This is a genomic window from Halorubrum depositum, assembly GCF_007671725.1.
GTDB classification, from domain to species: Archaea; Halobacteriota; Halobacteria; order Halobacteriales; family Haloferacaceae; genus Halorubrum; species Halorubrum depositum.
This window is the reverse complement of record NZ_VCNM01000004.1, coordinates 56212-113882: the sequence shown is the minus strand read 5'-3', so window position 1 is coordinate 113882 and position 57671 is coordinate 56212. Positions and strand designations below refer to the sequence as shown.

Below are 57671 nucleotides of genomic sequence, written 5' to 3'. Positions count from 1 at the left end.
ACCCATTGAATCGAGCGGGTGGACGGCGTGTCGCGCCGGCTGCGTCCCCATCGTTACGGAACCTCCCTGCTCGTCGACGTTGACCACCGTTGGAGGACTGGTGTAGGGAAGGTCAGACGACGTCTGTCCTTCGTTCGGGGCGTTCGCGGCCGCCGTCGGCGCGTTAATTGTTTTTGATGAACAGCCTGCCAACGCCGATACACCCGTCACGCCGGTTGCAGCGAGAAATTCCCGCCGGGACAGTCCAGTTCCAGGGGCACCGAAAGATCGGGTCATGGTCCATTTGGACGTTGTGCTGTCGCGATAAAGGGAGACTGCAGAATCTCTGTCTGTGAGAGGGCACGCTAACATGTTCGGTAACAGCCGGACGGATCCGGCAAGCAAACGCTTAGTTCTCCGTCACGAGAGCTAGTATCCGGGGTCAACGGGTAGCAAACAGTTACATTCCACCTGTGGCCGTCAAATATGCGCTCGTAAACTGTATCGCATTATACGCACCGTGAATCAGAGCCGGAACAACGAGGTTATCGGTGTACTCGTAGGTCGCACCGAGTACTAGAGCTAGCACGAATGCGATACCGACGTACACAAGCTTTCCTTCTCCACTCAACGAGAAGAGATGGATCGACGCGAAGAGGGCACTCGCAAGAACGATTGCACGGGTTGGATGTAGCGTTTCTCGAAGTGTTCCCTGAACCAGTCCTCGGTATAACAGCTCTTCGCCCGGACCGACTAGCAGAAACGATAGAGGGATGAGAATCAGAAACGCTGTCGGATTCTGCTGGCCAACTGTTACTACCTGGTTTTCCGCCGATTCCAGTCCGAGTGAGGAGATAACGCGTGATGCGACAATGAGCAATCCGAGAAGTGTACCTATTCCCCCGATGATTACAGCAATATCCCGCCTGTCCGGAATCGAAAGCGAAACGAATTCGAAGTCGAGATCGCGAAATCTGAGATAGAGGATTGAGAGCCCTCCGAATGTTACCCCCTGTAATAGGATCGTGCTCATTACGAGGCGCAACGATGGACGAGCGGTTACATCGACCCCGAATGCGCCCAGCAGTGCGGCAGCGATGGTGACAATTATCGACCCGATAACCGTTGAGCCGTACGTGAGCCCAACTGCACTCCCGACAGACTGAATCCGTGTCGTTGATTCTGTCATTTGAAAATACTGGTCACTGATCGATCTGTGAAAGCGATACGTCGAGTTCTGATACTGGGTTGTGCTTGTAAATTGGGTTTGATCATTGGTTGCGTGGTTTTGTCTTCGTTTGTCTCACAGATACAATTATACAGATAGCTCCTGCGGCTGTAATGAGCGTGAATGCCAGAAGTGAGAGATTCAGAATTGTCATCTTTTCTACAGGAACTGCTATTGTACAGCGGCACACGGTCCTTTGAGGGAGCAGGTGGTTGTCGCGCTTGCAACACTGTGTGATACGTTGCGATCACTCCACCCAGAACTGACAAGGGAATACTAGTCCGCCAAACAGTAGGGCGAGCTTCGATCGCTGCGACACCCATAACCATTACTAGTGGGTACATCAGAATTCGTTGGTACCAACAGAGGTCACACGGTACCAGTCCGAGGCTAAACCAGAGACTCCCAGCTGTTGCGATCCCGGCGATGAGGGTTGCACTACCCAATACGAGCCAGATCCGATCACGATCCATCTGCGAGTTGTTCGATAAGGGTACGAGTTCGTTGTTCGTCACTCAGCGGGTTGACTGTTTCACCATCGATCACAAGGGCGGGGGTTCCCGAAACGCCGGCGTCGGCTGCTGCCTGACTCGTCTCTCGAACCGGTGATTCGTAGGCTTGTTCCTGAATTTTTGTCCGGAGCTGTTCCGTCTCCGTTACTCCAGCCTCCTCAGCGAATGACACGAGTTTGTTAGTGGTTGCCCATTCCTCACCCTCCGGTGGTTGATTGGCGAAGACGTATTCGTGGTATCGCCAGTAGGTTTCAGGAGCTACATTCCAGACACCGAGACCACCTTGAGCGGCACGAGGGGCATCAGAGGCGAGGAATGGCTCACCGTCGATGTAGGCCAACGCACGGAATTGTAGGCTGATGTCTCCGGGCTCGACGTAGTCTGTGACTATATTGCCGAGAAAATCTGTGCTGAAGTCTGCACAGTACGGACATTTCCAGTTCCCATAGTAGGTCACCGTTGGTCGGTCGGCCGCTCCCGCTCTTGCGTATGTGGATGATGTGGGGTCGTCTGGGTCCGGCGCGTTAGCTACCGCATCATCAACAGCAGCATTTGTTGATTCATTATTTTCGCCACCGAGACATCCACTGAGCGCCAATACTCCACTTGTCGCGAGGAACTGACGTCTCGTTAACAGTCTATGTCCTCCACCAGATGATGTGAGCATAGTCGAGATGCGTTCGCTATCGGTCATGCTTCTCCCCATATTTTGGATTTATCGACTCGTGTGTCACGAAGATAGGTCGTAAGGACGGTCATGAGCAGGCTGAGGAGAATGAGAATAGCGACTCCGAGGTGCGTCGTGACTATTATTGGTTCGAGGTTCTCTGTGACAGTCAGTCGTCCGAGTACGACCTGAATTGGAAGCAAGATGAGTGCCGTTGTTGCGGACCACTTGACTAACGTATCGTCTGGGTAGAAAATCCACGCACCAACTGCTGTCCCCGCGATGAAGAGGCCAGCAGTCATCGCAAGTCCCCGGTGGGCCCATTCGGCGAATATCTGCAGGGCAGAGTACGGTGAATTTGCGATGATATCGGGTTGGAAGAAGGGTACCCAGGTACCGTAGCAGCTCGGCCAGTCGGGGCAAGAGAGTCCAGCACCGATTGCACTCGTATAGGCGCCGAGAAGCATCACGATGTACGTCAGAACCAGCGTCAGGCCGGCGATGTGCTCGAACTTAACTGGACCCTCTGAAATCGTCTTTCGAAGGTAGTTTGAGTTCGCTGAATTTTGGGCCATATCTCGATTGATGGGATGCCTCCCAATTACGATAAGGCTGTTAAAGGCATGATGACAAAGGTATAGGTCGGATTCCCCCTAAGTGGGATTCCGCCACTTGTTCATTGCGGAGCCACCCCTCCGAATTGTCAAGAAGACCCACGATTTGGAGGTGCAAACCTGTCCATAATATTATCATTATGTGTCAAAAACAAAGCAACGAACAGTCGTTAGATAGTCGCAAGCGGGTCTCGGAGTGTATCGAGAGCAATGTGTGTCCTGAGTGTCAAGGCCAAATCATTCAGAAGGGCAATGGAGGTGAATCGGCTTGTGAAGGTTGTGGGTTAATTTTCAAGGAAAGCCGAGTCGATCACGGCCCGGAATGGCGTGCGTTCACGTCGGAAGAACGTGATGAAAAGAGTCGTGTTGGTTCCCCGACGACGCATCTGATGCACGATAAGGGATTGAGTACTACCATTGGTTGGCGGGATAAGGATGCCTACGGACAAGCAGTTCCTGATCGCAAACGCGCTCAACTACAGCGCCTTCGGATGTGGGATGAGCGGTTTCGGGCGAAAGATTCCTATGAGCGAAATCTCAAACAAGCACTCGGTGAGATCAACCGCATGGCGTCTGCTCTCGGTCTTCCGAAATCAGTCCGAGAAACTGCCGGCATCCTGTATAAGCGTGCTGTAGAGAAGGACCTGCTACCTGGCCGATCGATTGAGGGGATGTCAACGGCTTCGTTGTATGCGGCTGCTCGACAGCATGGGACGCCACGTCCACTGACTGAATTCTCCGACGTAAGTCGTGTCAAAAAAATCAGAGTCCAGCGAGCATACCGATATCTCTCCCGTGAACTCGGGTTGGAGATCGAGCCGCAAAATCCGACTCAATATCTTCCACAATTCGCGTCATCGCTTGATGTGAGCGATGAAGCAGAACGACGTTCTAGAGAACTTCTTGAGGTGGCAACAGATAATGGTGTCCACAGTGGGAAAAACCCGGCAGGATTGGCGGCCGCCGCGCTGTATGCTGCGACCCATCTCACGAACGAACAGCTCACACAGGAGACTGTAAGTGAAATCGCCCACGTCAGCCAAGTAACGATCCAAAACCGATATCAGGAACTTCTCGAGGTGTATGAGAAGCATGCCTGAATGGGTGGGTCTGTTCGGACAGCAAACAGCTCTTCATTCACTCACAGCCGTAATTCTAATATGAGCAAATTTCAGATAGAGACCAAGATTGATCGAGATACAACAGTTAGTAGCCAGCCACCTTCTTACGTAATAGATATTGTTAATTCAGTTGACAAACATTTGATTGCTGTCGAACAAACATGTACCCACTTTCATAATGACGAGTTCATCAGTTCGCTCGGGCGAGGCTTCTCCGAAATCATTGAAGAAACGGCACAACGATCCGAAACTCAGTATAGGTTATAACACCCCGCTATTAGTATCACTATGTCGACTCTCATCTCGCGATTCTTTCGACAACTTACCTGTTATGAGCTGGATATCGCAACCGGTCTTAGATCCGAACCATCAGGAGCATTCCCGAAGAACAATTGGACCCCATATTCCGCCCAACATATTTAATAGAACAATGCGAGACAATTCAGCGTCATCTGAGGACACACCGGCGTTACAAGATGTCCTCGATGCGTTGGACGATCCTGAGTGTCGATCCATTCTCCGCGAAACCATTGAACCTATGACTGCAAACGAATTGAGCGATGTCTGTGACATCCCCAAGTCGACGTTGTATCGCAAATTAGAACTTCTCAGCTCCGCTGCTCTCGTACGAAAGTGGGATACGATCAATCCCGGTGGCGGACGTGTCACTCACTACGAGCGGTCATTCAATGACGTAATGATTTCCCTGGATGACACGGGTGAGTTTTCGGTGAATATCGAGCGGCTATCACAGTCTACCGACGAGCGACTTGCTGACATCTGGACAATGATGGGGGACGAAATATGAAGGAAGTTGTACCCGCAATTGCGATAGTTAAGTTTGTAATCCTGATTCTCGGGGGTGGAATTACTTATATCGCGTTCAAAGCTTATCGGCGAACTGGTGAGAATTCTCTCCGCGTTCTGGGTATCGGATTTGGTGTCCTCACGCTCGGAGCACTGTTGACAGGTGTAGCTAATCAGTTCTTCTCTGTCTCATTGGCATATGTTGTCCTCATAAATAGTATGTTCGTCGCTTTCGCACTCGCGATTATTATGTATTCTTTGTATATTCAGAAATAGCTCTGATCTTGCCGAGAGCGAATGTACGGTCGAGAAAGCAGTCACGGCGGGTGAATCACCTTCCAGCCCTGAAGCGAGTGGGCGACAATCTCGTCGGCGGAGCGGTCGTCACAAACGGGGCTGCTGTGTTCACGGTGAGTGACAGTGTATCCAGCAGAGTTGACGGCTCATCACGTGGGTCTGAGGTCACCAGAGCGGAGACCACGGCATCCAGCGATGGGTCGATCGATCCGGGTCGTCCGGTCTTTCAGTCGTCGTGGGCGGAGCGGTATTGCTGGCGGCTGGTCGCTCGTGATGGGGGCTGGCGTCTCGATCGCCGTCCTGACGGCGTTGTCAGTGTCTTGATCGGGTGTCCATGGGTACTCGAGTTCGCGACACCATTCTCCGTCGCAACGAGTATCGAGGAAACAGTGATCCGCGGTATCATCGTGTTCGACGAAATCGTCTTCGAGTGTCTCCGAAACGGCGACGTTGTCGTCGGCGAATCACAATTGGGTAGAGATGACACGCTCACGCAGCTGAGCAACCGTGATACGAAGATCATCGTTCTGATCGGCGATGACGAGGATGCCACTGGCTTTCTTGACATCTACCTGCCGTCGACAACGTGCTTGAAGGAGTTCCGCCTACGGTAAATACGACCGTCGCGGTAGCAAAAGCAACCAGACATAGGCTGGTGATTGCAACTAGTTCTACGGAGGTATACCTGCCCAACACGCGATTCTGTGAAGCTAGTCGTGTAGTGGGCAGATATGAGGTCGGCCTATAGAGGGTCGAAGCGGGTTGGAGATGCTCCATCGAGGATTTGAACCTCGGTCCTCGGCGTGAGATACCGAGATGATTGGCCGAGCTACACCAACGGAGCATATTGATCTCACTGGCGAATCCAGTTAAGCCTAATCACTTTACGAAACAGAATTCGACATCCGTAGACGACTCATGGTGTCTACATAACGAGTCCGTGGTCACTCCGACTTTGCGAGTTCGGTACGTCAAATGAGGTCGGTGTCCTACGTATTGGGTATCCTCCTTTGCCTCTTACGCTCTTCGGAAGTAGATTGTTGGTCAGGTAGAGCTGTCGCTGTGGAAGCGTAGCGGGCAAGGGTGACGCGAACGCGTCACCCGAACGCAATGTTCCCATTTGAATTGCTGAGTTCAGAGGCGAGCGCCGCGAGGGCCTCTGTTGCCCCCGCTGCCGGTCTGAGTCAGTGATCAAACACGGCAGCTATCGAGAGTATCAACGGTATCTCTGTAAGGATTGCGACCGCACGTTCAACGACAAGACTGGCACGATCTTCGCGCACGCGAAGATCGGCCTCGACAAGCTCTTGTTCGCGTTCTACTCGTTCCTCCGATTCAACACGAGTATCCGCCAGTTAGATGCTGAAATTGACGTTTCGTATCGTTCACTTCGCCGGCGCGTCGAGCAGTTCGCCAGAACGCTCGACGCGCCAGACATCTCTCTCGTTGGCCCGGTCGAGATTGACGAGTTCTACGTCTCTTCCGGCTTGAAAGGCCGCGAGCGCGACCGCTGGTCGCGCTCTCGCGGCCTCTCTCGACGCGGACGCGGAACGTATGATCAAGACAAACCACCCGTGTTCGTCCTCGTGGATCGCGGCAGCGGTCAGCGATACGTCATTCCGGCGAAATCCGCCGACGAAGCGACGGTGCGACTCCTTCTCGGCAACCACGAGAAGGAGTCGCTGACCGTGTATACTGACGGATTTCGGGCCTACGATCCACTCGACGATGACGAGAACTTCCACCGAGAAGCAGTAATTCACGATGACGGCGAGTACGCTGATGGAGACGCGCACGTGAACACGTGCGAGAGCCACGCGTCGCTGGCGCGACGGTGGCTCTCGCCGCATCGAGGCGTCTCAAAGGACAAACTGACAGCGTATCTCAGACCGCTCCAGCTTCGGCGACGAATCCTCCATAAACCGGGTCGAGAGGCACTGAAAGAGATTGTCCAAGCAGTTCTCTGACTCACCAACAATCTACGTCACAAGAGCGTAGTGCCATTCTCACTACTGCTCGTTGGTCCTGGCGAAGAATTCTTATTCCGAGGGCTTATCCAGGGAACACTACGACAAACCTTCCGGCCAGGGAGTGCAGTCGTTATTGCGAGTGCGATCTTCGCTGTGAGTCACACGACAGCTCTCAGTGGTGATGGCCAACTCACCTACATGGCCGTCGTGTTCGTTCTCGCACTCGTCCTCGGCGCCACCTACGAATATGCGGAGAACCTCGTAACCCCAGCTGTGATCCATGGTGTGTATAATGCCGTATTGCTCTCCGCCCTCTACTTGCAGGTAACGTGAAGTGCTCAGAGAAACCGTGAGTCCCACGCCGTCATCGCTTACTGATGCTCTGGCACCTGTGCATATTCGTTCGATTCACTAGCCATGTCGATAGTCGCGTGGTCAACGTCGAATTCGTCGTGAAGAACGTCGACAGCCTGTGTTTTGAGTTTCTCCCGCTCCTCGAGTGACTGGACATCGTCTTTCAGATGCATCGACGCGACGCGGATCGTACTCGATAACTGCCAAACGTGTACATCATCGACTGCCACGACGCCCTCGAGTTGTTTTAACCGGGTTTCGACTTCGTCGACGGAAACCGGACTCCGCTGGAAGAATATTTTGCCGCTCTCACGGAGTAGTTTCACAGCCGACCAGATAATGATGACCGCGATCAACACTGCCGTGATTGGGTCAGCGAGTGTCGATCCAGTGAACTCAACAACGAGCATCGAAACGATGACAGCGACGGACGCGCCGGTATCCCCGATAAGATGGTAGTACGCACCCTTCTCGTTGAGGTTCATTTCGCCGCCCTGTAAGTAGTACACGGACGCGAAGTTCACGACCAGTCCGCCCGTAGCGAGTCCTGCTGTCATCAACGGATCGATCTCGACGGGTTTGAGGAATCGCTGATAGGACTCCCAGACGAGGTATCCCACCATCGGAACGAGGAGGACACCGTTCAGAAACGCAGTGAACGGCTCGACACGGTCCAGTCCGTATGACCAGTACTCGCCTGGTTCAGTACGTCGTGAGACGTAGGCGGCACCGAAGGCGAGAACGTACGCGAGCGCGTCGAACAGCATGTGGAAGGCGTCGCCGATCAGGGCTACGGAACCGAAGAGGAGACCACCAGCAAGTTCGATCACGAAGCCGACGAGGTTGATCAGGGCGACCACGCCCAATTTCCGGATGCTCCGTTCGCCACTATCATGGCCGTGTCCGCTGTCGTGGCTCTGAGTAGTTCCCAAACGAAATCACCTACATTGTGATTCTTAATCTAGTAGATTAAACACACAGGTTTGGGTTCTGCCGTACGAAGGAAACACTCCAGTGCATCATCTGTAGAAGGAGAAGAGCCTGGAGGACGGATATGAAAGACTAGATCCTTGGACAGAGAACACCTCGTCACAGTAACTATTCCGTTATCAACCTGGATTTCGTACGTCAACGGAGGATTACCCTGATATCTTAATAATTCTATCCGTTGTGGCTCTCCGCTAACTCGATGTGACCTGCCGATTGTGGACCGTGTTGAGTGTTGATGAATCACCGAACGCTACGTCAATTATTACCCGATCTCATCCCATCGACGGACAAGTGCGATCCCGAAGATGAAGACGATCGCCCCCACACCGAGCTGTCGCCCGACCGTGCCGAACTCCACGTTCTGGAGCGCGACAAACCCTCTGATAGCCATGATCGCCGTCACCAGACAGACGAGCACAAGAACGACACGCCGGGTATCCATACGGCGGCGTTATCGGTCGACATAATAAACGGTTCGCCGCTTCCCGGCGAGAAGGAGGTGCGGATATGTTTAACATGATATGTTCTTTAGAATCGGCTGTTAGCCACTCCTTCAGCCATGGTCGATCCACTTATCGCTAGCCGGCTCCAGTTCGCCCTCACCACAATCGTCCATATCATCTTTCCGGTGATGAGCATGGGGTTAGCCCCGTTTCTTATCTATTTTACATGGAAGGACATTCGAACTGGCGAGCCGGTGTACGAACAGTTGCGTCGCTTCTGGACCAAGATCTTCGCCATCTCCTTTGTTGTCGGCACCGTTACTGGAATCGTCCTCGAATTCGAGTTCGGGACGAACTTCGCGGCGTTTTCGATTGCCGCCGGCGAACTGTTTGGTGGCCCGCTAGCCGTTGAGGGGATGATGGCGTTCATGCTAGAGGCGACGTTCCTCGGGATCTTCGTTTTCGGCCGTGAGCGCGTCGATGACACGCTCTACTTCATTTCAAGCGTCGCTGTCGGTCTTGGCACGTGGCTCTCAGCCGTGTGGATTCTCATCGCGAACTCATGGATGCAAACCCCGCGTGGCTATGAACTAGTCACCGAGGGCGGCCAGACGGTCGTTAAGCTCGTCGATCCGCTTGCAGCGTATTTTAACCCCCGATTCGGCTACATGTTTGTCCACATGCAGAACGCGGCCGTCGAATCGGTCGCGCTCTTCATGGCCGGCATCGCCGCCTACTACGTGTTCAAACACCACGTTCGTGGGATCGATGTCGACAACGTGAATTTCTGGGAGATGACCCTGAAGATCGCCCTCGTCGCTCTGCTGATCACGGCCCCGTTTCAAGTCTATCAGGGCGACATGTACGCCCGCTCGGTCGCCGAAACCCAACCGCAGAAGTTTGCCGCAATGGAGGCCGTCTGGGAGACCGACTCCTACGTGCCTGAGTATCTTATCGCCGTCCCGACGAACCTCGATTCGATCACCGACCCACGGGCGAAGGAACTGTTCGGCATCGGGATACCCGGTGGCGCGTCGTGGCTCGCCAGCGGGGGTGATCCGACCGCCGAGATACGTGGATTGAACACCTTTGAGAGCCAGGCGCCGCCGGTCGCCATCGTCTTCTGGGCTTTCCGTGCGATGGTCGGTCTGGGATTTTGGTTCATCCTGTTATCGTTCTGGGGTGGCTACCGATGGTACAAGGGCCAGCTACTGAATGATGGTCTGTTACACAAGGCACTGATGGGCTCGTCACTGCTGGGCATCCTCGCGGTCGAACTCGGCTGGATCGTCACCGAGGTCGGCAGACAGCCGTGGGTCATTCAGGATGTGATGAAGACCAGTGAAGCGGTCTCACCCGGGTTAACGGGAACTGAAGCGACGATCTCACTCGTTGGCTTCGCCGTGGTGTACCTTGCGTTGCTCGGGCTGTATACCTACGTTATCACTCGGGTCATCCGCAACGGCCCGCCCGGTCGCGAACAGCTTCGCGAGCGTCCCGACCGCACACCTATGCTAGACACGTCGGCCGCGGGAGGTACCGACGATGACTGACGTGCCGACGGTCATGGGGAGGTCGACGCAGATTGATACTGCTAGCGGACAGCCGAGAGGTATCATCAATGATTAGCGTCGAGTCGCTCAGTGCTGGACCGCTGTTCGGCCTCCCGCTCTCTGAGATGTGGTTCGGTCTCATCTTCACGCTGCTAGCGACGTTCCTGTTTCTCGATGGGTTCGATTTCGGGGCAGGGGCGATTTACGGTCTGCTCAACACCGACCGGGAACATGAGGCTGTCCTCGCTGCCGTCGGTCCGTTCTGGGACGGCAACGAGGTCTGGCTGGTCGTCTTTGGCGGCACACTCTTTGCCGCCTTTCCCGCGGCCTACGCGAACCTGTTCAGCCGGCACTACCTGCTGATGTTCGGGATTTTGGGTGCGCTCATCCTTCGTGGGCTGGCGCCTGAGATGTACGAACAGCGTCATGACGAGCGCTGGCAGCGGGCGTGGAGTGTCGCCTTCGTTGCTGGGAGCGTCCTCGCGCCGTTCCTGCTCGGTGTCTTCGCCGGCAACTGGCTCGTCGGCAACGAGAGCTCCGTCTCGCTCATCGGCGTCGTCGTCGGCTTCACGCTGACGCTGCTGACGGTCGTCTCCGGGGCGGCGTTCCTCCGGCTGAAAGCGCCACTCGATCTGCCCGAGCGGGTGTCGACGTACGGTCAGTTCGCGGTCGTCGGCTACTTGGTGGCGGTGGTGGCAACGCTAGCGATCCTCGCCGTGCGACTGCCCAGTGGGCTGTTGACACTGCTACATCCGGCCATCGTCGTGTTAGTGGTGACTTCGATCGGCCTCACCGCGGGATACATCGTCGCCATGCGGCGCGGTGAGAGTCTACTGGCACTCGGGGCGGCAGCGGTCCTCACGTACGGGCTGATCGCCGTTGTGGGGATTATTATGTATCCTGCCATCGACCCAGCAACTGGAGCAACGATCAGCGAAACCATTGTCTCGACGCTCCCGCTGAATCTGATGTCAATAGCCGCCGCACTGTTGTTGCCGCTGGTGGCAAGCTACTTTGTCGTGCTCTACTCGGCGTTCAGTGGTCCCATATCCCCCGAGGAGGCTTACTGACAGTGGTCGACGCCAACGTTCCTGACGACGGGGAAGGGCTCACCGTCGCGTCGGACGAGCAATCGATTGATGCCGACCGAACGTGGCTATTGTCGCGCATTCTGCTGACGTGGGCTGAGCTCATCGTTGTTGGACTCGGTGGCGCGGCCCTCGGTGGAACGGTTTCCGGACCACCCGGATTGATCGTCTATCTGGGAACCGTCCTCGCCTCGGTCAGCGTGCTCCTGTACAACGTCGATCAGATGATACAGCAGCGGCTCACGCTTGTCAAAACGAACTAAGAGAAATGTGTCGGAAGGGCGTTACTCCGGGTTGGATCCCGATGGCGATAGATTGCCGATCAATCCTTGTTCTCGGAGCCCGATGCCGAGGAGGACAACCGCATTCGGCAGAAACAGGAGTGCACCGAGTGCCGCCACCGTGTCTTCGGTCTGGACGCCGTAGGTAACGGCGAGCCCAGCGATGACGAACCCCGAGACGCCGAGGAAGTACATCCGATACTCATAGACCCTCGCAAGCGCCTGTTTGAGTAACGTCATGGTTATATTCCTGTATATGAATTCAGATCATATATACAAACGGATCTCTGACGTCGATCTCATTTTCTCCCAGAAGCAGAGTCCGTAATTAGGAACGATGGGAACTACCGATAGTGGATGAGCATATATCAGATAGACTACTGTTAGTGTAGGCACCAATGAGTAGGTTCGAATCAAGTCTCCGAGTGCGTCCCTTGGCTGGCTGTAAATCATCCGCTTTTATTATTCTACACTACAGAATTTAATAAGAATTGTTAATATTGGGGGGTATTATAGCAGCCAGGTTAATAAGTTTGAGAGCATTCGTTTCACATAATGACATCACCACCAGAAGAAGGTGGTCACGACCACGAACACGACCATGACACTAACGGACAGGACACTGATAGCGTATCCTCGACCTCGTCAAATCGGGACGATGTTGCCCAGTTCTCGGTGCCCGAGATGGATTGCCCATCTTGTGCGGGGAAGGTGAAAAATAGTGTCAGAAAACTTGATGGTATTACCACTGTTGACCCACAGGTGACGACTGGAACACTCTCTGTTTCTTATGAGAGAAGCCAAACATCTCCGGACGAAATCGCCGACCGCGTCAAAAAAGCGGGCTATACGGTTGAGTACCAGGGCGAGACAACCGCGGCGTTCACTGTCCCCGAAATGGACTGTCCATCCTGTGCGGGAAAAATTGAGAACGCCCTTGATGATCTCCCGGGGCTCTCGAGTTACGAGACACAACCGACTACTGGGAAAGTAGTGACGACCTACGATGACGACTCCACTTCGCCATCGAAGATCACTGATGCGATCGAGAGTGCTGGCTACGAAGTGACCGACTCGACTGCGAACGACGCAAACACTGCCGAGAGTTCGACCGACGAACGGGAGAACGTTTGGACAAGTTCGCGGGCGATAAAAACGTGGATTAGCGGGGGGCTCGTCGCACTTGGGCTCCTCTTTGAGTTCTTCCTTACGGGCCAGAACGTCCTTGTGGCCGAGCTCGTCGGGCGCGAGTTACTTGTCGCCGACATCCTGTTCCTCGGCGCGGTTGGGATCGCTGGCCAGATCATTTTCCGCAACGGCTACTACTCTGCGTTGAACCGGAATCTCGACATCGACCTGTTGATGAGTATTGCCATCAGCGGCGCCATCATCGCCAGCCTCGTCTTCGGGGAAGCGCTCTACTTTGAGGCCGCCACACTCACGTTCCTGTTCAGTATTGCAGAGCTGCTTGAACGCTATTCGATGGATTGCGCCCGGAACTCACTCCAAGAGTTGATGGATCTATCGCCGGACGAGGCGACCGTAAAACGCGATGGCGAAGAGGTAACCGTTCCTGTCGATAACGTGGCTGTCGGCGATGTCGTCGTCGTGCGTCCGGGTGAAAAAATCCCGATGGACGGCGAGGTTCTTGACGGAGAGAGTGCTGTCAACCAGGCCCCCATCACAGGCGAGAGCGTGCCAGTGGACAAGACACCGGGTGACGAGGTGTACGCTGGCACAATCAACGAACAGGGCTATCTCGAAATCGAGGTCACCTCCGAAGCGGGCGATAACACACTCTCGCGCATCGTCCAGATGGTCGAAGACGCACAGTCCAACAAAACCGAACGCGAGCAGTTCGTCGAGCGGTTCTCATCATACTACACCCCCGTCGTCGTCGGCTTTGCGGTCCTGGTTGCAGTTGTCCCGCCGCTCCTATTCGGGGCATCGTGGCCGACGTTCATCGTCTACGGCCTCACGCTGCTTGTGCTTGCATGTCCCTGTGCGTTCGTTATTTCCACACCCGTCTCGGTGGTGTCGGGGATCACCAGCGCCGCGAAGAATGGTGTCCTCATCAAGGGCGGCAACCATCTCGAGGCGATGGGCGCGGTGGACGCCATTGCAATGGACAAGACCGGCACGATCACCAAAGGCGAACTCACCGTCACCGACGTCGTCCCGTTGAACGACAACAGTGAGGACGATGTTCTCCGCTGTGCCCGCGGGCTGGAATCACGGTCGGAACACCCCATCGGCGATGCAATCATCGAATTCGCCGAGGAGAGTGATATCGGAGCGCCGACAGTCGATGATTTCGATAGTATCACCGGGAAAGGCGTCGAAGCCTCTCTCGACGGCAAGAAACACTACGCAGGGAAACCGGGATTCTTCGAGGAACTCGGGTTCAATCTCGAACACGTCCACGCGACGACCGACGGCGGTGTCGTCACGACGAAGAGTCAGCAGATGTGTGAGCGCAACAACTGTCTCGACCTTCTTGAGGGGACGGTCCCCGAACTCCAATCACAAGGGAAGACTGTCGTCTTAGTCGGGACTGAGGACGAGATTGAGGGCGTGATCGCCGTGGCCGACGAGATTCGACCCGGAGCGAAGGCAGCGATCCAGCGGCTCCACGATCTCGGCGTTGAGCACATCGTTATGCTTACCGGTGACAACGAACGTACGGCCCGGGCGATTGCCGAGGAGGTCGGCGTCGACGAGTTCCGCGCAGAACTCCTGCCCGACGAGAAGGTCGAGGCGATCAAAGAGCTCGACGAACAGTACGACGGGGTCGCTATGATCGGCGACGGCGTTAACGACGCACCCGCGCTTGCGACGGCGACCGTGGGTATTGCGATGGGTGCCGCTGGAACGGATACTGCTCTCGAAACAGCAGACATCGCACTGATGAGCGACGACCTATCGAAGCTACCGTACCTCTACGAACTCTCGCACGACGCGAACAGCGTCATCCGGCAGAACATCTGGACGAGTCTGGGTGCGAAAGGACTCCTCGCACTCGGTGTGCCCTTCGGACTCGTCCCGATCTGGGCAGCTGTCCTTATCGGCGATGCTGGTATGACTCTTGGTGTCACCGGCAACGCGATGCGGCTCTCCAGAATCAAGCCAGATTCGTTACTGAACGAGTAATTAGCTTTATTGGTTATTAACATTCACCAGTTGGGGGGATGAAGCGCAGGTTTGGCGTCGTCGAGCGGTAAGCAACCGAATATTCGTCGAGCTCTGCCGCCTCTGCCGCGGCAGCTATAGCCGTCTCCCTATCTCCGATCCCGTCAGCCAAGCTGTTCTCGACGGCGGCAGCACCAGAGTAGACCTTCGCGTTGCTCAGATCAGTTCGAGACAGTGAGAGCCGAGAGCCACGCTCTGCGTACACGCTATCGATGAACGAGCGCTTGAGCGTCTCTACTTAGGCCCGGATGTCGTCACTAGTGAGGCCACCGACTTTATCAGGACCGATCGCCATAGGCAAGGGTACTCCGTCAGGTTGGGGGACTAGCGCGCGTACGCCGACGCTCCCGACGAGGCTTCCAGGTGTCACGTAGATCTCGTCGCTCGGCAGCACCGTGTAGTAACCTCCCGAGGCTGCGATGCTGCGGACGCTGGTAATGACTGGCTTCACGCGGGCAAGTCGCTTGACCGCCCGGTACTGTGATTCGCTTGCCGCGACGGCCCACCGCCGCTGTTGATGGGCAACACGACTGGATCAATCGAGCTGTTCTGCCGGACTGTACGTAGTTCGTGAGTCACATCGTCCGCGGAATTGCCGCTGATCGGCCCTTCAATCGTTACCACTGCGACGGTCCCACGATCGTCGTCCTCAAACAACGCCAATGAGGCTGTCGGACCGACCGCAGCACCGATCAGAAGAGCGGCAACAATAATAACTGTGTACGAGGTCAACAGCGTCTCGACTCGTTGATCAATCGGATTCGCCACGAGTTTAGATATCGAGTCACACAAGTAAAAAAACCGTGGCAACTCCAGAAATATGGGATTTGATAGATTCTATGTACGTTGCACTAGGAGACTGGCGCAGGGTTAAGGATCGATGGTGCCGATCACAGATCTCCGGCTAACGTCCAATATTAATCCCGTAGACGGTGGCAATACTGAAAATAGTCTTCACATCGTTGGCAAGCAGGAAACGATTACGGCTGTGGTCACCGATAAGGTCGTGGCAGCAATGCGATCATACATCCCGGATCGTGGGTGATTGGGAGGATCTCAGTCACTTTTCGTCGCCGCTTCTGGCTGTTCGACCGCGGGCTCACGCGGGAGATCGAGAGTGGCTTGGAGGTCATGATCCTCACCTGTGAGCAAGTAGAGTATATCCTCTAGGATGGTCAACGGTTCCGGGAGCTCGCGGACGACGAGGTAGGTGATCGCCATGAGCGCGACGACCGCCCCGAGTTGGCTGATGATGCGGTCGGAGATCAGAAACGACATCCGATGAGGGTCGGTTTCGCCGAACACAAACAGGATCGCCTCCGAGAACCAGTCCATCAACTGATTGCCGGTGACGATCGAAATGAAGGCGGTTCGAAACACGTTGATGCTTCTGATTACCGTGTTGGCCTTGGGGCTCGGTTCGGGCACGCGGGACATGCTCCGCGTGACCTTTGATATTTAAGCAGAAGATCGGTGTTCAGTCGTTCGATTGTAATGAATCACTCTTCAGTTACGGCCAATATGACGATTGGTGCGACTCGATTGGCGTCGTTTGTATGCCAACCAGTACGAGATCAGAAGCGTCACGACGAGGATCACGAGCTTCGCTTGCAGATGAGTGCATACTTCCGGAGGAGGCGGCCGGCTCGAAGGACTGCACCGCCGGGCAGATTGCCGACCGATTCGTGGTATCGTTCGAGCGAGTGGAGGAGGCGTAGGATCCTTGTCTCGGCTGCGACATCAGTGACGGCGCTTTCGTCGTTCTGTTCGTATCGACTGGGATACAAACCGTTTAGGGACGGTAGGAAAAGTATCCGAGTAGGGATACCCATGTACACAGAGACGGTGGATCCTAAACCCGTCGGAGGTGTGTGGGTGACTGACACCGACGACGCAGACGAGCCCGTCACGAACGCTACCGGTGACGCCGGCTCGGATCCGCGATTGACGATCGTCGTCCCCGTCGAGCCGTTGCCGACCCTCCGTGCGACAGTCGTGCACATCGTGGAGGCTGTCGTCGAAGGAAGTGAAGCCGACGGCGACGTCCCCCGTCGCGCCCGTGAGGGCACGCCGCGTCCCTCGCTGGTTCTCTATCGGGTGCCGCCCGCGTTACTGGCGATGTTCCTCGTCGCGGTCGCGCTCGGCTTCGGCGGCTACGCGCTGTTCAAGTGGTTCGACCCGGTCCTCATGGAGGTGTTCGCATGACTGACGTACCCATAACCGATCTACGCCCCCTACTGGCCGTCCTCGTCTCGTTCGTCGCGGCGTTCTTCATCGCCGCGTCGCACCGCTCCCCGAACGTCCGCGAGGGGTGGACGATCGCGGCGGCGGTCACGAAGTTCGCGATCGTCGCCTCGATGCTGCCGGCGGTCCTCGACGGCGCGGTGTTCGAGTGGTCGCTCGGCGCGTTCCTGCCCGGCGGCATCGAGTTCGTCCTGCGCGCCGACGCGCTCGGGATGCTATTCGCGTTCCTCGCGAGCGGGCTGTGGATCGTCACCTCCTTCTACAGCATCGGCTACATGCGCGGGAACGACGAGGTGAACCAGACCCGGTACTTCGCCGCGTTCGCGGTGTCGCTGTCGGCGACGATGGGGATCGCGTTCGCGGGCAACCTCGTGACGATCTTCGTCTTCTACGAGCTCCTCTCGATCGCGACGTACCCGCTCGTCGCCCACGACGAGACCGACGAGGCCCGCGCGGCCGGCCGGAAGTACCTCGCGTACACGATGTTCGGCGGCGGCGTGCTCGTCCTCGCCGGGACCGCCCTCGTCTACCTCATCGCCGGCAACGTCTCGTTCACGGCCGGCGGCATCGAGGAACTGGCGAACGCCGACCCCGGCCTCGCGATGCTCGCCTTCTTCCTGCTCGCGATCGGGTTCGGCGTGAAGGCCGGGATCATGCCGCTCCACCAGTGGCTCCCCGAGGCGATGGTCGCACCGACGCCCGTTTCCGGGCTGCTGCATGCGGTCGCGGTCGTCAAGTCCGGGGCGTTCGGCGTCTCGCGGGTCGTCCTCGACGTGTTCGGCCCAGAACTCGTCTTCGACCTCTCGCTCCCGTTCGGCTTCTCGGCCGGACTCGTCCTCTCGACCATCGGAGCGATCACGCTGACGGCGGCCTCGATCATCGCCCTGCGGAAGGACCACCTGAAACAGCGGCTCGCCTACTCGACGGTGAGCCAGCTGAGCTACATCATCCTCGGACTCGGCCTGTACGGCTGGTACGGGCTCGTCGGCGCGCTGCTGCACATCCCGGCGCACGCGTTCATGAAGCTCACCCTGTTCTTCTGTGCCGGGAACCTCCACGTCTCGACGCACACCGATTACATCTCCGAGATGGCGGGGATCGGCAAGCGGATGCCCCTGACGATGGGGGCCTTTACGGTCGCCTCGCTCGGGATGGCCGGAATCCCGCTGCTGGCCGGGTTCGTCAGCAAGTACTACATGCTGATCGGCGGGATTCGGATGGGCGCTCGGCTGACCCCGGTCGCCTACTACCTCGTCGGCGCGCTGCTGCTCTCCGGCGTGCTCAACATCGCGTACTTCTGGCCGGTGATCTACACGGCCTTCTTCGAGGCGGAGGACGCCCACGACGCGAAGCCGCTCGTCGACTTCCGGATGGGCGGCGAGACGCGGTCGACGCTGCCGGCGACCGATGGGGGCCGTCCGAAGGATGCCGACGACGACGTTGACGCTTGTAACGACGACGACCCCGACGTCGACGAGGTCGTCGAGAGTGCCGAGGGCGACTCGGCAATCGATGCCGAGGGAGCGGAGTCCACGGGCGACGACGCCGATGTCCCGGACGACTCGGACATCCCCGACGCGGAGATGGACGACCTCCCGACCGACGAAGACGGCGTGGTATGCCCGGACTTCGACACGAGCGACCGGGACTTCTCCGAGCCCGCAGAGCGCGTCGACACCGGCGATTACGCGGTCGACCAGCGCCCCTCCGACGCCGACGTTCCGTTTGGCGTGGGGCGCGGCGACGGCGATGACGGAGGCGATGAGACAGGGCATGATGCCCACGACACGAGCCATGACGATCACGCAGACCACGACAACCACGGCCACGCGGGCGGGCCGCCCGCGAGCGACTGGGAGCACATCGCGGGGCTCGACGCCCTCTGCGGGGGCGAGTCCACGTGGTTCACACTCGGGCCGATCCTCACCGCGATGAGCCTCGCGGTGCTGCTCGGCGTGATACCCTACGAGATGGGCTTCCTGGAGCTGATCGAGCTCATCGTCGACACGCGACTCCCCGAGGGGATGATGCGGCCGTGAACCCGATTCTCACCTCGGTGCCTCCGTACGTGCTGCTCGCCTTCGCCGCCCTCGCCGTGCTCGCGCTCCCGCGCCGGTCCGGTCACGCAGTGGCCGCGCTGGCGACGGCGTTCACCTTCGCGCAGGCCGTCCTGCTCGGCGACGGCGGCGCGGGGACGTACCTCGCGACACAGTTCCTCGGCTTCGACGTGGTCTTCTTCAACGTCGATCAGTTCTCGCTTTTGATGGGGGTCGTCGTCGGCTTCCTCGCGACCGCGGCGGTGCTGTACGCGTACGGCACCGAGGCGCCCACGTGGGTGACTGCGTTCGCGCTCATCTACGTCGCCTCGACGATCGGGACGATCTACGCCGGCGACTGGCTCACCCTGATCTTCTTCTGGGAGCTGATGGCCGTCACCTCGACGCTGCTGGTGTGGCAGTACGGCGGGGAAGCGGTGCGGGCCGGCTACCGCTACGCGCTGTTCCACGGCATCGGCGGGACATTCTTCCTCGGCGCGGTCGTCGTCCACGGCGCGGCGATGCTCGGGAGCGTGCCGGCCGGCGAGATATTCCTGTTCTCGTCGACGACCGGGATCCACGCCTCCGCGACGCTACTCGCCGCGATCGGGATCGGCGTCAACTGCGGGTTCATCTTCCTGCACACGTGGCTGCCGGACACCTACCCGCGCCCGCACGTCGCGGCGTCGGTGTTCCTCTCGGTGTTCACGACGAAGACCGCGGTGTACGTGATGTACCGTGCGTTCCCGGAGGGCGGGATGTGGCTCGCGTATCTCGGCGGGTTCATGGCCGTCTACGGCGCGTTCTTCGCGCTGCTGCAGTACGATCCGCGTCGCCTGCTGTCGTACCACATCCAGGCGCAGGTCGGCTACATGCTCGCCGGACTCGGGCTCGCGACTGCTGTCGGCGAGTTCGCCGTCACCGGCGGGTTCGCGCACCTGTTCAACAACGTCCTCTACAAGAGCCTCCTGTTCATGGCAGTCGGTGTCGTCGTCTACCGTACCGGCGTCGAGGACATCAGGGACATGGGCGGACTCTGGCGGGAGATGCCGATCACCTTTCTCGTCTACCTCGTGGGTGCGGCCTCGATTACCGCCGTTCCGGGGTTCAACGGGTTCATTTCGAAGGGGATGGTGATCTCCTCCGCCCACGAGGTCCACAACTTCGAGCTGCTGTTCGGCCAAGGGCTGCTGTGGTGGCTGCTGATCCTCGGCGGCGTGGGGACGTTCATGTCGTTCATCAAGCTCGGCTACTATATGTTCTTTCACGGGTCGGCGACGCTATCGCCGAAAGACGCGACGCCGTTCCAGACGGCGGGGATGCTCCTGGCGGGCGGCGCCTGTGTCTTCTTCGGCACGCCGCTCACCTACGGTTACCTCGTCGAACTGATGCCGTTCACTGCCGCGGTCGCGCCGGAACTGCACCCGTACAGCGCGAGCCACCTGACGGAGAGCGCGGCGCTACTCGTGACCGGCTTCGTCGGCTTCTTCGCGCTGAAGCGCCCGCTCGGCTGGCTCGCCCACCATATGCGCGACGTCGACGCGGTGACGTACCCGGCCGCATTCTACCTGAGCCGGGGAACAGTCTGGGGCGTCACGGAGCTGTGGGCTGCCGTCGACCGCGTCGTGATGCGGCTGGTCGCCGGCGTCAAGCGGACCGCGACGCACCCGCGAGCGGCCGTCTCGGCGCTCGGCGCCGACGTCGAGATCCGGGCGGGCATCGGTCGGAGCGTCCTCTTCTTGACGCTCGCGGCTGGTGTCGCGCTGCTCGTGTTCCTGCTCGGGTAGCGAGAGAGTTGAGCCGCCGGTTCGTGCATCTCACTCGTCCTCTTCGACAATTCGCCGATCCTGTTCGCTGAGCGAGAGGAAGACGATCACGCTGATGAACGGAACCACGAATCCGAACATTTCGCCGCTCTCTGCGCTGGTGTAGCGCATGAACAAAACCGAGGTCATACTCACGCAGAAAACGCCGACGTAGACCAGCGAATTGGCATCGGTGGCGTCGTTGTCAGAGCACATACGTCCCGGAAATTCTCGTAGCTCGTCTTGTTCCGTGATCGGTTGTCGTAGATCCGCGTCACTTGCTGTAGCATACGGTCTTCCATACCGTATGCCGCATATCTAGTCTGTTTGAATTCTGACTGCCTGCCATCATCTTCTGGTAGGTGACTTTCGCCGCCACTGATACATATACTCGTGTCCTCCCTTCGTATATAGAGCGTGACTGTAATGGCCGCGAGTGGGTCAACAGTATTACTCGCAGCATGTTTCAACGAAGCCGATATAAGGGTTATTCGAATTTCAAATTGCAACTTTCGATATGGTATAAACTCGCCGGGCCTTACGGTGCGACGGTTGCGGTGTCACCGGCTTCCGGATCAAACGGGAGGTTGATGACGAGTTCGTCAAACCAGACGACCGGACGTTTACTCTGGCCGTCTTCTTCAAAGAAGATGATGCCCAACTGGGCGAGCCGACTGAGTTCCTCGTGGACGTTCTTCACGTCCCGGTTGACAACCCGTGCGGTCTCGTTGATGCTGGATGGCTCTTCCCGACGGATGGCTTCGATGAGATCGAGGACGCGCGGGGTCAGCGTCCCCATGTTCGAGCGGTGGGAAACCGTTTTTGACGCCCCGTTCTGCGTGTTGAGCGTGCTCGGATCGGCATGGTCGTGGTCATGCCTGTGACTAGGCTCGTGAGACCCCTCTTCGTGTTCAGGGGTATGATCTATTGATTCACCACTTCCTGTCGTGGGAATCGTCGTCAGGTGAGATCATCACTAGCCGCTACAAGTTTATTAACTCGGCTGCTATAAATCGCTCATTCACTACCAATGTTTAATATACATACAAAGTTGAACTCTGTGTTTCCCCCATCTCAAACGCAGACCTAGGTACGGTTTGCTCGATACTCACCGTGTTTGGTCCCGAGAAGAGGTGTAAGGACTCCGAACACGATGAGGCCGACACTCGCCATCATGACTATACTGGTGGTCATCGGATACATAATCGTCTCATCAATAATGATGGCGAGCAGGGCCACGAACGTGATCACCGTTTTCGTTGTATTGAATTCCTTCTCCAGTTTGTTACTCAAACTCAATCACAGGTTGTTTCCGATGTCTCGGCTGTCGACATTTTAGGACGGGTATTCTTCCGAACGAAACCCTATCAGAGAAGCGCGCCAACAAGACACGGTAGTTTGGGATTCGTTGTACTTCTTGGTATTGTAATAGTTCTCTCGCGACTTGATCAAGCTGTCCAGATGTATTTTATACTATCACCAAATATATTTATATGATTGGACACCTTCTTTGTACTATGTGTATTTACTGTAACGCCTATGGAGAAGAACACTCCGATGAGGAAAGTGAGACGTCAGTGCCCAAAACCACCGATACACCCAATACTTCCTCAGACCAGCATACTGTTCAACAACAGTCTGAGGGAATTCTCTCCCGGATTCGCACCTCGTTAGTGAACCTATTTTGATTGACTACCTCTATGTATCAGGTACTTCATAGCACGATCGAACACGAAGATGATTCGAGAACTACACCAGCACCATCTCTGTTTTGAGCGCGTCACCACCTACTAACAGTTCTGATCGAATGGAATACGAAGGAGCAGCCGTGCCACGGAGTGGATCGCCAGAAGATACCTCAGACTAATTTGGGCATCCGTTTCTAACGACTGGCCGTCTCGATCTTCACCGGTGAGGATCAGTAGTGAGACAACACCGGGTAACGCCAGCGGTAGAGAGTGATTCTTTTCTATGGTTTCGGTTTCGCTTGGAATTTGAAAATCTAAACTCTAGTTGACATGAATAGGAATATTTCGTCATCGAAATACTAACATGGTTCTGAGCCCGCTATTGCCATTTATTCTACCCGAATTGTCCCAACCATTCCAGAACTTTCATGCGGAATACAACAGTACCCGTACGTTCCGGGTTGATCGAACGTGTGCTCGTAGTTCTCTCCCGGGGCGATGAGTCCCTCAGTAACCCGGTTCCTCGCAGCACGCTCTGACTCGAAGCCACCACTTGCGAAGTACACGGCCTCGGCCGGAATCCCGCCTTCGTACGCTGTGACCGTGTGCTGGATGTCGCTCTCGTTCGTCCACATCACTGTCCCACCGGTTTCGATCGTCGCAGTCTTCGGCTCAAACGTGTGATCGTCGGGCATCGTGACGGTCAGGGTCGACGGTGACTGTCCGTTCAAACATCCGGCGGTGCTGAGCGTCGCCAAGGCGGCAGTACTGAGTCGCAACACCGTCCGTCGATTGTGGAATTTGAGTGTCATTGGAACAGAGATGAGTGGTGCCTATCAGAGCGCCACGAAGAGGTCGGTCACGTACATCACGCCGAGGCCGAGCAGGAACGCGAGCAGGTTCGTGGCGCTGGCCACGCGACCGCCTGCATCCCGAACCATTCCCGCGATCTCCCAGTTGACCTGTAAGATTGCACCAACCCCGATCGCGAGGAAGAAGGCGCCGATCGTCGGTGAGTACGCGAGACTACCGATCCACCCGCCGAGGATGACGGGGGCACCGGCGATGACACCGAGCGCGGCGAAGTGCCTGAACGACGGGCGCTCTCCGCGGGCGACCGGTGCAACGACGGCCGGGCCTTCCGTCACGTTGTGGAGCATGAACCCGATCACGAGGAACGCGCCGAGCGACACACGCCCGAGTGCGAACGAACTCCCGATCGCCAGCCCTTCCGCGAGGTTGTGCAGGCCGATCCCGACCGCGACCAGATAGGCGATCCAGAGACCGCTACTCGCCCGACTGTCACCGGCGGCGACACGGCCCTTGCGCCACGCGCTGATTGCCTGAACGAGAGTGAGTGCGCCGAGGATCCCGAAGACGACCAAGAGGTTGCCCTCGTACGCGCCCGGAACCCGTTGAGCAAGTTCGAACGCCTCGAACCCGGCGTCGAACGCCAAGAAGCCGAGGACGCCAGCCGCGAACAAGAGCACGGCGTGCAGCCACCGATCGCTCATCGTCTTGATGTAGGGGAACCAGAGCATCCCTAATGCGACCGGGATCACGCCGACGAACAGCCCGATGACTGCAAGCGTCCAGAGCAGACTGAGGCTAAATCCGGGTGCCTGATTCGGAGCGACGATCGTATTCTCGAATGTCGCCCCGTCAGAGAGTACGAGGGCGACGTTGAGATCCCATCCCGGATTCCAGTGATACGGGATCACGATCTGTGCGCTTTCCATCGGGGCGAGCGTTTGGTCGCCACCGGCTCCTTCGACCTGAAAATTCCAGTAGGCCTCATCGACGAGGACCTGTGCTATCGTCACGGAATCGGGCCCGTTGTTCGTTACGTGTAACACGACCGTTCCGTCGCTCGGAAGCGTTGTGTGTGTGATCGTCACGTCGGGAAGCGGTTCACCGCTCTCGCTCTGAATACTGGCGAGTGGTGACGTAAACGCGAACACACCCAAGACGAGCACGAGCAATACGATCGGAAGTATCGCGCTGACCCATCGCGGTAGTCCGAGCGGCTGTGTGACCTCGTTTTCAGTAGATACACCACTGTCCGCCGTCGGTTTCTGTGTCTTATCCGGCATGTTAGACCACCTCGAAAAAGCTCATCCAGCCGAGTTCGGCGAACTCGGACTGGTGGGCGTGGAACATGTACAGCCCGGGTTCGTGGTCCGAGTAGTCGAGCTCGATGATACCGCGCTGCGCCTGCGTCTGCATGATCGTGTCCACGGTCTTGCGCGTCGGTGTCAGCGTCGTCCCGTGATCATAGTAATCGAAGAACTGCGAGTGCGTGTGGAACGAGTTGATGAGGTCGAACTCAGTCGCATTGGAGAGGTACACGCGTTGCCGTTCGTTCTTGTCGATCTGGATGGGACGCTTCGTCTCGCCGGCTGTCCAGTTGCCGGTGCCGTCGGTACTACCGACCCCGTATGCGAACGCCCGTGTGTTCGCCGCGTAGACCTCGTTCCCGCCGTCGAAGTTGGTGTCGAACGAGTTCATCACCATGACCATCTCGTTGACGGCGTCGTTTTCGGCGTACTCGTGGTTCCGGCTCTTCGCCTCTTCGACGAACCGCGTCCGCATGTCGTCGGTAATCGGGCCGGGATAATTGACGTAATCGCGTGGATTCTCCCTGACGCGTTCGGGGTCCGGATCGACGATGATCGTGCCGTAGAGTCCGCGGTGGATGTGTTCTTTCAGCGGGAGCGAGTGGCAGTGATAGAAGTGCGTACCGGCTGGTTGGGCAATCCACTCGTAGGTGAATGATTCTCCCGTATCGAGCACACCCGGCCCGTTCTGGGGGATCCCATCCATTCGCGGGTTAAGGTTCTTCAGATGCGGATGGATCGTGTGAGCGTGCCGTCCGAGGTTCGTGAATTTGACGCGAATTAGGTCGCCCTCAACAGCACGGATCGTGGGGCCCGGCACCTGACCGTTGAATGCCCACGCTTGGAACTCGACGCCCGGCGCGATGGTGATCGTTGTGTCGACCGCGGTGAATTCGAACTCCCGTACGGTTCGACCATCCTCCTCGTAGACCTGCTGCGGAACGTTATCCTGCCCGCTGTCTCCGGTATTGAACGCGGTGAGGAACTCGTGCGGATCGAAGTCCAAATCTCGGTATTCGCCCACCGCACCGAAGTTACCGTGTGTATCATCGCCCTCGTGGCCGGGTGACGCACTTGCACGTGAACTCCCGAGTCCAACGGCGGCACTTCCCGCGACACCAAGACTGCCGAGTACCGTGCGACGACTGACGCTCGTTTCACCGGTGAGTGATTCAACCAAACGCTGTTCGAGTCGTTTGGTGACATCTGCCGCACTCTCGTAATCTATCGAGGGCATGATCTCCTCGACGGGTTGACTATTCGGATACCCATATGTGATAGTGGATGATCCCAATATATAAATTAGACCCATCTAAACTTTGAGTAGATCTAAACTAAAAATGGACTAGCAGACTTCCGAGCTTCTCAGTGAGAACTCTGTGTGAGAGATTGGGTGGATATGGAACGTGCGACTTCTTCGGGTAGCGCAACCGGACCATCTCCGTTATCAGGGTCAAGTGTGACCATTCCGAATGGCGCAATCTCGACAACATCTACGACAGTTCCGGGATGAATCCCATGTTTGGACAGGTACCGGAGGAGATCTGGATCGGTGTCCGGAACCCGTACGATCTGAACGCTGTCACCCACTTGATGATCAGCAAGACGTTCACCATCCTTTGCTCCCGATACATCCAGATCCGCGGTGGGAATTGGGTCGCCATGCGGGTCAACCGCTGGTTGTCCTAGCTGCTCTGCAATCCGGTCGGCAAACTTACTGCTGATGTGGTGTTCGAGGCGATCTGCTTCGTCGTGTACCTCTGCCCAATCATACTCGAGGTGGTCCGTCAGATATCGTTCTAACAGTCGGTGATGGCGAATGATTTCGAGAGCAATAGGAACCCCAGTATCAGTGAGCTCAACTCCCTTGTAGGGCTCGTACTGCACGAAATCACGCTCTGATAATTTTTTCATCATACTGGTAACCGTCGATTGCTCTACGTCGATATACTCAGCGAGCACCGAAGTTCGTACCCGGCCGTCTGTTTCGTTCTGAAGAGAATAGATCGCTTTGAGATAGTCCTCCATGATCGCGCTCAACATTGGAAAAGAATTAGACATGGCTAAATTTATAATTTTCTTCATCTGTGTTACTTGGAGTGTCAATTATCAATGGTGTCTCGCTAGAATTCGGTTAGATCGTGTATCCGTTTGTTTCCTTGCTTGAGGGTTGAATACCATCTCTCTGATGTCTAAAGGCGTTCCGGCAGTACAAGGGCCGGAATCCTGCATGAAAAACTTCGAACCTATATATAGCGGACAAGCAAAGTTCACCATAAAATGTCAGACCTGATCGTCAAAGCAGCTGTGAAGGATGCACTGTCGGACCACAACGTCTCGGCCGATTTCTACAACTCCCTCAACGAGGAGGTCGCCGATCTCCTCGATGACGCCGCCGAGCGTGCCGAATCGAACGACAGGAAGACGGTCCATCTCCGCGACCTGTAGCTCCGGATTTCGCGAGGTCGACACAGAGATCGCGGACGACGTCGAGCGAATCAAGACGCTGATCGAGCAGCTGGAAACCGGTGAGATTTCGATCTCGGATGGAGAGGAGATTTTTCAAGTGGGACAAGACCGACTTGCGAAGCTCCGCGAACTCGTCGTCGATAGAGATGGTGAGATCAAAGAGTTAGAATGACAAGTTCGCTCACGAAGAATTAACCAACGAAACCCAATATCTCACCTGTGCTGTTGGTTAAGATGGTTCGATGTTATCTTCGGGCCAAATACCCCCGAGACATTCATAGATTAGCAACATTCTCCATATACAGAAAATATTTATTCCTCACCAAATTTTCCCATAATGTGTACCACGACTCCGTTGGTGCATACCCATACTCGCACGTATGATAACTCGGTCAGTTACCATCGAAGACATCGATGACCTGTACCTGATGTGGAACGACCACATCAACGCTTCCGCCCTCTATCGCCGCACCCTCCGCGAGGAAATGGAAGTCCGCGACGTCGACCCCGACGACCTCCGTGACCTCCTCGAACGGGCTCGCGAGCTGGGCCACACGAAAGAAGAAATCGTCGACGAGACCAATCGGTACGCCGATCTGAAGACACTCGTCGAAGACGCAGAGGAATAACCCGCAATGTCACAGGACAGTACACCCTCCGAGACGCCTGAGAATCGCACTGACAGTCAGTCCACGGCAGTGAGCAAAGTCTCCAGACAAGCCGTCCTTACAGTTGCGCTGTTGAGTCTGTTCGCTGTCCAGCCCGTCGCAGCACAGACCAGCGCTGTTTGCAGCGCGGACAACCTACCGAGTATGATTGAGGGCTTCTTCCAGCTGACCACTGGACTCGGCATCGTCGGCCTTGCCGTGGTCTGGCAGGCCGACTCCCTCATCGAGATGTTCACCCTGAACCCTGAGCAAAAGAAGGGCCTCAAGCGCCACAAGCGCTCGGCGATGAAGTCCGCCGTCGTCCTCGTTGTTCTCGGCCCGCTGTACACCGTTGCGGGGTCGATGATGGGGCTGCCGCTGGCACAGTGTGTTGACCTCGTCCCCTGGTAAGTCACTCTACCATCCCCGTCGCGAGCCCATGGAACAACGAGAGCTCTCCGTGCTCATGGCCGCCCTGTTCGTGACGAGCCTAGTCACGGGTGTCGTCGCAGCCGATCCACCACGCCCGGGTACTGAGGGGAACGGCCTTTCTGAGAACGAGTCAGCGACGCTCTGGTCTCGCGATGCGGATAACTATATCAGTCAAGAAGAGTACCGCCAGCGCTACGGAGAGGACCGCACGTCCGTCCATCAGCTCGCGAATGGGACAGACATCACGTTCAAGCGGCCGCCTTCAACCGCCGCAACGTGGACTCGAAACGATTTCGGCGACCTCGAAGCCGGTGGGTCAGATACGTCAGTTCATCCGCCTCACGCATCCCTCGAAGACGGTGTCTTCATCGAAGACGCCCATGCGACAGTGTTTGCGGTTCAGCCGTCGACTCGTGGTCACCTCGAGTCCGGTGATACCCCACTCTACATCGCACCGAATGGGACGATGCGTGGGTTCGTCGATTACCGGGTCCGTGTTCCAAATGGGAGTTCCTCCGGGAACAGGACCATCGAGTGGTCGCTTACGGAACACGAGATCGAGGAAGTTCGGCTGCAGAAAGACGGGGAGACCATCGCGAGGACTGATGGGTCGCACACGCCGGCCATCAACTACCAGATCACCGACGACTGGAGTGCAACCCTCACTCTCGAAGCAGAGATCCACGTTCGGCTGAAGAAGACGATACGGACCGACGTGGGCGGCGGAACCAACGTCGACGTCGTCTATCGTGAGGAGACGCGAAACGTTTCGGACTCGGTCGATGTCGAGATATACGACCTCTCTGCGTACCCCTACTACGCCGAGTACCCCAACGGCGATGCTGGCGTGGCTATCTTCCAGTCTCGTCCGTGGCAAGGGTACACACTCACCGACGAGGGGAACGCGAGCGTACGCGGTGTCTGGCGGTTTTACACGGCCCGCAACACCAACTGGGATACGCTCGTCAGGTCGAACCGAACCGACAGCGCCGAAGTCGAGTCCGATGCGATCCCCGTGTACGTCCACGCGTATCCGTCCCGAATCGGACCACGAGCTGAGCCCGTCCGGGACGGCCCCAAAATCATCGACACCTGGGGAACGGAACGCCCCTCCCCGCTGGAGACTATCGGCGAGAACGTCAACGTCGAGATCGTAAATCAGTCCTACGAGACGACGTACGGTGTCGCCGTCCGCGCCGAGAACGTCGACAGAGAAGCACTCCACGTCGCAGGCATCGTTCGCGGTGTGAACGCGTCTATCGTCGAGCCCGATGCCGGTTCTGAACGGCAACTTCGTCGTAGCAATCTCACCGTCGAGGTTCTCCAGCAAAACGAATCACAGGCGACGCTTCGGATTGAGCTACGTGACAACCAGACTGGCGCACCGATCGTCCTCAACGATAGCGCCCGCCGGTATCCTATCGGTGGCATCTCACGTGATGGCTACATCACCATCGCCAATCGGGAGGTCGAGACCAACGCCTCTGGCGTAGCCATCGTGACGATCACTGAACCCGGTATCTACACCGCTCGGTATCATCCAGGGTCGTGGCTCGGACACAATCCGGCCTACGTGAGTGATACGGCGACCGCCCGGTGGCATCCACTCGGAACCATCGACGGCTGGTTCGCGTTCATCTTCGAGGTCGGCTGGCAGTTCATTCCCTTCTTCGTAATGTTCTACGCGGGACGCCGTCTCCTCCGGATGCTCGGCCCAGAAGACATCTTCCAACAAGATCCATAGCCCATGACACAGAATTACCCACACATCAGTAGGCGAAACGCCCTCCGAACAGTCGCAGGCGCCGCGCTTGTGAGCGTGGCTGGCTGTCTGAACAACGGTGATAGCTCCGGAACTCCCGGTGACGGGACAACCGATTCAGAGAGCAAGGGGCCACTCAAGCGAGTCGCTGTCGACGGGACGACACTCGTCGTCGAGCTCTCGCCCGAAGCCGACGTCGACCAGGTCAACCTCATCCAACCTAATGGAGAGCTGTTCGGAAAGCGTGACGTGGCCGCAGGGGCCCAACAGGTATCGTACGAGATCGGAACCACGTACGAGCCCGGAGAGTACCGCGTGGTCGCTCTGAAAGGTGAGGAGACAGTCGTAGAAATTACGAGGAGTATCGAACCGGCAATCCAGATTCGAGACGTTGGACTCTACCGAAACAATCCTGACAAGCCATGGGATGAGGTCTACGGTGAAAGCAAAACTGACTCGAAGAAGAATGGAGAGGCATTTGTTACTATTCAGAACTCCGGGAACGGACCAGATGCGGTCGTTGAGCTCCGGTTTACTGGAGATGTCCCTAACCCTGTCGAAGATCCCCGCGGAAGTGGAATCTATGAAAAAGACAGCGTTGTGATTCCAGCAGGTGAGACAGTAGATCTCTTCAGTGATTCATTCCCATTCGGTTCGGAAATTGGTGACGAGGGTATGGGCTGTTCGACTGATGGAAACAGTGGGAAGTTCACGGTCGGGTTAGAAACTCGAGTCATTGGCCAAGAAGTCACAAAATCGTACAATGTAGAGTACACTGACTCTGACGAAATGCAAAACTGCGAAATCACAATCAGTGAGGCTTGATCATGGTTGATCTAATCGACGTTGTCTTAGAGGGGTTCAAAGACGTCGTTGACTGGATTATCGGCCTCTTCATGGATGGCCTGACGACGGGATACAACAAGCTCACCGAGGAGATGTTTGGGACCCCCACTCCTCAGACGGATGGAGCATTCGTCTTCGGGGAACCGACGAACGCACCCTGGTCAACGATTCAGGATGCACTCGTCGGTGGCGAAATAATGCTCATCGCGTTGCTGCTGCTCGTGATGAGCGTACAAGGGCGTCATACCATCCGAATATTCAATATCGGTAGTGCATACGAAGCGAGGAAAACAAAGAAAACTGCGTGGGTTGGTGCGTTTCTGATTATTGTCTGGTATTGGGTCGGTGTCCTCACGCTCTACATTGTTGATGGATTCTCGATTGCTCTGATGCCCGGTATGGCTTCGCTTCGTAACGCTATGTTGGGATTCCTCAGCGTGACGCTGACCAATCCTGGGTTATCGCTGTTGTTTGCGCTGATCGGAGGCATCTCAATGTGGGCACTAGAGGCCCTGTTTTACATCCGTGAGATTCTCCTCTATGTCTATCTCTACGGAATGCCGATTGCGATCGCCCTTGGGTATGGAAATATACCAATTGTCTCTGATATCGCCATGGGGTTCTGCAAGCGGTTTGTCCCCCTTGCCGTCCTACCACTACCAGCATCGATAGTATTCAAAGGCTATGACCTGATATACGGTGGCGGGACGCTCACTCCTGAGACTGCCTTTCTCAAGTTCCTAGTTGCTGCTTCTCTACCACTGGTTGCGCTCTACATAACCTGGAAGACGTTCAAGTACGCGACTCCGTTGACTGCCAAGGTCGTAGGTGGTGCGACGAAGGGAGCTGCCCTCGTCGGCGGTGTCGCAGCCGGTGCGTATGTCGGCGGTGCTGGCGTCGCGACGACGGCAGCACGATGGGGGCCAAAAGCGGCTGCTGGTCACGCTGTCGCACAGAAAGCAGCTGCTCGAGGAGGCCACAGCGGCGGGGACAGCGATCCTCCTTCATATCGCCGGACTGAGAACGATCCAAGCGGAGCAACGACAGAGGCATCGAGCACTGATCGTGGAATGGAGTTTGATCGAGGAATCCACTAACAATGTCGATGGATCAAGACGCAGCCGCACGGCGCATCATGGACCAGTTCGGCGAAGAGAGTCGCATCCCCTACCTCAACATCGAGGAGGGGGACGTCGGTGTGCTCATCGCCTTCCCGATCATGGGCCTGTTCATCGCTGGCCTCACTGGTATCGAGTCACTCGCCCTCCCGTTCGTAGCAGGAGGATTCGGGTTTGGCGTTGCCGTCATCTACGTCTCTCCTGACCACCTGAACGCGTGGACGTGGACGAAGGACGTCTATCGATACGCCAAGCGACCGCGAGTTACGTTCAGTGCCCCAGAGGAGCCCGACAGTACCACGAACGAGACAGAGCGGAATGAAGGCGGTCTCGCGAACTACACGCCGTTCAAACCGGACGAGCGAACGCAGGACCTCACGAACGTCAAACGAGCATGGCCTGGTGCTGGAGCGATTCAACGAGCGGACGGCACGATGGAAGCGTTCATCGAGATTGACCCGGGGAACATGGACTTCGCGATGTCCGACGACTGGGCTCAGCTCCAGGAGGCGGGCGAAGAGTTCGCCAACAAGGAACTTGATTCGAAGCTCAAACTCCACGCCACAACCCGATCATTTCCGGTAGAGCAAATCACCGAGACAATCGAGGAGCGGCTCAACGACGAGGACGTCAAACAGAACCCGATCTTCCGGGAACTCCTCGAGGAGTACCGCGAGACGCGTCCCAAAGAGATGCGTGACCGGGGCATCCAACAGGTGCGCTACTACATCGGCGTCGAGGTCACGCCGCTCGAAGTCTACGATAGATACCGAGACGAAGGGACACCCGCCGAGAAACTGACGCAGTTCCCCGTCATTGGGTTCCTGTTCAACCCATTCGTGACTCGTCGTGAGGACCTCACAGATGTCGAGCGCCGCGCCCAGATGTTCGAGAAGCTGGACAGCCGCGTCAACGACGTTCGCGCCGAGTTCATCCAGCAGGCGTCCGGGTGGTCTGCTCGCCGGCTCAGTACGGTCGAACTGTTCGTTCTGAATATGGACTTCTGGAACGGTCGCGAGCACGACTACGACGAGGCAGAGCGTGTTGTTCGCGAGCAACCGATCATCGGCCACTCGCGCCGGGAGGATGAGACCAATGCGTAACGTTGTCCTGCAGGCGGGTGGCGGGACCTTCACCCAACTCACAGAGTGGCTACGGAACCCAACGTCACCCGAGGGTGCGGCGATTTACCTTCTGTTGGTTGTAGTCCTCGGCGTCGTCGGGAAACTCCTCTGGGACTGGCACACCGCCGACGACGAACCCGAAGTCGATTTCTCGGACGTCCTCGACGAGGAGACGCTCGAAGAGGGTCACGCGGAAGGCCAGCTCCTCGACGACATCTCTGAGTCCCACAAAACGGTGACTGCGCCAGCAGCCATCGAGTGGGAGACACGATCCGCACGCGTCGGCGAGCAGTGGACGACGACGCTGTACATCGCGGACTACGCCGATTACCCGAACGACGGGTATCTGAGCGATCTCTTCGAGTTGACCGACGTCGAGTTCGACCTCACAGCGCACATCACCCCGAAGAACCAGCAGCGAGCGCGGAACGAACTACAGGACATCGCTGACGACCTCCAGGTCGACGCCGATCTTGAACAGAGTGTCCGCAGTGCGTACCTCCAAGAGCGAGCAAACGAGGCCGCTGCGACCTACAAGGCCGTCGAGAGCGGAGCGAACGTCTTCGACCAGGGGATGTTCGTCACGGTTCGCGCCGACGACAAGGAGGACCTCAGGGACTCAGTCCAGAAGGTCAAGAGCGCCCTCCGCGACGACCCAGCGAACCTCACGCCGAAGACCGCTATTTGTCGGCAAGACCTTGCCCTCCAGTCCGCCGCACCCATTGGCGACAACGAATTCGGTCGCGAGTCGATCGCCCTTGGGGGTGCCGTCGGCGCGTTGCTGTCCTCGCCGCACAACGCGACGATTCTCGAGGAGGGCGGCGTCGAGTTCGGGATTCACAAGGACAACCAGAGCCCGGTCGTCATCGACCCGTTCGCCCGTGACAACGGGTATGCGATGTTCACCGTCGGCGATACTGGGTCTGGGAAGTCGTTCAGTTCGAAGCAGAACTTCATCCGCTCTATCGAGCAGAGTAAGGACCGAATCGGCATCATCCTCGAACCGCTCAACAACTGGGCGGGGGTCGCCGAAGCGCTCGGTGCGAAACGCATCACCGTCGGTGGGACGCTCGGTCTGAATCCTTTGGAGATCCGTCAGACACCCGACCACGTCCAGCGGGCGATGGGTGAGGATGCGAGCCCGTTCAACGAGAAGCTCGACGACGCGATGAGCTTCCTGACGAACTTCTTCGCACTGCGGGGCATCTCGCTCGGGGATCGTCGGACGACGCTCGAACTCGGTCTCAAGCGTGCCTACAAGCGCAACGACATCACCGACGATATCTCGACGCACAGCAACCCCAGCCCGACTATCCGGGATATGATGGACGTCTTCGAAGACATGGTCGACGACCCCGAGGAGTTCGTCGTTCGTTCCGACGAGGAGGCCGGGAAGATTCGCGAGGACGCGACGTGGCTTCTGGACCAGCTTCGTCCCTTCGAGGAGGAGGGTCGCCACGCTAATCTCGGGAAGTCCTCAGAGTTCGACATTCGCGACGAGAAAGTCATCTACCTCGATCTCGCACAACAGGAGGGCAGCGTCGACAGCAGCACGGCACTGACGATGCAGTTGCTCATCTCGCTCGTCTACGAGCGGGCGAAAGAGACGGACAAGGAGGTCGTGTTCGTCATCGACGAGGCGCGGTACATCATGCAGGACGCTGCGAGTCTAGCGTTCCTCGAGACGGTATTCCGACATCACCGTCACCACGATCTCTCGATTCGTCTCGTTACCCAGACCGTCGACGAGTTCTTCGAGCACGCCGAGTCCGAAGCCATTCTTGACCAGTGTGCCGTCAAGCAGTTCCACCGCCTGGATGGAATGGACGACCAGTGGGCCGACGAGTTCGGGTTGAACTACGCCCAGATGCGCTACGTGCAGGACGCGGTCCCCGGCAACGAGGACGCTGGGTTCTCTGAGGCGCTCGTCGGCGTCGACGGCGAGTGGCGCGGCATCAAGGTCGAGGCAATGCCCAAGGAGAAGCAAGTCATCGACTTCGACCCGACCGAGCAACGGCGATCCTCACTCCCTGGAGCTGGTGAAGACGCAGTTGATACGGACGTCCAGGAGTTCCGAGAGAAGCTGGAAGAGCAGGTGACGAACGGACAGTCGAAAGAGTCGGAAACCGTTTCTGCCAAACCTGACGGCGGGTCGATGGAGGGAGAGGACGATGCGTGAGTATCTCCGAGTCACGCCCACATCCGAAGGCCTGGATCCCGAGGGAATTCCTCGAGTCCTCGAAAGCCTACATAAACTGACGACCACGGAGTCAACGGGACTCGCACAGAAGCTGAACCCACTCCACAGTGACACACCGCTCCGATTCGAGTTTCTCGCACTGAGTGAGGGAGCAGACGACCCTGTCGAGTTCTTTTACGGCGCCGACGGGCATCTCGACACACTCGAAAAACGGCTCCGTTCGATCTATCCCGAGACATTCGATATCGAACGCGTCGACGTCGACGTCGCCTCTCGGCTCATCCAGCCAGTCGAATTCACACGAGCAGAGTTCCTCGAACACTACGAGGCGGGGCAACTACAGTACGAGTTTGGTCCTGACGAACAGCATGAGCTTGTCGATGAAGACCGTAGCCAAGACCAGACACCAGCGGCCGAAGCATCCCCCTTTGCAGATGGCGGCGCAGCGGTCGAGTCATCTGCTGGTCACTTCGTTGAGGTTGGTGATACCGCCCTTGAGCTGGCACCACCGAGCGAAATACCGGACGAGCAGCCACTGACGACGCTCGAAAAGCCAACCGAGACGGACGAGGGAACGATACTCGCTCGGCCAACCATCGACGCAATCTCGCCAGTTGGCGTGCGCTGGTCCGGTTCGACCACCCGGAAGAACGACTGGATGACGTCATTGACGCCCTTCGCCTCTGGCGATGGCGACGACGCCTTAGTGGCTGTCGACCAGCCCGGCGCGACGCTCGCGTCACTCGTCGACCACTTGATGGAGGCGGCTTCACCTGTGGCGTTTCAGGTTGTGTTCCAGCGACGGGCGAGCTGGCAGTCCGACGCTGAGGTCCGAAAAGAGGATCTCGTCGACGGGCGGGACACCTTCTTCCAGGAAGTCGTTGGGTCCTTCCTCGAGGTTGAAGACCAGCGGAGCGATCACGACGAGAAGCAGCTCAGCGAGTCAGTCGAAAAACGCATTGAGTATATCGACGCGAAGAATCCCAAGCGGTCGTTCACTGCTAACATCCGAGCAGTCGGCGTTCCGACAGGGGATGAGGCTCGCGACGAACTCGCGGCCCAGATGGACTCACTTCGCCCTGTGTTCGACCCAGTGGACGGGCCCTATTACGAAGTCGAAGGAAAACGACTCCGGGCAGACGGTTTTCGTGAAAAGACGAAAGAGAAGAACGCCCAGACAGCCCTCCGACAGTTGCTAGATCGAGAGATTACGACCGGCCGAGGGAAGACCCGACCGGATTTCGTCCTCAGTGGGACGGAACTCGCAAACTTCGTGCTCGTGCCATCCTCCGAGCAACTCACCGTTGAGGGGACGCGAGGAACTCGAGCTGAGCAGCAGAGCCGGAACCCGCTTCCGTGGCCCAATCCAGATTTGGTTCAGCAGTTCCAAGAGGGCATGGCTATCGGCTACGCGCTCGACGAGAATGGCGAGCCGCGACCGGACCCGATCCGGGTTCCGCCGGATTTGCTGACGACGCACTACGGCCGGTTCGCATCGACTGGCGGCGGGAAATCGAAAGCGATCATCAACGACGCGCTCTCGCTCCGCGAGACGACCGGCGGACCTGTCGTGATCGTCGATCCGAAAGGCGATGGGATGTGTGCGAACTACCTTCGCTGCCACTACGAACGTTTCAACGGATTGGACGACGTCTACCAGTTCCGCGTCCCAGAGACTGTCCCAGCGTTCTCCTTCTTCGACATTCGTCCCGCACTTGAAGCCGGTCGTCCCCGCGAGGACGCGATTCAGGACAAGGTCGACCACTTCCACGACATCCTGCGGATGATTATGGGCCGCGAGCAGTACGGCCAGGCATTTGTCGCGAACGAGATCCTCAGCTACCTCATCAAGGCACTCTTCGACGAGGAGTACGGGAGCGACGTCTTCGGTCTGGACGACCTTTTCGCGGCAGCTCTCCGGATGCAACGAGAGCGAACTGTCCCACCGATTTCGGCGGACAACAGGAACGTCGAGGAGTCACTCACGCGGCACTTCGCGAAGGACGACCACCGGTTCCAGGTGTCGATGGACGCCGTCGGAAATCGTCTGGACAAACTCAGAGAAGACGCGCACCTGCGACGGATCTTCAGTCACGTTCCCGAGCAGAACGACGCTGGCGAGTACGTCGACAATCGCTTCGACTTCCGCGAGTTCCTCGACGAAGACGCCACGGTTCTGTTCGACTTGGGCGATCTGCGTCCCGAGGCACAACGGGCAATCACACTCCTCCTGTTGAGTAACCTCTGGGACGCCGTCCAGGTGCGCCGGCGTGATGGAAAGACAGACTACGAGAACCTCACCAATCTCATCATCGAGGAGGCCGCCCCCGTGGCCTCGACAAAACTCGTCTCCGAACAACTGCTTCCACAGGGACGGTCATTCGGCCTGAGCATGGGACTTGTGATGCAGTTCCCCGGCCAGGTTCGAAATCGAAACGAGCGCGCCTACGACGAGCTCCTCAACAACATCAAGACGAAGCTCATTGGGAACATCTCTATCGAGCGCGACCTCGCCGAGTCGTTGGCCCACGAAGACCTGAGTCCGACTGACCTTCGAAATCGGGTTAATACGCTCCCCAGTGGAGAGTGGATTGCTCAACTCCCGAGCCCCTCATTTGGGAAGACAGGGCCTGCTCCATTCTCGGTGAAGCCGCTCCCGATAGCAGCGGGCCATCCAGAAAGCGACGAGGCGCTCTCTGTCGAGCAGGAGGACCACTTCGAGTCCGTAGCTCTTCCACGGCTGTCAGAGCGTACACAGACCCAGTACGGACTTGCTGAGGCCCCAAGCGAATCGGAGACAGCCGACGATGAGGGATGGGGGAGTAGACCGAACGCTGGACAGTCTGCATCTGCAGAATCGACTAGCTCTGGAGACTCGACGGAGTCGTCGTTCATCGGACAGGCAACCAGTGGTTCAGTAGCCGACGAAGAGAAGGAGAAAGACGCGGACACCATTGATTCCCTGTTTGGGAATCTGGGATCCGTAGAGTCAGAAGAGTCGGCCACAGAAGAGGAGACGAACGCCGTCGACGAAAACGGACCTTCGCCAGTACAGGCAGGTGGCGTGACCGTCTCCGATGACGAACTCCGACGGCGCGGACTCACTCACGACGACATCCGATTCTTGACTCGCGTCCTCGACGTGATGAACAGGGACGCACCGAATCATGGATTCATGGATTCAATGAGTAGGTTCAAGGACGACTTTGATGACCTGGACGTGCAGCGGCTCATCGACCAGGATCTGCTGGAAGAAGGACGAGCCTGCAGTCGGAAGTACTACACCGTCCTCCCGGCAGGGCGTGAACTGCTTGGCCAGAAGCTTAAGGTCGGCCCTGGGCAGGGAGATATCGGCGAGAAAACGCCGCACAAGGTCGGTGTGAAGCTGCTCGAACTATGGTTGGAAGCGCGCGACGATGTCGAGCAGGTTGAATCCTATTACGAGTACGATGAGGAGACCGTATTCGACGTCGCCGCCTTCGACGCTGACGGAGAACTCGTGTGGGTCGGTGAAGCGGAATTCCCGAGCAACAACAAACACGCGCCTGTCGACGATTACGACAAGCAGAGTGAGGTGGACGCAAACGCTGTCTGGGCGTTCAACAGACGCGAGACAGCCGTTGAGGTGTTGGATCGACTCGCAGAGGCCGACCGGATAGAAAATAGTGTGAGTGGGCGTGCAGCCCGTCGGTTCTCGGATATTCGAGAAGCCATTGAATCGTTTGACGCAGAAGGGATGACGACGATTCGGAGCTTCAACAAGCTCGATGAGGAGTTCAATCCATGAGTTGGCGCCAAGCTACGCGCGAGGAGATTTACAGGTACTACACGGAGGAGTTCCCCTCGTACATCGACGAATTCCCGTCGTTCATCACCGCGAAGGGACCAAAGCAGTACGCGCTCGCGTTTCGAGAACCCCACCCGGTACGGAAAGACGGAGTCCCAGACAAGGACTTCATCCGACGAGACACCTGGCAGACGAACACCTCCGGAGAGCGGACCTCAGCAGCGTTCCACGACTTCGACGATGTCCTCGAGTTCATCCGCCACCCAGCACGGAATGACCCGCTCGGACGGAGTGACTTCGCGCTCGCCGATCCCGACCTGCTTGACAAACCAGATCCACATCACGATGCAGTGTACTACGCCCTCGATCATTGGGAACGGCCGTGGGTGCTCCTCGTCGATATCGACGCGAAAACGATAGCCCGAGAGCGAGCAACTCGAACGGTATCCAACGGAGATGTTTCGGGGGACAGCGAGGAGCTGCTCGATGCTGTGGAAGTTCTCGAAGCGGACCCAGTAGGCTACCCGTATTCTTTCGCGGATATCGAACGGGCCATTGAGTACGGTTTCGAGGTGCGAGATATTTTCGAGGACGACTTCAACGCCGAGGAGACGATGGTGGTGTATAGCGGCCAGGGCGTTCACGTCTATCTCCTCGATACCGACCCTGCTCATCGATATGACGCCAAAAGTCGAGAGGTGCTGAACGACCTTCTGCAAGACACCTATGATATTCCCATCGACCCAGTGGTTACCGCCGACCGTCGTCGAGTCGCTCGGCTCCCCTACTCGTTGCACGCTGACGTCTGCAGTATCGTCACGCCGATAGAGAGCCCGAGCTTCGACGTTCGGTCTGCAACACCGGAGGTCATCCAGTCATGAGTCAGTCGACGCCTGTCGAGGACGAGCGTGCCGCCTATCGCGTTGCGACGCTCCCGCTCGAATACGGCAAGACCCGCATCAACCAACTGTTCACGCGGGGCTACAATCGATACATCGTCGACGGTGAAGACCAACCAGAAGACCTGTTGAACGACCTCGAACGGTTCGGGACGGCGGCGTTCAAAGAAGACATCAGGACAAACGCGGCGGAGGAACCGTTCGTCGACGAACCGGGAACACTCGCCGTCCTCGCGACGTTGAGCGCGATCTGCGTCAAGGCACACCCGAAGTTCGAACACGCTCCGCCGCGAAAGGTGCAAGTCCTCTACAATATTCGGGAGTTGTACGTCAACAATCTCGCTTCCCTCCTTCGAGAATTCGGTGATGGGACTCTCCAACAGGATATCGCAGAGGTACTGTACGAGAAAGATCCCGGAGAGGACGGTCCGCACCCCGGCCGCGTTTGTACAGGGATCAAGGAGATGCCGGAGTTCGGTGAGGGGTTGTATCTCGAAATCCCAATGGCTGCGGCATCGAGAGATTGCCTCGTCCACGCCGACACCGAGACAGGAGAGGCCGGAGAACTGCTCACTCACGTTAAGGACAACCGTCTCTACGTGCCGGTCGGCGATTTCGATACGAAGTATCGCGAGTATGCCAGACGCGCGTTCAAGAAGCTCCTGCGAGTTCAGGAGGAGAACCTCTCCGAAGACCAGCTGACGTGGCTAACGACGAATGAGTCGGCCATCACAGAGCGCATCGACCGCTTCATCGAGACGGGACACCACGAACGAATCTGGCGAGACTGGAACCCCGGTGAACGGACCATCCGTGTGCTTCGGGATGCGATTCGAGACGCTCCAGACGAAGTCACTACGCTGGGGAATTTTTACTCAGCGAAGGAGCTGTTTGAAGCTGTGGAGGCGTGCGATCCGGAAGCAGACTGGAAGCGAGACGTGTGTAATCGCATCTCGAGTCCACGGAGTCTCGGGAATCTTCTCGCATCCCAGCGCGACCACCGGAGCCTGACCATTCGGCAGCACGAAAATACGAACCGCTATCGGATTCAGGAATCTACGCGTGGCGTCCAGCCCCTCACCGTCGAATCAATCGAGGACCTGTTTGAACTCCCCTGCATGGCGAATATGGCCGAACGCCTCCACGAGAAGAAACCAGTCCGAAAGGACCTGTACAACTTCGCCCGAATGGTGATGTGGCTGCCACAGTATCAGGACAGCGACCTCGAGACCATTGTCACAGATCTCAAGGACGTCTTCTCGCGGTGGCCGTGGTACGACGACCAGGTCACCGACTACCAGATTCACTACGAGTTCTCGAACACGATTGGAGGCGACACCCCGCTTCCGATGAACTGCGACAACGACGATATGCAGCGGTACTGCATCGGACAGGATGAGTGTCCATACTCGATCTGGGGAAGTCTCCCCTTCCCGGATGAGATGTACGATCGACTAAGTGAAACCGAGGGTAAGGGAAACGAGTTCTAACGCAGACAGTCAATTATCAGGAACCACACCATTATTCAGAAGACGGAAGTGTGACAGATATTAAAATCTCGTCATCCACTTTTCAGGCCTTGTATCGACCAATTTGGACAAGAACGGGTGGGTCACTAGAAGCAACATCACGTAGCCCATCACTTGCCGTCAGTCAGTTATGCCAAGTCTCAATCACAATGTGAATCCGATTCTCTCGAATTCAAGGTCCTCACCACCCCGTCGAGCACAATTCCACCAATCATCGTATCTTAGAACTCGTCGAGGACATCAATAACGGCTGAGAACTGCCCGACGGCCCTCTTGCTAAATCTAAACTCGTTTCATCCCATTCTGTACCTCCAGATTTGTCCAAAGGAAGGCTAGGGTACAACGGTGCAAATGCCGCTGGCTCTCTCGGGCCGAAGGGCCATCAAACGACGATCGTCTATAGCCGATATATCAGAATTCACTCAATGAATAGTGATGCGATTCGCGGTGGAGTTTGTCGCCCCCGAGAGGGGCGAGGGGCTGTCGTAAGCGCCCACTCAACAACCATGTCTTCAGAACACGAGCAACAGCGATCACGACTTCACGGCGAGCAAACTGAGCAACCGAGCGACGAACCGTGGACAGATCTCGAACTGACGATCCCGCACAACAGAAGTCCGACTGCCATCGTCTCACTCGTCGAGTGCGCGCTCGTCGAACTCACTCACGAAGACGTCGGAGCCGAGTTCGTGTCGACGAGCGTTGCGGGAGAGAAGCGGACACAGTACATCGCCATAGATGACGTCGGCCAACGGTTCCAGAAGCGGTATTTCGACGAGCGGCTCGGCCGGCACGAAACGACTGTCAGTCGTGAAACGGTTCGTGACGAGCTGGTCAGCCGGCTCACACACCAGTCGTCACTGGGCGGTGAGGTAGGTCAGAATGGCGTTGACGGTGGTCAAGACAGCTTCTGTGTGAAACCAGCTCGAGAGCTCCGACTTCAGGAGTGATGTTTTAACCAACACTTGGACAAGCGGTTACCCGATGTTGGTTAAGGCGTTGTCAACCTGTGGATCCCAGCCCACCCAGGTCAGGAAACTATTCCCTGAAGTAAGAACTATATCCTTCGCCCTGCAATTCCGAGTATGTCCGAAACAGACGCCACCGATGGGCCGCCCCCCTTCGAGGACGCGTTCAGCAGCGATGACGTCGAACAACGCATCTACGGTACTATCCTGCAGACCCGCGAGCCGACGACGGCGAGCGCGATCGCCGACAGCGCTGACTGTGACCCCAAGACCGCCCGGAAATACCTCGGCTGGTTCGACGATTTGGGAATCGTCACCCGGCACGATGGCCATCCGGCCACCTACGAACGGAATGACGCGTATTTTGAGTGGCGACGCATCAACCAGCTCGCAGCCGACCACTCCGTCGAGGACCTGCAGGATCGCGTTCGTGAGCTGACGACGCGCATCACCGAGTATGAAGCGACGTACGACGCCGCGTCACCGGCCGCAGTCGACGCCGTCGACGCCGCGGAGGCCAGCGACGAGCGGACCATCGACGACGTGTACAGCGACCTCGCCGACTGGGCGACCGCCCGCGAGGAGCGTGACCGCTACGAACGCGCGCGCCAGCAACGCACGGGTGGCGAGCGCGAACAGGCGTCCGGGTAGCCCGCTCAATGATGCCACCGACAGGCGATGGCGGGAGCCCTGCCCCCATCGATCGTCCCATCCTCGAGTTCCTTCAGACACGGCTCCAAGCCACCGGACAAGTCTCCCACGCGGCCATCACGGATGCAAGCGGCCATCTCGAGCTTCAGGTCGTCTTTGCATCGTCACACTACCCAGCGCACGTCGACGAAGCAACCCTGACTGTCCGCTGGTACACGAACGACGACTTCACAATCCACTATCGAGAGATACATTCGGAGCACACCTGGGAATGCCGATGGGATCGGCATCCGAACCCCCACAATACGCGCGACCACTTCCATCCCCCGCCTACCTCCCCGACGCCCGGTGATGATGACTCTTGGCCGACCGATCATCGTGATGTCCTGCGACTCGTCCTCGACGAGGTCGAAGAGCGGATCAGAGCACTGTGGAACGAATAAGCGACTGCCCCCGCAGTGGTGTTTATCGCGCCGACCAAGGGTGACGGCGCTCAGCACGATGGGCACCACCACGAGAGCCGTCGTGGTGTCCAGTCTGGTGTCAGCTGAGTGCAGTCACAGGTGAATCCATGTCTACGTTCAGTAACTCCGAGGCAGCGAGTGCATCGCCGTCAGAGAACCAAACGAGTCCACCCAGAGATACCGAGGACACGGATTCGCAGCCATCATGGCCAGACGATGCAAGCAGCGAGGGTGGAACGCCAACGCTCAGGATGGACCACTGTCCGGAATGCGGGGCTCGTCGCTTCGTCTCGAAACTCCTCGTGTACGAGGTCACAGGCTACGACGAGGGCGGCGAACAAGAATTTCGCCGGCAGCACGTCCGGGCAGAGTTCGAATACACCTGCAGCGAGTGCCAGACGACACTCCGGACGCTTCCCGCAGATCGCCGTGACTACTACGACGAAGTTGCGGTCCTCGAAACGGAACGGCGGGCAGCGCTCCGTGATCAACTCCGCCAGCTGGGGAGACGGTTCTGGCGGCGTCTCGCAGCGCGGACGACGTGGCTGGCACTCGGACTCGTAACACTCGTGACCGGGCTCGTGATCGCCCTCTAACAGACCGACGGGGACCGACAGCAAGGGGTGGCTCACAGTAGGTGTTGGGGTAGCGTCATGCTCCCTTCCGGCCAGGAACGAGGCTAGCTGGAGGCAGATCGCTGACGTAGGACATCGAGTCCGCACCGCAGGTGTGTCTATCGGCGCCAGGAGGCGTGAGGCGCGCTCGAAGCGCGTGCAGAACATGAGCTTCCATGACGGAACCAGATATCATCGACGACACGACAGGCGACTACGACCGGCTCGAAACCGAACTCGTTGCACAGGACCGGGATGCGTCCCGGGTCGCGACGGCGGACATCGATGAGACGACTGCCCGTCGTCTCGTTGGCGAACTCGTCGAGGACGATGTGGTGACGCCGATCCCTGACCAGCGCGTGCTCGTCCACGAGCCCAGTGGCAAGCCCTTCGAGTCGATCACCCAGCTCGCCGTGTTCCATCGTGGCTGGCAGGCCGCCACCGACGTCGACGCGGAGGACAACTGATGCAACAGACGCTTTCTGGGTGTGCGTTCTGCGATTCACCGCCCGGTGCAGAGATGGGCGAGGCGCATACGTGGGGGAAAGACGAACGGGTGACGCACCCAATCTGTGTCGACTGCGCCACCCAGACGGGGTCGGATCCCGACGAGTGCGACCACCACGCCTGCGACGGGTGCGGACTGGTCGTCGACGCCCTCGCGGCACTTACCCGGTTCCGCGCCGAACTCGGCCATCTCGAGGGGCCGCTCCAACTGTGTGCTCGCTGTAGCCCTGGTGGGCTCGCGACGTACTGGACGCGTGACCTCACGGAGCACCTCGTGGCCGAGTGACGCTTGGCCGAGTGAGGCTCACATCGTACACACGAAAACGGCTAAGTGCGTTGGCTCACAATGTACACATTATGAGCACCGATAAGAAGCGCGTGCAGTTCCGGGCCCCCGATCGGCTCATCGACCGGGCCGACGCACTGGCCGCAGTCCTCGGGGAAGACCGGACCGACGTTCTCGTGACTGCACTTCGGGAGTACCTCCAAGACGCCGCTCACGACGACGCACTCACCCAAGAGATCGCCGCCGCCTATTACGACGATGAGATCACCTTCGAGCAACTCAAAGCGCTCGTCGGCGCCGAGGAGGCGGCAAACCTCCGCGTGTTGAAACAGCAGTTGGACGAGGACTTCATCGACGAGGTCGCCGACGCATAGATGTCGCGGCTTATCGCAGACGCCTCCGCCCTCGTGAGTCTCGCCATCGTTACTGACGACGGCCCCGATCCACTCGCACTCTGTCTCTCCCGGTACGAGGTCGTCGTCCCAACAGCGGTCATCGATGAACTCCAAGAGATCGCCTCCTACGATGACGTCCATGGACACGCCGCGTCCGCCGTCCTCGACCAAACGGAGTCATTCACGACACAGTCGGTGGACCTCGATGCCGAGTTCCCCCTCGATGACGGTGAAAACGCGGCGGTCACGCTCGCGAATAATCTCAATGCTGCGCTCTTCCTCTGTGACGAGTTCAACCAACTTGGCTTGATCCACGCCTCACTCGCTGATACCCGACTCGTCACGACACCGACGCTACTCTCAATTCTCGTTCGAACTGAACACCTATCAGCTGCTGATGCACGGTTGCTCCTCGATGCGATCAGTGACGCCCGTAGCTGGGGCGCGAACAGTTACGTGCAGCGAGCTCGCTCGTTGCTCGAGGGGACCTAACACTGTGGAGGATCCTTCGAAGTGAACAGAAATGCCCGATAACGACGCTCTCTACGACGTTCGTGAACGAACGACGAATCCCGAGCACGCATCAGTTGATGACGTGGTCGAACTCATCCTCGAGCGCGCACAGCATCCCCGGACGGAGCACCGGGATGCACATCTCGACGAGATGATAGCGACTGTCGTCGACAGGTACGGGACCGATCCCATCCGCACCGTCGTTCACCGCGTCCTCGTCGACCACCACCCCTTTCGGACTGCCACGCATGACCTCGAGATGCGTAACGTCGACGGTGTTCGTATCGGGACAGCAGCCGGCCAGTTCCTGACAGAATTGAACGCGCAGCACGACGATTGAAATACAGTTTCTGAAAGCCCTCGGCCGCTCGGCATCCCGCGACCACCGCTGCGCGCCTCGTGCCTGCGGTGCTTGCGGGGTCGGGGGACGGCCGAGGCGGCCTCGCCCTTTCTGAGTCCACCAGGACGGTAGCTGGATCGCCGAGTGTCGCGGCCGGCTAGACAGGTGTGTCCGTTATGGCCCGCCCCGCTCGCCGCGTTCCGCCCTCCGCGTCGCTCGCGACCGACCATTCCGGGCGTGCGGGCGCTCTCCGCACCGCCCGCGCCCGTTCCGGGCTAAAATGGATGTGCCCTCGGCGCCAGCGGGTATCCCCGTCGGTTGCGCCCCTTGCGGGCTTACGCGTTCCAGCGCTTGGTGCCGCCTGCGCTGTCGCGCGCCACACCGCGGCGCGCGTTCTCGGCGACAGTCGCCCTGGACACGGACCCGCACATCGGGCCGGACACGAGCGGGCATATCCCGCTGGCCGCTCGCTCCGGGCGGGTCGGCGCGCGGTGCTGGATGATCGTCCGCCTCGGGCGCGCTCTCGCTCGCGCCCACAGGGCGCTCGCGAAGGCGCGAGCGAGAGCGCGCAGATGGTTCTGTCGGTCGTTGTCGTCGAGGAAATCCGCGATGTTGTAGCATCGCGGTGTCGGGCGCGTGAGCGCCTTCAGGAGCTGAACTCCAATGTCGAGTAAGAACGTCTTCGGTAATGAGGTTTCGGTCGATGAACAGGCTTTCGAGAAACACGATGACGTCGAGATCGACGAGGACGGCTTCGAAGTCGTCGACGAGACCCCGGAGTTCCGGGCGACGGTCGACATGGAAGTCCAGGCCAAAGTCGATTCCAACCACCCAGACGCGCGCGTCGAGGAAGGCCCGGATCACATGTTCGGGAAGACCCTCGAACAGGAAGAGCGCATCAAGGCACGAGAGGCCGAGTTGGAACACATCAGTGCCCAGGCAGAACTCAGTCAGCAGGAGGGGCGTGCGAAGCGGACGCGAGACATCGCAGCGAAGCGAAGCGCTGAGCGGCGTGTGAAGTTCCAGAAGCGGGCAGCGAGCGTGAATCCGATGGCTGACCCGGAGCGAGACGATCCTCGTGCAGAGCTCACGCAGGAGCAGTTGGCGGCGGTGAACAAGCAGTCGATGCGACTGGCGGAGAAGCTGGATGGCTGGTCGCGAGCAGCGATTGGCCGGCGGTTGGGTGAAGCCGTCGTCGGTGGGAAAGACCTAACGAGTGCAGTCGTCGGGGTGTTCGAGGAGTTGCAGACGGCGCCTGGGACGGTGATCCCCATTGGGAAGCTCGAGGACGTCAATCGCAAAGAGGTGAGCATCGAGGGTCGAGTGGAAGTACTCTGGGATGCGGACTCGCCGGCCATCGCTCAAGTCGGGCTGATCGCAGACGACAGTGGAAAAACGAAGGTGACGATCTGGGAGAAATCAGATGCGCCGTGGATTGAAGAGGGCGAGCAGGTGCGTATTCACAAGGTAGCCCGGAACTGGTACGAGGGGCGCGTCTCACTGGCTGTCACTGGGTGGAGCACCATTATGTTCCCTGAGCGCGGTCGGTGGTGGGAATAGCCGGTCGGCGCACCCCTTTTTTGCTGGTGTGTACGCGGTCACCGCCACCTCCCACCACCTCCACGGTCCGGGCTGCTCACGGCGCTCACGCGCCGTTTCGCGGCCGGGCTTTCGCCACCGCAGCCCATCAGTGTCAGCGCTGTCCCGTGTGGTGTGTATGTGCCCCCTGATAGGTGAGGGGCACTCCGAGAGACGCGATCCACGTGAGTCCCCTCGTGAGTATCCATGGCAATCAGAGACATCTACGAAACGAGCTTCGACGAGGACGGTCAGACGGAGTCGAACCCTAACCAGTGCCCCGAATGCGACGGGCGGGTCACTACCAACGCAGTCGAAACCATCTGCGAGGAGTGTGGGCTCGTCATCGATGACCAGCGGATCGACCACGGGCCAGAGTGGCGAGCGTTCGACGAAGATGAGCGCGAGCGCACAGGCGCTCCGTTGACGGCAGCGCGGCACGATCGTGGGTTGTCGACGGAGATCGGCCACGGGACCGATGCAAACGGGAACAGCCTCTCCGAGCAGAAGCGACGCCGGCTGTTCCGGATGCGCCGTGAACAGACGCGTGGGCGGTTTCAGTCGAAAGCCGAACGCAACCTTGCACACGGACTCAGTGAAGTCCGCCGGATCAGTAGTACGCTCGAACTATCCGAGACGATCCGTGACCAGGCCTGCCAGCTCTTCCGGAGTGCCCAGAACGAGGACCTCCTGCAGGGCCGCTCAATCGAGGCGATGGCCGCCGCGAGTGTCTACGGAGCGTGTCGGTGTAACGGGCGGCCGCGAACGCTCAACGACATCACCGAGTCGGCGCGCGTCGAGCAATCGCGGGTGACGAACGCATACACGACGCTGAATACGGAACTTGGCCTGCCGGCCCAACCCGTGACGCCCAGTGCGTTCGTTCCGCGGTTGGCCTCGGAGCTTGACGTCTCCGATCAGATCCGGCAGCGGGCTCGGCAGCTGGCGGAAGCATCCGAATCGACCGGAGCAACCACGGGGGTTCGACCATCCGGATTCGCCGCAGCCTGTCTGTACAAGGCCGGGCGCGAAGACGGACGGTGGCTTACCCAGTCGGACGTCGCCGACGTTGCGAACGTCTCGGTGGTCACCGTGCGAACCCACCGCGACGCGCTGGACGAACTGGCTGTCTAACGCCCACACTGCTGATTTTCGGTTGTATTTTGTTGTCTGATTGATGTGAGAGCCATTGTTTAAATCCGAAGACGAAGCATGATACGGCCAGATCACCCTATGACCGACCAGTACGCCGACTACGAAGTCCTCCGACCGCTCGGCGAAGCGACCCACGTTCCCGACGATCAACTCGCCAGTAGTAGTGGCGAGCCCCGGCGGCAACGCTCTGGTGGCGTCGACGCGGGCTATCCAGACGACCCGACAGAAGGTGAGACCGAGTGCGATTCCTGTGGAGCGTCGATCCCCGCTGGCCAGTCGAAGTGCCGGTTCTGTCTCACCAACCATCTCGAAGCAGCCGACGATCAGGACACATCGACTGATGAACAGACTCTCCTCCATATCATCCACATAGTCGTTGAGGCGTCGACGTTCTACGGCGCCGTCGCGAAGGGATCTGCTGCGGCCACCCTCCTCGCGAAGGGAGATGATGACCCAGTAGTCGATGACTGCAAGCTAATCTACGATCTCGACGAGGAACCGGCCCCACAGCTTGTCGATCAGTGGCCCTCGCTCCCCTCGGCGACACGAGTCACGTCTGAATGTGGTAATCAGCTGCTCGCGGCTGCTCGTGAGCGGACGGCGTGGACAGAGACGACGCAGCCCCGTCACGACGGCGAGCACACGACGTTTCTCTATGAGGAAACCGGGAGTGGGGTTCGCTCCGAAGATCGTCTTGTAAGCCTCCGTGAGGACGCAGACGACGACCTCTGGCTGGTGCCAGCGATTTCGCTCCAGGAATCCGTTGACAAAACTGATACCGAACAGTCACGACGCGAGCGCCCAAACAGAATTCACCTCGAGTGTCGGGAGTGTGGTCGGGAGACTAAGCATCGTTTTCGCGAATTCGAGGCGGTCCCCGATGACGAGTGGACCGGGCAGCCAATGTGGGGCTGTCAGCGGTGCGGCACGCCACGCTACGGGCCCGAACCCGAAGCCGGTCAGTAAAGACAACGTCAAATTAACCAACAATCCTGGTGTCGGCTCGGAGTTGTTGGTTAACAGAAGCCAGCTCGCGACCACCCGACGATACCACACCTGCTGACTGCCCGCCGGTGTTTTTCGGCGCCGAGAATTGGCGGAGGCGCACACATGGACCCACGAGACACCCCTGGCTATCGACTCCACCGCGCGCTTAGCAGCCTCTCCAGTATCGACGCCGACCAATTGGGGCCCGCTGATCGAGAGCGAATTAGCACCGCGACGACGCTCCTCGAGCAGGTGGATGTTCTCACCCAACCGAATACGACAGGGGACGGTGACGTCAACAGAGAATCCTGACAGCTCGACGCGTCGGCAGCTCAGCGTCCTGTGGCCGTCACAGCGTGAACGGTTGTTCGCCCCCTGAAGGGGTGCGGGGGCGCGAGACAGCTCCCGAGAACAATCCATGGCAATACTCCAAGCCGCAACGACATCGACCGGCGCGCTCGTAACAGACCCACAGGCAGTCCGCGAACTCTGTGAGAACCACTGCTTCGGGACGCTCAACTGGGAGGTGGACGACGACGGCGAACTGATCATCTGGGGCTACGACAGCTTCGAAGTGTACGAGGCTCGTGAGAACGGACTTCCTGACTACGACGGTGGCATCGTCACCCACGAGTTCCTCCGGTCGCTCGCGGAGTATCTCGAACCGAACGAAGAATTCGACATCCAGACAGCCGGATTTACCAAGTGCCGCTTCCCAGTCCTGGCCAAGCGGTACGTCGTTCGCGACGGCGAAGTCCTCCACGCGGACCTCAGTTCACCCGACCCGATCGACGAGTAGCTTTGTTCGTCCCCCGGGAGGGGTGCGGGGCGATCCAGTCGCGGTCGCCCCGTGAGGTGATTGCTCGATGGGTCACCGCGCACTCGTTGCGTACGAACGGACAGACGGACAGTACACGCTCCACTACTCTCATTGGGGTGCTGCGAATCTCAAGCTCAAACACCGAATATCGGCCGAAACACCGTTCGGTGGCGAAGACACCGACTCCAAGTGGGCGAAACAGCTGCTGGCGGAGTTAGCCGATGGCCTCGAGACAGATGCGGTCGACGGCTACCTCGCTGGCGAAGATCGGCCGTCGACGGTCGTGGAGCTGAAGCCCCGCGCCACCGGGCTCACGCTCGACGAGATCGTCGCGGACCATCTCGACTATCTCCACCACGAGGCGTTCTTCGTGGTGTCGACGACGTTCGAGGTGACCGCCTATCGGACGCTGTGGTTCGGCCTGCAGTACGATTCGGAGACAGTCGAACAGGGAGAGACGGTCGGGAACGGTGCGCTCGCGACGGTGCGTTGGTACGACGGCGAGCCGGTCGGCGACGGCCACCTGCAGGGCCAGTTCGCGGCCCTCAAAGACGTCATCGGCGATATGCTCGACAAGGGCGTCTTCACGCCGTCGACGGCGAGACAGTATCTGAAACGGAAGCTGGCCGAGCGAGTCGGAGACCGACAGGAGCTGCTCATTCCGACCGGAGAATCACCCTTCGAGACAGCGAGTCTCGGCAAGCCGTAACACCAATCCCTTAGTGGATATCGGGGGATGTCTAAGTATGTCAAATCAGTCTGAAGATGACGTTCGTGTTTGGCTTGTCGAACGGACGTACTCCGATGACGAGCAGAACCTGATCATCCTCACCTACGCAACACCCGATGGAGAACAGTACTATCGGAAGGAACGCGCACTCACGTCCTTCACCGACGTCCGAGATACGACAGCAGCAGTCGATGCTGAACCCGGCAATCTTGGCATGGTCGATGACCCCGACCTCCAGGAGCAATACGCGGCCGAAGCACAGCGAATGCAGGAAGTTCACGACCCTGACGACGTAATCTGAGATCTACTGGTCGATAACGCTGCAGGCCATGGGTTATGTCGTAGCAGGCCTTAGACGGGGTATGCGCGAACTCGTCTTCGCTCTCGAATACGAGCCCGGCTGCAACAGGGTGGCGGACGCCCTCGCCGACCACCCCGACGCTCGCGTTCGCTCGCTCTCGCTGCACGCCACTGCCGAGCGTCTCTGGCGGGTCGCCCATGCCACCGGTACGCCTGAGGCGCTCAACGCCATCGAGGACGCCTTTCTCAACGGCGACTACTACGCTGACTGTCTCGCCACCGAGGACTGCAACGCCACACAGACCACCCGCGTCCTCGACCGCACGGACAACGCGCTCATCCTCTACTCAGATTGGGAGCGCACTCCGACCTGCGCCTCAGTCCCCCACATCGCTCGCGACCACCTCGGCGACGGCGTGCTGTTCGAGACTCGTCACGAGGGCCGCCACTACACGTGGCGACTCATCCACTCCGGCGATGGCGACGTGGCGGCGTTCTTCGACGCTCTCAAAGTCGCCGTCGGGGAGTGCGCCCAGATGGAGATGCTCCGCACAGCGGACACAACATCAGCTAGGGGAAGCGACGGAACACCAAGTGGATTGCCTCCAGCCCAAGAGGCTGCTCTCCAGGCCGCCGTCGAACACGGCTACTACGAATCACCCCGCGAGGTCGATGTTGGAGAACTCGCAGAGCATCTCGACGTGCCACGGTCAACACTCACCTACCGACTCCGTCGGGCGGAAGAACATTTGGCGAAGCAACATGTCGCCGGCGAGCGGGTAGCGGAAGAACGGCTGGCATCCCACTGAGGGCCGTAGTTGGAATATTCCAACAAAGACATATCGAACTCCCGCTCCTACCGTGACGTGATGACAGAGAATCCGGACGCAGCAGGAGGAACGAGCGGCGGCGGACAGCGACGTGAGCTGACCGCCCGCCTCGCCGTTCCCGAGATGGACTGTCCCTCTTGCGCCCAAAAGGTGAACAAGAGCCTCCAGCGTGTCGACGGCATTACTGACGTCACGCTCCAGCCGACCACCGGCACAGCCAACGTCACGTACGACCCTGATCGGACTAGCGAAGCCGACGTCGTCAAGGCGATTGAAGGCGCCGGCTACGAGGTCGTCGGGGGCTCGGACGCCGAGGGCGATGATGAGGACAACCAGGCGGCCGATGGCGTCGACATCGCACCACCATCGGAGGTCTGGACGAGTCCTCGCGCGAAGAAGACGTGGCTCGGCGCGGCGTTCCTCACCGTCGGGCTCCTCTTCGAGTTCTTCCTCGCAGGACAGAACATCGCCATCGCAAGTGTCCTCGAGTACCCGCTCCACATCGCAGATGTCCTGTTCCTCGGCGCCGTCGCGGCCAGTGGCATCCCGGTCGTCCGTAGCGGGTACTACTCCGCGAAGAACCGGAGTCTGGACATCGACCTGCTAATGGGGACGGCCATCATCGCCGCGACCGGTATCGGCTACTTCGTCGAGGCGGCGACGCTGGCCGTCCTATTCAGCATCGCCGAGCTGCTCGAGGACTATGCGATGGACAGGGCACGGGACTCCCTGCGCGAGCTGATGGAACTCTCGCCCGACGAGGCGACCGTCCTTCGCGATGGTGAGGAAGTCACGGTGCCCGCCGAGGAGGTGGAGGTGGGCGAGACCGTGGTTGTTCGCCCCGGTGACAAGATTCCGCTCGACGGGACGGTCATCGAAGGCGAGAGTGCAGTCGACCAGTCGCCGATCACGGGCGAGAGCGTCCCCGTCGACAAGGCTGCCGGCGACGAAGTGTACGCGGGCAGCATCAACGAGGAAGGATACCTCGAGTTCGAGGCCACTTCGGCCGCCTCGGAGTCGACGCTCTCGCAGATCATCGAGATGGTGCAGGGCGCACAGGCGAAGAAGACCGAGTCCGAGCAGTTCGTCGACCAGTTCGCCGGCTACTACACACCCCTCGTCGTCGTGCTGGCAATCCTGACCGCCGCTATCCCGCCGCTGGTTATCGCTGATCCGGTGTCGGTGGACCTAGCCGGTTACGGGTTCACCTTCGCGGGCGACTGGCAGGCGTGGTTCATTCGGGGGCTTACTCTGCTGGTGATCGCCTGCCCGTGTGCGTTTGTCATCTCGACCCCAGTCTCCGTGGTGTCGGGGATCACCAGTGCCGCGAAGAACGGTGTCCTCATCAAAGGCGGCAACCACCTCGAAGCGATGGGCGAGGTGGACGCCATCGCCCTCGACAAGACTGGTACCCTCACCAAGGGCGAACTCGCGGTCACGGACGTCGTAGCGCTTGGCGGTACGAACGACGAGACGGTACTCCAGCACGCGGCTGCACTCGAGCAGCGAAGCGAACACCCAATCGCCGAGGCGATACTCGAACGCGCCGAAAAGGATGCCGGCGATGACGTGCCGAGTATCGAGAAATTCGAGAGCATCACCGGAAAGGGGATCAGCGCAGACATCGACGGCGAGACGTACTATGCAGGCAAGCCCGCCCTCTTCGAGGAGTTGGGTTTCGACCTGTCGCACGCCCACCTCCGTGCCGACGGCGGCGCAGTCGCCGAAGTGGCCCACGAGCAGTGCGAACGCGAGGACTGTGCCGACCTCGAGGACGGCGCGATCTCGCGGTTCGAGAATGAGGGGAAGACGGTCGTCCTCGTCGGCACGGATACCGAATTGATCGGCATTATCGCCATTGCCGACGAGGTGCGGCCGGCCGCCGAACGGGCGGTCGCACGGCTGCACGAACTCGGCGTCGCGCACGTCGTGATGCTGACCGGCGACAACGAGGGGACGGCCCGTGCGATCGCCGAACAGGTCGGCGTCGACGAGTATCGCGCAGAACTATTGCCCGACGAGAAGGTCGATGCCGTGGAGGCGTTACAGGCGGAGTACGGCGACGTGGCGATGGTCGGCGACGGCATCAACGACGCGCCCGCGCTGGCGACCGCTGAGGTCGGCATCGCGATGGGCGCGGCCGGAACGGACACCGCAATCGAGACCGCCGACATCGCGCTGATGGGCGACGACATCAGCAAGCTGCCGTATCTCTACGGGCTGTCGCACACGGCGAACGGCGTGATCCGCCAGAACATCTGGTCGAGCCTCGGCGTGAAGGCCCTGCTTGCACTCGGCGTCCCGCTGGGACTGGTGAGCGTCGCGGTCGCGGTCATCGTCGGCGACATGGGGATGAGCCTCGGCGTCACCGGGAACGCGATGCGGTTGTCACGAATCGCGCCTGAACGCATGGACAGTAAGACTGGCCAAGAAACGGGTGCCTGAACCCATGAACACTAGCGAGGAAGGCAGTGCCACCTTATGCAGAACTGTACCACTCGTCGAACGCGAGAGCAACGAGCTCTCTGAACCCCTTCGGGCAGGTCCAACTGCTCGAATCCCGTCTCCCGAGAACGGGGACAAGAATAACCGTTACTCCGTTTGAAGTATTCCACAATAATGAACCCCTTCAATGCGATCCGCGAGTTCGAAGCCGATGGAACGACCTACAAGATGGCCGACCTCACCGTCCTCGAAGAGGAAGGCCTCTGTGAACTTGATAAACTCCCGGTTAGCATCCGTGTCATGCTCGAATCCGTCCTCCGAAACGCCGATGGGGAGGACATTACCGAGGACGACATCCGTGACCTCGCTGGCTGGCAACCGGACGTTTCCGACGCCGACATTCCGTTCCAGCCGTCCCGGGTCATCCTCCAGGACCTCACAGGCGTCCCTGCCGTCGTAGACCTCGCGGCGCTCCGGTCGGCCGTCGACCGCAAGGACCGCGACCCAACTCTCGTCGAACCCGAGGTGCCCATCGACCTCGTGATCGACCACAGCGTCCAAGTGGACTACTTCGGTAGCGAGGACGCCTACGAGAAGAACGTCGAACTGGAGTACGAGCGCAACAGCGAACGGTACCGGGCACTGAAGTGGGCGCAAAACGCCTTCGACGACTTCAGCGTCGTCCCACCTGGAACGGGAATTGTTCACCAGGTGAACCTAGAGTATCTCGGGCAGGTCGTCCACGAACGCGAGCAGAACGGCGAGAACTGGCTGCTTCCGGACACGCTCGTCGGCACGGACAGTCACACGCCGATGATCGGCGGCATCGGCGTCGTCGGCTGGGGCGTCGGTGGCATCGAGGCCGAAGCCGCGATGCTCGGCCAGCCCATCACGATGAACCTCCCCGAAGTCGTCGGCGTCAAACTTACGGGTGAACTCCCCGAGGGTGCGACAGCGACCGACCTCGTACTGCACGTCACCGAACTGCTCCGGGACGTCGGCGTCGTCGACCGATTCGTCGAGTTCTACGGCCCCGCCGTGGAGACGCTGACCGTCCCTGACCGGGCGACCATCGCCAATATGGCCCCCGAGCAGGGCTCGACCATCAGCATGTTCCCCGTCGACGAGGCCACCCTCGACTACCTCGAACTGACGGGCCGCGACGAGAAACACATCGAACTCGTCCGGAACTACCTGGACGCCCAGGGGTTGTTCGGCGAGCAGAATCCCGAATACACCGAGACAGTCGAACTGGACCTCTCGACAGTCACTCCAAGCCTCGCCGGCCCCAAGAAGCCCCAGTCCCGCGTCGAGATGGGTGACATGCGGGGCCACTTCCGGGAGTTACTCCACGGCGAGTTCGAAGAAGCCCTCGATGAAATCGATGAGGAGGCGCTGGCCCGGTGGCTCGGAGAGGGCGGCAACACCCAGGCCGAGTTGACCGGAGAACCAACCGACGCCGAACGAACTGACGGCGGCGTTCAACAAGCGGGCGACACTGAAAAACAGAATCTGGGACCCCTCACGAAGCGCGCTACAGTGAACCTCGACGGCAACGAAATCGAGATCGGGCACGGGAGCGTCGTCGTTAGCGCCATCACCAGCTGTACGAACACGTCAAATCCGTCCGTGATGCTGGCAGCCGGGCTCCTGGCGAAGAACGCCGTCGAGCGCGGCCTCGACGTCCCGGACTACGTCAAGACCAGCCTCGCACCCGGCAGCCGCGTCGTCACCCAGTACCTCGAAGCATCGGGACTCTTGCCGTACCTCGAAGACCTGGGTTACAACGTCGTGGGCTACGGCTGTACGACCTGCATCGGAAACGCAGGGCCACTCCCCGAACCGATTGAGACCGCGATCGACGAACACGACCTCTGGACGACGAGCGTACTCTCCGGGAATCGGAACTTCGAGGCACGCATCCATCCAAAAGTGCGGGCGAACTACCTCGCCAGCCCACCGCTGGTGGTGGCATACGGGCTGGCCGGTCGGATGGACATCGATCTGGAGCACGACCCGCTGGGGTACGACGAGGACGGCAACCCGGTCTATCTGTCGGACCTCTGGCCGGACAGCGACGAGATCCACGAAGCCGTCCACGACTTCGTCGACCCGTCGATGTTCGAGGAGAAGTACGCCTCCGTGTTCGAGGGCGACGAACGATGGGAGGCGTTGGATGCGCCGACTGGCGAGGTCTACGAGTGGGACGAGGACTCGACGTACATCCGGGAACCGCCGTTTTTCAAGGACTTCCCACTGGAGAAACCTAGCGTCTCCAACGTCGAGGATGCA

Annotated in this window: 58 protein-coding genes, 1 tRNA gene and 3 pseudogenes (2 of these 62 only partly in view); 44 read left to right on the top strand and 18 right to left on the bottom strand. The window is 58.7% G+C overall.

Annotated elements, in window-relative coordinates:
• The 5 genes from FGM06_RS15820 to FGM06_RS15800 all read right to left on the bottom strand — a co-directional run.
• Positions 1-276, bottom strand: partial view of a multicopper oxidase domain-containing protein gene (locus FGM06_RS15820; protein ID WP_058365064.1) — the 5' end (the start) only. Its footprint begins 879 nt before the window's first position; only the first 276 of its 1155 coding nucleotides appear in the window; its start codon is at positions 274-276; its stop codon lies off the left edge, out of view.
• A 163-nt stretch (positions 277-439) separates the two neighbouring features.
• Positions 440-1012, bottom strand: coding sequence for a CPBP family intramembrane glutamic endopeptidase (locus FGM06_RS15815; RefSeq protein ID WP_206668691.1), 573 nt, complete (start codon positions 1010-1012; stop codon positions 440-442).
• Positions 1013-1164: 152 nt separating this feature from the next.
• Positions 1165-1680, bottom strand: coding sequence for a disulfide bond formation protein B (locus tag FGM06_RS15810; protein ID WP_343771647.1), 516 nt, complete (start codon positions 1678-1680; stop codon positions 1165-1167).
• Entirely contained in the window at positions 1670-2413 is a 744-nt protein-coding gene (locus tag FGM06_RS15805) for a DsbA family protein (protein WP_206664949.1), read from the bottom strand. Before FGM06_RS15805 ends, FGM06_RS15810 begins: the two co-directional genes overlap by 11 nt.
• Positions 2410-2961 (bottom strand): COX15/CtaA family protein, encoded by a 552-nt coding sequence (locus tag FGM06_RS15800; protein WP_080508279.1) that lies wholly within the window; start codon positions 2959-2961, stop codon positions 2410-2412. The genes FGM06_RS15805 and FGM06_RS15800 overlap by 4 nt, the downstream gene beginning before the upstream one ends.
• A 179-nt stretch (positions 2962-3140) precedes the next feature.
• Between FGM06_RS15800 and FGM06_RS15795 the strand changes: the two genes are divergently transcribed.
• From FGM06_RS15795 to FGM06_RS15780, 4 genes are all read left to right on the top strand, one after another.
• Positions 3141-4100: a transcription initiation factor IIB gene (locus tag FGM06_RS15795; RefSeq protein WP_080508280.1), complete on the top strand. Its 960-nt coding sequence runs from the start codon at positions 3141-3143 to the stop codon at positions 4098-4100.
• 451 nt (positions 4101-4551) lie between these two features.
• Complete coding sequence (locus FGM06_RS15790; protein ID WP_080508281.1) at positions 4552-4929, top strand: winged helix-turn-helix domain-containing protein; 378 nt, start codon at positions 4552-4554, stop codon at positions 4927-4929.
• A complete protein-coding gene (locus tag FGM06_RS16320; RefSeq protein ID WP_080508282.1) occupies positions 4926-5204 on the top strand; it encodes a DUF7521 family protein in 279 nt (92 codons plus the stop codon). The genes FGM06_RS15790 and FGM06_RS16320 overlap by 4 nt, the downstream gene beginning before the upstream one ends.
• Before the next feature lie 77 nt (positions 5205-5281).
• Positions 5282-5839 (top strand): hypothetical protein, encoded by a 558-nt coding sequence (locus FGM06_RS15780; RefSeq protein WP_144800186.1) that lies wholly within the window; start codon positions 5282-5284, stop codon positions 5837-5839.
• A 155-nt stretch (positions 5840-5994) separates the two neighbouring features.
• On the opposite strand, the gene FGM06_RS15775 is transcribed toward FGM06_RS15780, so the two are convergent.
• Positions 5995-6069, bottom strand: a tRNA-Glu gene (locus tag FGM06_RS15775).
• Between the two features lie 266 nt (positions 6070-6335).
• Here FGM06_RS15775 and FGM06_RS15770 point away from each other — a divergent pair.
• Both FGM06_RS15770 and FGM06_RS16465 read left to right on the top strand, forming a co-directional pair.
• A pseudogene (locus FGM06_RS15770) lies at positions 6336-7192 on the top strand (IS1595 family transposase).
• Between the two features lie 30 nt (positions 7193-7222).
• Positions 7223-7528 carry a CPBP family intramembrane glutamic endopeptidase gene (locus FGM06_RS16465; protein ID WP_080508283.1) on the top strand — a complete coding sequence of 102 codons (306 nt, stop codon included), beginning with the start codon at positions 7223-7225 and terminating at the stop codon, positions 7526-7528.
• A gap of 38 nt (positions 7529-7566) precedes the next feature.
• Here the strand turns inward: FGM06_RS16465 and FGM06_RS15760 are convergent, their stop codons facing one another.
• Both FGM06_RS15760 and FGM06_RS15755 read right to left on the bottom strand, forming a co-directional pair.
• On the bottom strand, positions 7567-8415 hold the full coding sequence (locus FGM06_RS15760; protein ID WP_280921423.1) for a cation diffusion facilitator family transporter: 849 nt from the start codon (positions 8413-8415) through the stop codon (positions 7567-7569).
• Positions 8416-8801: 386 nt separating this feature from the next.
• Positions 8802-8981 (bottom strand): hypothetical protein, encoded by a 180-nt coding sequence (locus FGM06_RS15755; protein WP_058365068.1) that lies wholly within the window; start codon positions 8979-8981, stop codon positions 8802-8804.
• Between the two features lie 117 nt (positions 8982-9098).
• On the opposite strand from FGM06_RS15755, the gene FGM06_RS15750 reads away from it, so the two are divergent.
• The 3 genes from FGM06_RS15750 to FGM06_RS15740 all read left to right on the top strand — a co-directional run bounded on the left by FGM06_RS15750 (position 9099) and on the right by FGM06_RS15740 (position 11886).
• Positions 9099-10535, top strand: coding sequence for a cytochrome ubiquinol oxidase subunit I (locus FGM06_RS15750; RefSeq protein ID WP_144800185.1), 1437 nt, complete (start codon positions 9099-9101; stop codon positions 10533-10535).
• A 68-nt stretch (positions 10536-10603) separates the two neighbouring features.
• On the top strand, positions 10604-11605 hold the full coding sequence (locus FGM06_RS15745) for a cytochrome d ubiquinol oxidase subunit II (protein ID WP_144800184.1): 1002 nt from the start codon (positions 10604-10606) through the stop codon (positions 11603-11605).
• Between the two features lie 2 nt (positions 11606-11607).
• Positions 11608-11886: a hypothetical protein gene (locus FGM06_RS15740; RefSeq protein WP_241659219.1), complete on the top strand. Its 279-nt coding sequence runs from the start codon at positions 11608-11610 to the stop codon at positions 11884-11886.
• 21 nt (positions 11887-11907) lie between these two features.
• On the opposite strand, the gene FGM06_RS15735 is transcribed toward FGM06_RS15740, so the two are convergent.
• Entirely contained in the window at positions 11908-12144 is a 237-nt protein-coding gene (locus FGM06_RS15735) for a hypothetical protein (protein ID WP_058365397.1), read from the bottom strand.
• Positions 12145-12459: 315 nt separating this feature from the next.
• Here FGM06_RS15735 and FGM06_RS15730 point away from each other — a divergent pair, with 315 nt between their 5' ends.
• Positions 12460-15054, top strand: a complete 2595-nt coding sequence (locus FGM06_RS15730) for a heavy metal translocating P-type ATPase (RefSeq protein WP_144800183.1) — start codon at positions 12460-12462, stop codon at positions 15052-15054.
• 16 nt (positions 15055-15070) lie between these two features.
• Here the strand turns inward: FGM06_RS15730 and FGM06_RS16460 are convergent.
• Both FGM06_RS16460 and artA read right to left on the bottom strand, forming a co-directional pair.
• Positions 15071-15544 (bottom strand): annotated as a pseudogene (locus FGM06_RS16460) (S49 family peptidase).
• 605 nt (positions 15545-16149) lie between these two features.
• A complete protein-coding gene (artA, locus tag FGM06_RS15720; RefSeq protein ID WP_241659218.1) occupies positions 16150-16473 on the bottom strand; it encodes an archaeosortase A in 324 nt (107 codons plus the stop codon).
• Positions 16474-16968: 495 nt separating this feature from the next.
• On the opposite strand from artA, the gene FGM06_RS15715 reads away from it, so the two are divergent.
• Genes FGM06_RS15715 through FGM06_RS15705 form a run of 3 tightly spaced genes read left to right on the top strand, consistent with a single transcriptional unit; the run spans position 16969 to position 21160 of the window.
• Positions 16969-17298 carry a hypothetical protein gene (locus tag FGM06_RS15715; protein WP_058365394.1) on the top strand — a complete coding sequence of 110 codons (330 nt, stop codon included), beginning with the start codon at positions 16969-16971 and terminating at the stop codon, positions 17296-17298.
• On the top strand, positions 17295-19376 hold the full coding sequence (locus FGM06_RS15710; protein WP_144800181.1) for a cation:proton antiporter: 2082 nt from the start codon (positions 17295-17297) through the stop codon (positions 19374-19376). Before FGM06_RS15715 ends, FGM06_RS15710 begins: the two co-directional genes overlap by 4 nt.
• Positions 19373-21160, top strand: coding sequence for a Na(+)/H(+) antiporter subunit D (locus tag FGM06_RS15705; protein ID WP_058365967.1), 1788 nt, complete (start codon positions 19373-19375; stop codon positions 21158-21160). The genes FGM06_RS15710 and FGM06_RS15705 overlap by 4 nt, the downstream gene beginning before the upstream one ends.
• A 30-nt stretch (positions 21161-21190) precedes the next feature.
• On the opposite strand, the gene FGM06_RS15700 is transcribed toward FGM06_RS15705, so the two are convergent.
• From FGM06_RS15700 to FGM06_RS15670, 7 genes and pseudogenes are all read right to left on the bottom strand, one after another.
• Positions 21191-21394, bottom strand: a complete 204-nt coding sequence (locus tag FGM06_RS15700) for a hypothetical protein (RefSeq protein ID WP_058365968.1) — start codon at positions 21392-21394, stop codon at positions 21191-21193.
• A gap of 322 nt (positions 21395-21716) precedes the next feature.
• Positions 21717-21977: pseudogene (locus FGM06_RS15695) on the bottom strand (HVO_A0114 family putative DNA-binding protein); the annotation flags it as partial.
• 287 nt (positions 21978-22264) lie between these two features.
• Positions 22265-22471: a DUF7333 family protein gene (locus FGM06_RS16495; RefSeq protein WP_449405033.1), complete on the bottom strand. Its 207-nt coding sequence runs from the start codon at positions 22469-22471 to the stop codon at positions 22265-22267.
• 784 nt (positions 22472-23255) lie between these two features.
• Positions 23256-23561 (bottom strand): cupredoxin domain-containing protein, encoded by a 306-nt coding sequence (locus tag FGM06_RS15685; RefSeq protein ID WP_241659245.1) that lies wholly within the window; start codon positions 23559-23561, stop codon positions 23256-23258.
• A gap of 141 nt (positions 23562-23702) precedes the next feature.
• Positions 23703-24689 carry a ZIP family metal transporter gene (locus FGM06_RS15680; RefSeq protein WP_241659246.1) on the bottom strand — a complete coding sequence of 329 codons (987 nt, stop codon included), beginning with the start codon at positions 24687-24689 and terminating at the stop codon, positions 23703-23705.
• A 271-nt stretch (positions 24690-24960) separates the two neighbouring features.
• The gene (locus FGM06_RS15675) at positions 24961-26220 is read right to left on the bottom strand and encodes a multicopper oxidase domain-containing protein (RefSeq protein ID WP_058365976.1); all 1260 of its coding nucleotides are present in this window, start codon (positions 26218-26220) and stop codon (positions 24961-24963) included.
• 128 nt (positions 26221-26348) lie between these two features.
• The gene (locus FGM06_RS15670) at positions 26349-27026 is read right to left on the bottom strand and encodes a metal-dependent transcriptional regulator (protein WP_080508389.1); all 678 of its coding nucleotides are present in this window, start codon (positions 27024-27026) and stop codon (positions 26349-26351) included.
• Between the two features lie 237 nt (positions 27027-27263).
• Here FGM06_RS15670 and FGM06_RS15665 point away from each other — a divergent pair, with 237 nt between their 5' ends.
• From FGM06_RS15665 to FGM06_RS15510, 31 genes are all read left to right on the top strand, one after another.
• On the top strand, positions 27264-27431 hold the full coding sequence (locus tag FGM06_RS15665) for a hypothetical protein (protein WP_058365971.1): 168 nt from the start codon (positions 27264-27266) through the stop codon (positions 27429-27431).
• A complete protein-coding gene (locus tag FGM06_RS16170) occupies positions 27370-27624 on the top strand; it encodes a hypothetical protein (RefSeq protein WP_125919991.1) in 255 nt (84 codons plus the stop codon). The genes FGM06_RS15665 and FGM06_RS16170 overlap by 62 nt, the downstream gene beginning before the upstream one ends.
• 208 nt (positions 27625-27832) lie before the next feature.
• Positions 27833-28081: a hypothetical protein gene (locus tag FGM06_RS15660; RefSeq protein ID WP_058365972.1), complete on the top strand. Its 249-nt coding sequence runs from the start codon at positions 27833-27835 to the stop codon at positions 28079-28081.
• Between the two features lie 6 nt (positions 28082-28087).
• Positions 28088-28510, top strand: a complete 423-nt coding sequence (locus FGM06_RS15655) for a hypothetical protein (RefSeq protein WP_058365973.1) — start codon at positions 28088-28090, stop codon at positions 28508-28510.
• Between the two features lie 28 nt (positions 28511-28538).
• Positions 28539-30275 carry a hypothetical protein gene (locus tag FGM06_RS15650; RefSeq protein WP_058365974.1) on the top strand — a complete coding sequence of 579 codons (1737 nt, stop codon included), beginning with the start codon at positions 28539-28541 and terminating at the stop codon, positions 30273-30275.
• A gap of 3 nt (positions 30276-30278) precedes the next feature.
• A complete protein-coding gene (locus FGM06_RS15645) occupies positions 30279-31118 on the top strand; it encodes a hypothetical protein (protein ID WP_144800180.1) in 840 nt (279 codons plus the stop codon).
• 2 nt (positions 31119-31120) lie between these two features.
• A complete protein-coding gene (locus FGM06_RS15640) occupies positions 31121-32236 on the top strand; it encodes a hypothetical protein (RefSeq protein ID WP_058365372.1) in 1116 nt (371 codons plus the stop codon).
• Positions 32237-32238: 2 nt separating this feature from the next.
• A complete protein-coding gene (locus FGM06_RS15635; protein ID WP_144800179.1) occupies positions 32239-33360 on the top strand; it encodes a hypothetical protein in 1122 nt (373 codons plus the stop codon).
• The gene (locus tag FGM06_RS15630; RefSeq protein ID WP_186311049.1) at positions 33344-35560 is read left to right on the top strand and encodes a VirB4 family type IV secretion system protein; all 2217 of its coding nucleotides are present in this window, start codon (positions 33344-33346) and stop codon (positions 35558-35560) included. The genes FGM06_RS15635 and FGM06_RS15630 overlap by 17 nt, the downstream gene beginning before the upstream one ends.
• Complete coding sequence (locus FGM06_RS15625) at positions 35553-39368, top strand: ATP-binding protein (RefSeq protein ID WP_058365593.1); 3816 nt, start codon at positions 35553-35555, stop codon at positions 39366-39368. Before FGM06_RS15630 ends, FGM06_RS15625 begins: the two co-directional genes overlap by 8 nt.
• Entirely contained in the window at positions 39365-40249 is an 885-nt protein-coding gene (locus FGM06_RS15620; RefSeq protein ID WP_058365594.1) for a bifunctional DNA primase/polymerase, read from the top strand. The genes FGM06_RS15625 and FGM06_RS15620 overlap by 4 nt, the downstream gene beginning before the upstream one ends.
• Positions 40246-41757, top strand: a complete 1512-nt coding sequence (locus FGM06_RS15615) for a primase-associated protein (protein ID WP_058365595.1) — start codon at positions 40246-40248, stop codon at positions 41755-41757. The genes FGM06_RS15620 and FGM06_RS15615 overlap by 4 nt, the downstream gene beginning before the upstream one ends.
• Before the next feature lie 545 nt (positions 41758-42302).
• Entirely contained in the window at positions 42303-42746 is a 444-nt protein-coding gene (locus FGM06_RS15610; protein ID WP_080508344.1) for a hypothetical protein, read from the top strand.
• A gap of 135 nt (positions 42747-42881) precedes the next feature.
• Positions 42882-43415, top strand: a complete 534-nt coding sequence (locus FGM06_RS15605; RefSeq protein ID WP_058365597.1) for a DUF7342 family protein — start codon at positions 42882-42884, stop codon at positions 43413-43415.
• Between the two features lie 8 nt (positions 43416-43423).
• Entirely contained in the window at positions 43424-43858 is a 435-nt protein-coding gene (locus FGM06_RS16455) for a hypothetical protein (RefSeq protein WP_144800177.1), read from the top strand.
• A 272-nt stretch (positions 43859-44130) separates the two neighbouring features.
• Entirely contained in the window at positions 44131-44475 is a 345-nt protein-coding gene (locus FGM06_RS15595) for a hypothetical protein (protein WP_144800176.1), read from the top strand.
• Positions 44476-44669: 194 nt separating this feature from the next.
• Positions 44670-44960, top strand: coding sequence for a hypothetical protein (locus tag FGM06_RS15590; protein ID WP_144800175.1), 291 nt, complete (start codon positions 44670-44672; stop codon positions 44958-44960).
• The gene (locus FGM06_RS15585; RefSeq protein ID WP_144800174.1) at positions 44960-45286 is read left to right on the top strand and encodes a DUF7558 family protein; all 327 of its coding nucleotides are present in this window, start codon (positions 44960-44962) and stop codon (positions 45284-45286) included. Before FGM06_RS15590 ends, FGM06_RS15585 begins: the two co-directional genes overlap by 1 nt.
• Positions 45287-45357: 71 nt before the next feature.
• Positions 45358-45660, top strand: coding sequence for a hypothetical protein (locus FGM06_RS15580; RefSeq protein WP_092893815.1), 303 nt, complete (start codon positions 45358-45360; stop codon positions 45658-45660).
• A complete protein-coding gene (locus FGM06_RS15575) occupies positions 45661-46173 on the top strand; it encodes a PIN domain-containing protein (protein ID WP_144800173.1) in 513 nt (170 codons plus the stop codon).
• Positions 46174-46204: 31 nt separating this feature from the next.
• Positions 46205-46534: a hypothetical protein gene (locus tag FGM06_RS15570; RefSeq protein ID WP_144800172.1), complete on the top strand. Its 330-nt coding sequence runs from the start codon at positions 46205-46207 to the stop codon at positions 46532-46534.
• 663 nt (positions 46535-47197) lie between these two features.
• Positions 47198-48094 (top strand): DNA-binding protein, encoded by an 897-nt coding sequence (locus FGM06_RS15560; RefSeq protein ID WP_144800171.1) that lies wholly within the window; start codon positions 47198-47200, stop codon positions 48092-48094.
• 225 nt (positions 48095-48319) lie between these two features.
• Entirely contained in the window at positions 48320-49246 is a 927-nt protein-coding gene (locus tag FGM06_RS15550) for a transcription initiation factor IIB (protein ID WP_144800170.1), read from the top strand.
• Between the two features lie 99 nt (positions 49247-49345).
• Positions 49346-50233, top strand: coding sequence for a biosurfactant protein 1 (locus tag FGM06_RS15545; protein ID WP_144800169.1), 888 nt, complete (start codon positions 49346-49348; stop codon positions 50231-50233).
• A gap of 144 nt (positions 50234-50377) precedes the next feature.
• Positions 50378-50566: a hypothetical protein gene (locus FGM06_RS16315; protein WP_144800168.1), complete on the top strand. Its 189-nt coding sequence runs from the start codon at positions 50378-50380 to the stop codon at positions 50564-50566.
• Between the two features lie 106 nt (positions 50567-50672).
• Positions 50673-51053: a hypothetical protein gene (locus tag FGM06_RS15535; RefSeq protein WP_144800167.1), complete on the top strand. Its 381-nt coding sequence runs from the start codon at positions 50673-50675 to the stop codon at positions 51051-51053.
• A 67-nt stretch (positions 51054-51120) separates the two neighbouring features.
• The gene (locus FGM06_RS15530; RefSeq protein WP_144800166.1) at positions 51121-51783 is read left to right on the top strand and encodes a DUF6735 family protein; all 663 of its coding nucleotides are present in this window, start codon (positions 51121-51123) and stop codon (positions 51781-51783) included.
• Between the two features lie 37 nt (positions 51784-51820).
• Entirely contained in the window at positions 51821-52105 is a 285-nt protein-coding gene (locus tag FGM06_RS15525) for a hypothetical protein (protein ID WP_006183450.1), read from the top strand.
• A gap of 61 nt (positions 52106-52166) precedes the next feature.
• Positions 52167-52913, top strand: a complete 747-nt coding sequence (locus tag FGM06_RS15520) for a helix-turn-helix domain-containing protein (protein ID WP_144800165.1) — start codon at positions 52167-52169, stop codon at positions 52911-52913.
• A 60-nt stretch (positions 52914-52973) separates the two neighbouring features.
• Positions 52974-55379 carry a heavy metal translocating P-type ATPase gene (locus FGM06_RS15515; RefSeq protein ID WP_092635702.1) on the top strand — a complete coding sequence of 802 codons (2406 nt, stop codon included), beginning with the start codon at positions 52974-52976 and terminating at the stop codon, positions 55377-55379.
• 174 nt (positions 55380-55553) lie between these two features.
• Positions 55554-57671, top strand: partial view of an aconitate hydratase gene (locus FGM06_RS15510; RefSeq protein ID WP_092635704.1) — the 5' portion only. Its footprint extends 699 nt past the window's final position; only the first 2118 of its 2817 coding nucleotides appear in the window; the start codon lies at positions 55554-55556; its stop codon lies off the right edge, out of view.

What these genes read in the sequence shown, in the direction of transcription:
- FGM06_RS15815 (WP_206668691.1), bottom strand. Translation starts at nt 1,012, where the DNA reads ATGAGCACGATCCTATTACAGGGGGTAACATTCGGAGGGCTCTCAATC.
- FGM06_RS15810 (WP_343771647.1), bottom strand. Translation starts at nt 1,680, where the DNA reads ATGGATCGTGATCGGATCTGGCTCGTATTGGGTAGTGCAACCCTCATC.
- FGM06_RS15805 (WP_206664949.1), bottom strand. Translation starts at nt 2,413, where the DNA reads ATGACCGATAGCGAACGCATCTCGACTATGCTCACATCATCTGGTGGA.
- FGM06_RS15800 (WP_080508279.1), bottom strand. Translation starts at nt 2,961, where the DNA reads ATGGCCCAAAATTCAGCGAACTCAAACTACCTTCGAAAGACGATTTCA.
- FGM06_RS15795 (WP_080508280.1), top strand. Translation starts at nt 3,141, where the DNA reads ATGTGTCAAAAACAAAGCAACGAACAGTCGTTAGATAGTCGCAAGCGG.
- FGM06_RS15790 (WP_080508281.1), top strand. Translation starts at nt 4,552, where the DNA reads ATGCGAGACAATTCAGCGTCATCTGAGGACACACCGGCGTTACAAGAT.
- FGM06_RS16320 (WP_080508282.1), top strand. Translation starts at nt 4,926, where the DNA reads ATGAAGGAAGTTGTACCCGCAATTGCGATAGTTAAGTTTGTAATCCTG.
- FGM06_RS15755 (WP_058365068.1), bottom strand. Translation starts at nt 8,981, where the DNA reads ATGGATACCCGGCGTGTCGTTCTTGTGCTCGTCTGTCTGGTGACGGCG.
- FGM06_RS15750 (WP_144800185.1), top strand. Translation starts at nt 9,099, where the DNA reads ATGGTCGATCCACTTATCGCTAGCCGGCTCCAGTTCGCCCTCACCACA.
- FGM06_RS15745 (WP_144800184.1), top strand. Translation starts at nt 10,604, where the DNA reads ATGATTAGCGTCGAGTCGCTCAGTGCTGGACCGCTGTTCGGCCTCCCG.
- FGM06_RS15735 (WP_058365397.1), bottom strand. Translation starts at nt 12,144, where the DNA reads ATGACGTTACTCAAACAGGCGCTTGCGAGGGTCTATGAGTATCGGATG.
- FGM06_RS15730 (WP_144800183.1), top strand. Translation starts at nt 12,460, where the DNA reads ATGACATCACCACCAGAAGAAGGTGGTCACGACCACGAACACGACCAT.
- FGM06_RS15710 (WP_144800181.1), top strand. Translation starts at nt 17,295, where the DNA reads ATGACTGACGTACCCATAACCGATCTACGCCCCCTACTGGCCGTCCTC.
- FGM06_RS15700 (WP_058365968.1), bottom strand. Translation starts at nt 21,394, where the DNA reads ATGTGCTCTGACAACGACGCCACCGATGCCAATTCGCTGGTCTACGTC.
- FGM06_RS15685 (WP_241659245.1), bottom strand. Translation starts at nt 23,561, where the DNA reads ATGCCCGACGATCACACGTTTGAGCCGAAGACTGCGACGATCGAAACC.
- FGM06_RS15675 (WP_058365976.1), bottom strand. Translation starts at nt 26,220, where the DNA reads ATGCCCTCGATAGATTACGAGAGTGCGGCAGATGTCACCAAACGACTC.
- FGM06_RS15670 (WP_080508389.1), bottom strand. Translation starts at nt 27,026, where the DNA reads ATGTTGAGCGCGATCATGGAGGACTATCTCAAAGCGATCTATTCTCTT.
- FGM06_RS15665 (WP_058365971.1), top strand. Translation starts at nt 27,264, where the DNA reads ATGTCAGACCTGATCGTCAAAGCAGCTGTGAAGGATGCACTGTCGGAC.
- FGM06_RS16170 (WP_125919991.1), top strand. Translation starts at nt 27,370, where the DNA reads ATGACGCCGCCGAGCGTGCCGAATCGAACGACAGGAAGACGGTCCATC.
- FGM06_RS15660 (WP_058365972.1), top strand. Translation starts at nt 27,833, where the DNA reads ATGATAACTCGGTCAGTTACCATCGAAGACATCGATGACCTGTACCTG.
- FGM06_RS15655 (WP_058365973.1), top strand. Translation starts at nt 28,088, where the DNA reads ATGTCACAGGACAGTACACCCTCCGAGACGCCTGAGAATCGCACTGAC.
- FGM06_RS15650 (WP_058365974.1), top strand. Translation starts at nt 28,539, where the DNA reads ATGGAACAACGAGAGCTCTCCGTGCTCATGGCCGCCCTGTTCGTGACG.
- FGM06_RS15645 (WP_144800180.1), top strand. Translation starts at nt 30,279, where the DNA reads ATGACACAGAATTACCCACACATCAGTAGGCGAAACGCCCTCCGAACA.
- FGM06_RS15640 (WP_058365372.1), top strand. Translation starts at nt 31,121, where the DNA reads ATGGTTGATCTAATCGACGTTGTCTTAGAGGGGTTCAAAGACGTCGTT.
- FGM06_RS15635 (WP_144800179.1), top strand. Translation starts at nt 32,239, where the DNA reads ATGTCGATGGATCAAGACGCAGCCGCACGGCGCATCATGGACCAGTTC.
- FGM06_RS15630 (WP_186311049.1), top strand. Translation starts at nt 33,344, where the DNA reads ATGAGACCAATGCGTAACGTTGTCCTGCAGGCGGGTGGCGGGACCTTC.
- FGM06_RS15625 (WP_058365593.1), top strand. Translation starts at nt 35,553, where the DNA reads ATGCGTGAGTATCTCCGAGTCACGCCCACATCCGAAGGCCTGGATCCC.
- FGM06_RS15620 (WP_058365594.1), top strand. Translation starts at nt 39,365, where the DNA reads ATGAGTTGGCGCCAAGCTACGCGCGAGGAGATTTACAGGTACTACACG.
- FGM06_RS15615 (WP_058365595.1), top strand. Translation starts at nt 40,246, where the DNA reads ATGAGTCAGTCGACGCCTGTCGAGGACGAGCGTGCCGCCTATCGCGTT.
- FGM06_RS15610 (WP_080508344.1), top strand. Translation starts at nt 42,303, where the DNA reads ATGTCTTCAGAACACGAGCAACAGCGATCACGACTTCACGGCGAGCAA.
- FGM06_RS15605 (WP_058365597.1), top strand. Translation starts at nt 42,882, where the DNA reads ATGTCCGAAACAGACGCCACCGATGGGCCGCCCCCCTTCGAGGACGCG.
- FGM06_RS16455 (WP_144800177.1), top strand. Translation starts at nt 43,424, where the DNA reads ATGATGCCACCGACAGGCGATGGCGGGAGCCCTGCCCCCATCGATCGT.
- FGM06_RS15595 (WP_144800176.1), top strand. Translation starts at nt 44,131, where the DNA reads ATGGACCACTGTCCGGAATGCGGGGCTCGTCGCTTCGTCTCGAAACTC.
- FGM06_RS15590 (WP_144800175.1), top strand. Translation starts at nt 44,670, where the DNA reads ATGACGGAACCAGATATCATCGACGACACGACAGGCGACTACGACCGG.
- FGM06_RS15585 (WP_144800174.1), top strand. Translation starts at nt 44,960, where the DNA reads ATGCAACAGACGCTTTCTGGGTGTGCGTTCTGCGATTCACCGCCCGGT.
- FGM06_RS15580 (WP_092893815.1), top strand. Translation starts at nt 45,358, where the DNA reads ATGAGCACCGATAAGAAGCGCGTGCAGTTCCGGGCCCCCGATCGGCTC.
- FGM06_RS15575 (WP_144800173.1), top strand. Translation starts at nt 45,661, where the DNA reads ATGTCGCGGCTTATCGCAGACGCCTCCGCCCTCGTGAGTCTCGCCATC.
- FGM06_RS15570 (WP_144800172.1), top strand. Translation starts at nt 46,205, where the DNA reads ATGCCCGATAACGACGCTCTCTACGACGTTCGTGAACGAACGACGAAT.
- FGM06_RS15560 (WP_144800171.1), top strand. Translation starts at nt 47,198, where the DNA reads ATGTCGAGTAAGAACGTCTTCGGTAATGAGGTTTCGGTCGATGAACAG.
- FGM06_RS15550 (WP_144800170.1), top strand. Translation starts at nt 48,320, where the DNA reads ATGGCAATCAGAGACATCTACGAAACGAGCTTCGACGAGGACGGTCAG.
- FGM06_RS15545 (WP_144800169.1), top strand. Translation starts at nt 49,346, where the DNA reads ATGACCGACCAGTACGCCGACTACGAAGTCCTCCGACCGCTCGGCGAA.
- FGM06_RS16315 (WP_144800168.1), top strand. Translation starts at nt 50,378, where the DNA reads ATGGACCCACGAGACACCCCTGGCTATCGACTCCACCGCGCGCTTAGC.
- FGM06_RS15535 (WP_144800167.1), top strand. Translation starts at nt 50,673, where the DNA reads ATGGCAATACTCCAAGCCGCAACGACATCGACCGGCGCGCTCGTAACA.
- FGM06_RS15530 (WP_144800166.1), top strand. Translation starts at nt 51,121, where the DNA reads ATGGGTCACCGCGCACTCGTTGCGTACGAACGGACAGACGGACAGTAC.
- FGM06_RS15525 (WP_006183450.1), top strand. Translation starts at nt 51,821, where the DNA reads ATGTCAAATCAGTCTGAAGATGACGTTCGTGTTTGGCTTGTCGAACGG.
- FGM06_RS15520 (WP_144800165.1), top strand. Translation starts at nt 52,167, where the DNA reads ATGCGCGAACTCGTCTTCGCTCTCGAATACGAGCCCGGCTGCAACAGG.
- FGM06_RS15515 (WP_092635702.1), top strand. Translation starts at nt 52,974, where the DNA reads ATGACAGAGAATCCGGACGCAGCAGGAGGAACGAGCGGCGGCGGACAG.